The sequence below is a fragment of the Streptomyces sp. CNT372 genome, assembly GCF_000377145.1.
The window spans coordinates 454,352-511,605 of record NZ_KB897780.1 but is presented as its reverse complement, the minus strand read 5'-3'; the positions used below and the strand labels follow the sequence as shown (position 1 = coordinate 511,605).

At 72.3% G+C, this 57,254-nt stretch carries 49 protein-coding genes and 1 pseudogene (2 of these 50 running past the window's edge); 24 read left to right on the top strand and 26 right to left on the bottom strand.

All coding sequences use genetic code 11. The annotated features are described in order from the left end of the window. A protein-coding gene (gene hemB / locus C593_RS0112730; protein WP_078521433.1) for a porphobilinogen synthase crosses the window boundary here: on the top strand, positions 1-346 show its 3' portion. 656 nt of this gene lie to the left of the window's left edge; 346 of the gene's 1,002 nt are visible here — the last part of the coding sequence; its start codon lies beyond the left edge, outside the window; it ends in the stop codon at positions 344-346. Positions 347-503: 157 nt separating this feature from the next. Further along, entirely contained in the window at positions 504-1,004 is a 501-nt protein-coding gene (locus C593_RS0112725) for a hypothetical protein (protein ID WP_158686838.1), read from the top strand. Positions 1,005-1,037: 33 nt separating this feature from the next. Here the strand turns inward: C593_RS0112725 and C593_RS29545 are convergent, their stop codons facing one another. Continuing rightward, positions 1,038-1,352 carry a hypothetical protein gene (locus C593_RS29545; protein WP_018847669.1) on the bottom strand — a complete coding sequence of 105 codons (315 nt, stop codon included), beginning with the start codon at positions 1,350-1,352 and terminating at the stop codon, positions 1,038-1,040. Positions 1,353-1,697: 345 nt separating this feature from the next. Here C593_RS29545 and C593_RS0112715 point away from each other — a divergent pair, with 345 nt between their 5' ends. Further along, entirely contained in the window at positions 1,698-2,468 is a 771-nt protein-coding gene (locus C593_RS0112715; RefSeq protein WP_018847668.1) for a hypothetical protein, read from the top strand. Between the two features lie 135 nt (positions 2,469-2,603). On the opposite strand, the gene C593_RS0112710 is transcribed toward C593_RS0112715, so the two are convergent. Continuing rightward, positions 2,604-3,938, bottom strand: a complete 1,335-nt coding sequence (locus C593_RS0112710) for a cytochrome P450 (RefSeq protein ID WP_018847667.1) — start codon at positions 3,936-3,938, stop codon at positions 2,604-2,606. 205 nt (positions 3,939-4,143) lie between these two features. On the opposite strand from C593_RS0112710, the gene C593_RS30990 reads away from it, so the two are divergent. Continuing rightward, positions 4,144-4,509 carry a BlaI/MecI/CopY family transcriptional regulator gene (locus C593_RS30990; RefSeq protein ID WP_078521429.1) on the top strand — a complete coding sequence of 122 codons (366 nt, stop codon included), beginning with the start codon at positions 4,144-4,146 and terminating at the stop codon, positions 4,507-4,509. Positions 4,510-4,598: 89 nt separating this feature from the next. Here C593_RS30990 and C593_RS0112695 read toward each other — a convergent pair whose 3' ends face one another. Further along, entirely contained in the window at positions 4,599-5,993 is a 1,395-nt protein-coding gene (locus C593_RS0112695) for a cytochrome P450 (protein ID WP_018847664.1), read from the bottom strand. 131 nt (positions 5,994-6,124) lie between these two features. Then, positions 6,125-6,952: a helix-turn-helix domain-containing protein gene (locus tag C593_RS29535; RefSeq protein WP_018847663.1), complete on the bottom strand. Its 828-nt coding sequence runs from the start codon at positions 6,950-6,952 to the stop codon at positions 6,125-6,127. A 518-nt stretch (positions 6,953-7,470) separates the two neighbouring features. On the opposite strand from C593_RS29535, the gene C593_RS0112685 reads away from it, so the two are divergent. From C593_RS0112685 to C593_RS0112665, 5 genes are all read left to right on the top strand, one after another. Further along, the gene (locus C593_RS0112685) at positions 7,471-7,875 is read left to right on the top strand and encodes an SseB family protein (RefSeq protein ID WP_486591123.1); all 405 of its coding nucleotides are present in this window, start codon (positions 7,471-7,473) and stop codon (positions 7,873-7,875) included. Continuing rightward, entirely contained in the window at positions 7,872-8,525 is a 654-nt protein-coding gene (locus C593_RS0112680) for a hypothetical protein (protein WP_018847661.1), read from the top strand. The genes C593_RS0112685 and C593_RS0112680 overlap by 4 nt, the downstream gene beginning before the upstream one ends. Further along, the gene (locus tag C593_RS0112675; protein ID WP_018847660.1) at positions 8,525-13,273 is read left to right on the top strand and encodes a putative T7SS-secreted protein; all 4,749 of its coding nucleotides are present in this window, start codon (positions 8,525-8,527) and stop codon (positions 13,271-13,273) included. Before C593_RS0112680 ends, C593_RS0112675 begins: the two co-directional genes overlap by 1 nt. A 441-nt stretch (positions 13,274-13,714) precedes the next feature. Beyond that, on the top strand, positions 13,715-14,164 hold the full coding sequence (locus C593_RS0112670; protein ID WP_158686837.1) for a hypothetical protein: 450 nt from the start codon (positions 13,715-13,717) through the stop codon (positions 14,162-14,164). A gap of 86 nt (positions 14,165-14,250) precedes the next feature. Then, on the top strand, positions 14,251-14,898 hold the full coding sequence (locus C593_RS0112665; RefSeq protein ID WP_158686836.1) for a hypothetical protein: 648 nt from the start codon (positions 14,251-14,253) through the stop codon (positions 14,896-14,898). Positions 14,899-14,942: 44 nt separating this feature from the next. Here the strand turns inward: C593_RS0112665 and C593_RS0112660 are convergent, their stop codons facing one another. From C593_RS0112660 to C593_RS0112650, 3 genes are read right to left on the bottom strand one after another with little or no spacing between them, the layout of a single operon-like run. Further along, the gene (locus C593_RS0112660; RefSeq protein WP_018847657.1) at positions 14,943-15,563 is read right to left on the bottom strand and encodes a dihydrofolate reductase family protein; all 621 of its coding nucleotides are present in this window, start codon (positions 15,561-15,563) and stop codon (positions 14,943-14,945) included. Beyond that, entirely contained in the window at positions 15,560-15,799 is a 240-nt protein-coding gene (locus tag C593_RS0112655) for a DUF397 domain-containing protein (RefSeq protein ID WP_018847656.1), read from the bottom strand. The genes C593_RS0112660 and C593_RS0112655 overlap by 4 nt, the downstream gene beginning before the upstream one ends. Then, a complete protein-coding gene (locus tag C593_RS0112650) occupies positions 15,796-16,617 on the bottom strand; it encodes a Scr1 family TA system antitoxin-like transcriptional regulator (protein ID WP_037745497.1) in 822 nt (273 codons plus the stop codon). Before C593_RS0112650 ends, C593_RS0112655 begins: the two co-directional genes overlap by 4 nt. Positions 16,618-16,731: 114 nt before the next feature. Between C593_RS0112650 and C593_RS0112645 the strand changes: the two genes are divergently transcribed. Further along, positions 16,732-17,184 carry an ATP-binding protein gene (locus tag C593_RS0112645; protein ID WP_026277627.1) on the top strand — a complete coding sequence of 151 codons (453 nt, stop codon included), beginning with the start codon at positions 16,732-16,734 and terminating at the stop codon, positions 17,182-17,184. A gap of 40 nt (positions 17,185-17,224) precedes the next feature. Here C593_RS0112645 and C593_RS0112640 read toward each other — a convergent pair whose 3' ends face one another. Continuing rightward, positions 17,225-20,065 carry a hypothetical protein gene (locus C593_RS0112640; RefSeq protein WP_026277626.1) on the bottom strand — a complete coding sequence of 947 codons (2,841 nt, stop codon included), beginning with the start codon at positions 20,063-20,065 and terminating at the stop codon, positions 17,225-17,227. Between the two features lie 225 nt (positions 20,066-20,290). Beyond that, positions 20,291-21,163 (bottom strand): glycoside hydrolase family 19 protein, encoded by an 873-nt coding sequence (locus tag C593_RS0112635; RefSeq protein WP_018847652.1) that lies wholly within the window; start codon positions 21,161-21,163, stop codon positions 20,291-20,293. A 233-nt stretch (positions 21,164-21,396) separates the two neighbouring features. On the opposite strand from C593_RS0112635, the gene C593_RS0112630 reads away from it, so the two are divergent. After that, positions 21,397-21,666, top strand: a complete 270-nt coding sequence (locus C593_RS0112630; RefSeq protein ID WP_026277625.1) for a DUF1876 domain-containing protein — start codon at positions 21,397-21,399, stop codon at positions 21,664-21,666. 153 nt (positions 21,667-21,819) lie between these two features. Here C593_RS0112630 and C593_RS0112625 read toward each other — a convergent pair whose 3' ends face one another. The 3 genes from C593_RS0112625 to argS all read right to left on the bottom strand — a co-directional run bounded on the left by C593_RS0112625 (position 21,820) and on the right by argS (position 26,568). Further along, positions 21,820-22,713 carry an RNA polymerase sigma-70 factor gene (locus C593_RS0112625; protein ID WP_018847650.1) on the bottom strand — a complete coding sequence of 298 codons (894 nt, stop codon included), beginning with the start codon at positions 22,711-22,713 and terminating at the stop codon, positions 21,820-21,822. A gap of 82 nt (positions 22,714-22,795) precedes the next feature. Further along, the gene (locus tag C593_RS0112620) at positions 22,796-24,001 is read right to left on the bottom strand and encodes an FAD-dependent oxidoreductase (protein WP_018847649.1); all 1,206 of its coding nucleotides are present in this window, start codon (positions 23,999-24,001) and stop codon (positions 22,796-22,798) included. Positions 24,002-24,789: 788 nt separating this feature from the next. Continuing rightward, complete coding sequence (gene argS, locus C593_RS0112615) at positions 24,790-26,568, bottom strand: arginine--tRNA ligase (protein WP_018847648.1); 1,779 nt, start codon at positions 26,566-26,568, stop codon at positions 24,790-24,792. 267 nt (positions 26,569-26,835) lie between these two features. On the opposite strand from argS, the gene lysS reads away from it, so the two are divergent. Beyond that, positions 26,836-28,563, top strand: a complete 1,728-nt coding sequence (lysS, locus tag C593_RS0112610) for a lysine--tRNA ligase (protein ID WP_026277624.1) — start codon at positions 26,836-26,838, stop codon at positions 28,561-28,563. A gap of 207 nt (positions 28,564-28,770) precedes the next feature. Here the strand turns inward: lysS and C593_RS0112605 are convergent, their stop codons facing one another. The 4 genes from C593_RS0112605 to C593_RS0112590 form a co-directional block, all read right to left on the bottom strand. Beyond that, a complete protein-coding gene (locus C593_RS0112605; protein WP_037745645.1) occupies positions 28,771-30,315 on the bottom strand; it encodes a DUF2637 domain-containing protein in 1,545 nt (514 codons plus the stop codon). 189 nt (positions 30,316-30,504) lie between these two features. Continuing rightward, positions 30,505-31,314, bottom strand: coding sequence for an NshR/TsnR family 23S rRNA methyltransferase (nshR, locus tag C593_RS0112600; protein ID WP_018847645.1), 810 nt, complete (start codon positions 31,312-31,314; stop codon positions 30,505-30,507). A gap of 160 nt (positions 31,315-31,474) precedes the next feature. After that, a complete protein-coding gene (locus C593_RS0112595) occupies positions 31,475-32,191 on the bottom strand; it encodes a DUF3558 family protein (RefSeq protein WP_026277623.1) in 717 nt (238 codons plus the stop codon). Positions 32,192-32,291: 100 nt separating this feature from the next. Further along, the gene (locus C593_RS0112590; protein WP_018847643.1) at positions 32,292-33,263 is read right to left on the bottom strand and encodes a hypothetical protein; all 972 of its coding nucleotides are present in this window, start codon (positions 33,261-33,263) and stop codon (positions 32,292-32,294) included. 203 nt (positions 33,264-33,466) lie between these two features. On the opposite strand from C593_RS0112590, the gene C593_RS0112585 reads away from it, so the two are divergent. Continuing rightward, positions 33,467-34,660: an RtcB family protein gene (locus C593_RS0112585; protein WP_018847642.1), complete on the top strand. Its 1,194-nt coding sequence runs from the start codon at positions 33,467-33,469 to the stop codon at positions 34,658-34,660. Positions 34,661-34,690: 30 nt separating this feature from the next. On the opposite strand, the gene C593_RS0112580 is transcribed toward C593_RS0112585, so the two are convergent. Next, positions 34,691-35,455, bottom strand: coding sequence for an SDR family oxidoreductase (locus C593_RS0112580; protein ID WP_018847641.1), 765 nt, complete (start codon positions 35,453-35,455; stop codon positions 34,691-34,693). A gap of 99 nt (positions 35,456-35,554) precedes the next feature. Here C593_RS0112580 and C593_RS0112575 point away from each other — a divergent pair, with 99 nt between their 5' ends. Next, positions 35,555-36,178, top strand: a complete 624-nt coding sequence (locus C593_RS0112575; protein WP_486591117.1) for a hypothetical protein — start codon at positions 35,555-35,557, stop codon at positions 36,176-36,178. On the opposite strand, the gene C593_RS0112570 is transcribed toward C593_RS0112575, so the two are convergent. After that, positions 36,166-37,698 (bottom strand): FAD-dependent monooxygenase, encoded by a 1,533-nt coding sequence (locus C593_RS0112570; RefSeq protein WP_018847639.1) that lies wholly within the window; start codon positions 37,696-37,698, stop codon positions 36,166-36,168. The two genes, C593_RS0112575 and C593_RS0112570, sit on opposite strands and share 13 nt — an antisense overlap. 221 nt (positions 37,699-37,919) lie before the next feature. On the opposite strand from C593_RS0112570, the gene C593_RS0112565 reads away from it, so the two are divergent. After that, complete coding sequence (locus C593_RS0112565; protein WP_018847638.1) at positions 37,920-38,495, top strand: TetR/AcrR family transcriptional regulator; 576 nt, start codon at positions 37,920-37,922, stop codon at positions 38,493-38,495. On the opposite strand, the gene C593_RS0112560 is transcribed toward C593_RS0112565, so the two are convergent. The 3 genes from C593_RS0112560 to C593_RS0112550 all read right to left on the bottom strand — a co-directional run bounded on the left by C593_RS0112560 (position 38,471) and on the right by C593_RS0112550 (position 40,950). Next, positions 38,471-39,241 (bottom strand): Mut7-C RNAse domain-containing protein, encoded by a 771-nt coding sequence (locus C593_RS0112560; RefSeq protein ID WP_018847637.1) that lies wholly within the window; start codon positions 39,239-39,241, stop codon positions 38,471-38,473. The two genes, C593_RS0112565 and C593_RS0112560, sit on opposite strands and share 25 nt — an antisense overlap. Positions 39,242-39,423: 182 nt before the next feature. Next, positions 39,424-39,981 carry a GNAT family N-acetyltransferase gene (locus tag C593_RS0112555; protein ID WP_018847636.1) on the bottom strand — a complete coding sequence of 186 codons (558 nt, stop codon included), beginning with the start codon at positions 39,979-39,981 and terminating at the stop codon, positions 39,424-39,426. A gap of 51 nt (positions 39,982-40,032) precedes the next feature. Continuing rightward, positions 40,033-40,950 (bottom strand): helix-turn-helix domain-containing protein, encoded by a 918-nt coding sequence (locus C593_RS0112550; RefSeq protein WP_018847635.1) that lies wholly within the window; start codon positions 40,948-40,950, stop codon positions 40,033-40,035. A gap of 152 nt (positions 40,951-41,102) precedes the next feature. Here C593_RS0112550 and C593_RS0112545 point away from each other — a divergent pair, with 152 nt between their 5' ends. Both C593_RS0112545 and C593_RS0112540 read left to right on the top strand, forming a co-directional pair. Beyond that, the gene (locus tag C593_RS0112545) at positions 41,103-41,684 is read left to right on the top strand and encodes a TIGR03086 family metal-binding protein (RefSeq protein ID WP_018847634.1); all 582 of its coding nucleotides are present in this window, start codon (positions 41,103-41,105) and stop codon (positions 41,682-41,684) included. Positions 41,685-42,068: 384 nt separating this feature from the next. After that, positions 42,069-42,944, top strand: coding sequence for a glycosyltransferase family 2 protein (locus C593_RS0112540; RefSeq protein WP_026277621.1), 876 nt, complete (start codon positions 42,069-42,071; stop codon positions 42,942-42,944). A gap of 166 nt (positions 42,945-43,110) precedes the next feature. Here the strand turns inward: C593_RS0112540 and C593_RS0112535 are convergent. Continuing rightward, positions 43,111-44,121 (bottom strand): annotated as a pseudogene (locus tag C593_RS0112535) (DHHA1 domain-containing protein); the annotation flags it as partial. A gap of 229 nt (positions 44,122-44,350) precedes the next feature. Then, positions 44,351-44,905 (bottom strand): hypothetical protein, encoded by a 555-nt coding sequence (locus C593_RS0112530; RefSeq protein ID WP_078521423.1) that lies wholly within the window; start codon positions 44,903-44,905, stop codon positions 44,351-44,353. Positions 44,906-45,021: 116 nt separating this feature from the next. Between C593_RS0112530 and hemL the strand changes: the two genes are divergently transcribed. From hemL to ccsB, 7 genes are all read left to right on the top strand, one after another. Then, positions 45,022-46,338 carry a glutamate-1-semialdehyde 2,1-aminomutase gene (hemL, locus tag C593_RS0112525; RefSeq protein WP_078521420.1) on the top strand — a complete coding sequence of 439 codons (1,317 nt, stop codon included), beginning with the start codon at positions 45,022-45,024 and terminating at the stop codon, positions 46,336-46,338. Next, entirely contained in the window at positions 46,335-47,045 is a 711-nt protein-coding gene (locus C593_RS0112520; protein WP_018847629.1) for a histidine phosphatase family protein, read from the top strand. Before hemL ends, C593_RS0112520 begins: the two co-directional genes overlap by 4 nt. 317 nt (positions 47,046-47,362) lie before the next feature. Then, entirely contained in the window at positions 47,363-48,622 is a 1,260-nt protein-coding gene (locus C593_RS0112515) for a hypothetical protein (RefSeq protein WP_018847628.1), read from the top strand. A gap of 68 nt (positions 48,623-48,690) precedes the next feature. Then, on the top strand, positions 48,691-49,290 hold the full coding sequence (locus tag C593_RS0112510) for a TlpA disulfide reductase family protein (RefSeq protein WP_018847627.1): 600 nt from the start codon (positions 48,691-48,693) through the stop codon (positions 49,288-49,290). Positions 49,291-49,294: 4 nt separating this feature from the next. Beyond that, positions 49,295-50,092, top strand: a complete 798-nt coding sequence (locus C593_RS0112505) for a cytochrome c biogenesis protein CcdA (protein ID WP_018847626.1) — start codon at positions 49,295-49,297, stop codon at positions 50,090-50,092. 4 nt (positions 50,093-50,096) lie between these two features. Continuing rightward, the gene (gene resB / locus C593_RS0112500; protein WP_018847625.1) at positions 50,097-51,794 is read left to right on the top strand and encodes a cytochrome c biogenesis protein ResB; all 1,698 of its coding nucleotides are present in this window, start codon (positions 50,097-50,099) and stop codon (positions 51,792-51,794) included. Then, positions 51,791-52,900, top strand: a complete 1,110-nt coding sequence (gene ccsB / locus C593_RS0112495) for a c-type cytochrome biogenesis protein CcsB (protein ID WP_018847624.1) — start codon at positions 51,791-51,793, stop codon at positions 52,898-52,900. Before resB ends, ccsB begins: the two co-directional genes overlap by 4 nt. A gap of 106 nt (positions 52,901-53,006) precedes the next feature. On the opposite strand, the gene C593_RS29530 is transcribed toward ccsB, so the two are convergent. From C593_RS29530 to C593_RS0112480, 3 genes are all read right to left on the bottom strand, one after another. Beyond that, positions 53,007-54,521, bottom strand: a complete 1,515-nt coding sequence (locus C593_RS29530) for a type 1 periplasmic-binding domain-containing protein (RefSeq protein ID WP_158686835.1) — start codon at positions 54,519-54,521, stop codon at positions 53,007-53,009. Beyond that, a complete protein-coding gene (locus C593_RS0112485; RefSeq protein ID WP_018847622.1) occupies positions 54,518-56,575 on the bottom strand; it encodes a hypothetical protein in 2,058 nt (685 codons plus the stop codon). Before C593_RS0112485 ends, C593_RS29530 begins: the two co-directional genes overlap by 4 nt. A gap of 319 nt (positions 56,576-56,894) precedes the next feature. Beyond that, positions 56,895-57,254 carry the 3' portion of a nucleoside deaminase gene (locus C593_RS0112480; protein WP_018847621.1) on the bottom strand. The gene runs 129 nt beyond the window's last position, so 360 of the gene's 489 nt are visible here — the last part of the coding sequence; its start codon lies beyond the right edge, outside the window; its stop codon occupies positions 56,895-56,897.

Sequence of the window (57,254 nt, the reverse complement as noted above, 5' to 3'; positions counted from 1 at the left end):
CCTCACCGGCGACCGCAAGACCTACCAGCAGGACCCGGCCAACGTGCGCGAGTCCCTGCGGGAACTGGCCCTCGACCTGGAGGAGGGCGCCGACATGGTCATGGTCAAGCCGGCCGGCCCCTACCTGGACGTCCTCGCCCGCGTCGCCGACTCGGTCCACGTCCCGGTCGCCGCGTACCAGATCAGCGGCGAGTACGCGATGGTCGAGGCGGCTGCCGAGAAGGGCTGGATCGACCGTGAGGCGGCCATCGCCGAATCCCTCCTGGGCATCAAGCGCGCGGGCGCCGACATGATCCTCACGTACTGGGCGACGGAGGCGGCCCGGCGGCTGGGCGGGGTGCACTGAGGGGGCCGCGGCGGGCCTCTTCGGGGGCGGGGGAAACCTCGGCCCAACGGTTTTCGGCCAACACCATCTTTCCGTGGTCGAGTTGGTGCCGGGCGTGATGTTTCCTGGTATAGGGGTGATCGACGGCCCCGCCGCAGACATCACAAGCGAAGGAGTCGTGGCTGTGTTTGGCCTGTCCAGCGCGGAGGGCGACCGGTTCGAGATGGAGGTCGCGGAGGCGGACTCCTACGCGGCCCGGGTGAGGGTGCGAATAGCCCCCGCGCTCCGCAGGCGATTCACGCCGCCCATGTCCCTCGTGCTGCGGGCGCACCGGCATGTGCAACTGCATCCGCTGCGGAGCCTGTACTGCCGGTGCACCCGGCTGCGGATGGACGGGAGGCGGTCCGGGCTGCAGATCAGCCAGGTGCGGCCCCCGAAGGCGGACCACCGGCTGCGCACCTGGGACCAGGGGGAACTCGGCTGGTCGGGCGTGCGGCTGGAGACGATCGGGCAGACGGACGCGGGGAATCTGCTGACCGTCGATTTCACGCCATCCGGCTTGGAAGGGCTGGGCCCCTTCCTGGAGTTGCGGTTCGAGGCCGCGGTGGACCGGGTGAGTGTGGGCGAGGCGCGGCAGGTCTTCCAGGTCAGGGACACGGAGCTGGTCCCGGTGGGCTGACGGCCCCCGGGCCTGGTGCCCCGTGGGCACGGGCTACGCGGCGGCGGCCGGCTGCGGGCGCAGCACCGCCGGCAGCGCCGGGTGGTGGGAGAACGCCGCCGCGGCGACGCACTGGAGCGCCCAGCGGAGCGCGTCGATCTGCCCGACGACGTAGTCGTCGATCGGCGACTCGTGCGCGCTCGGGTGCTTGTCCTCGAACTCGTCGAGCACGGCCCGGACCCCGGCGAGGGCCTTGCGCTCGGCGGAGCAGCCGCTGGTGGACGCCTCGGCGACCCGGGCCCGGAGGAACGCGGCGAGGGCGCGGTCGGTGGCCAGGGTGCTCTCCGCGCTGGGCACGGTGCGTCTCATGTGCTGCTCCTCTCCGGGTGCACTGCGGGGTCGCTGCACGGCGCCGGGCAGGCGGGGTGGCGTGGACGCGACGATGCCGCAGCGCCGGCCGGCCACCGGACACGGCCGGCACGGGCCCCCTCGCCGCCCGCACGCAATGGCGGACGCACGCCGTCGGCTACGCAAGCCTGGCCGGTTCCGTACCCCCCGTGGGAAACGGCGCGGAACCGGCCCGTGCGGCGAAACCTCATCATCGTGTTTTCCCCCGCGGCCGCCACCGAGGGGAAACGGTCTTTCCCTTTGCCGCGCGGCCGGCCCGGGGGCCGTCACGATCCTTCTGTCCCGCTTCCTGTTCGTGGAGGACCCGTGTCTCCTTCATCCGCCACCCGTCGCGCACTCGGCGAACTGGGGGTCTGCACTCCGCTTTTCGTCCAGGAGATCACCGATCAGGCCATCGACGCCTTCGCGCCCGACGGACGGGCGGATCTGATGACCCGGATAGCACTGCCGCTGCCGGCCCTGAGCATGCAGGGGTTCCTCGGGGCGGACGAGTGGTACGCCGACCGGCTGCGACGGGCGGTGACGAGCCTGACCTCCGGGCAGTCGCCGCGCCCCGAGCAGGCCGCTCGGGACCTGCACGGGCTGATGGAGGAACTGGTCGCGGAGAAGGCGGCGTCGCCCGGGCCCGACCTTGTGTCCTGGATGCTGCACCACAGTCCGGACGCCCGCCCCGAGGCAGTGGCGCACGAGGTCTACGACCTGGTGGTGGTCACGGCGGACACGGCGACGGCCCTCATCACCGGCCGCCTGGCGCTGGAGCTGCCCGGGCCCGGCCGGGCGGGTTCGGAGAGGGCGCCGGGAGGCGGGAACCCGTCAGACGGACCGCCGGGGAGCGAGGCGGCGCTCGCCCTGCTCATCGCGGACGCGGTGGTCGACCGGCTGCTGGAGCGCTTGCCGGGCTTGCGGCTCCGGCTGCCGGTGGCGTCGATCGAGCGGACTCCGGCGGGGCTGCCGCGCGTCCTCGATGCCGACTTTCCCCCGGCGCCGGGCGTGGCGCCGGCCGACGCCTCGCTCCGGTTCCCGCTGCCTGAACCGTCGTTCACCGTCGCCCCGCCGGGCAGATCCGGCCATCGGTGAGAACTGCCGTGCACGCCACACCCTGGCCGCGCCGCTGCGCCGCCGCGAGCCAAGGATGCCGAGGCGAGTCGCTGCGACCCGGGAAGCCGACGTCCCCGGCCCCCGGTCGTCGCCGCGGCAGGCGGGCCGCTGGCCTCAGGGCGCGTCGCGCCGGTGGACGACCATCTCGACCCGGTCGGGGTGCGCCATGGACGACGCCGCTTCGGCCGGCGGCCGGGCGCCCGGGCGGGGGGTGAGCTTCCAGCGCGGGAGGAGGGTCGCCAGCGTGATGGTGGCCTCCATCCACGAGAACTTGTCGCCGATGCAGCGCCGGTTGCCGGCCCCGAAGGGTACGGCGTGCTCTCGCGGGCGTTCCTTGGTCCGCTCGGGCAGCCAGCGGTCGGGGTCGAAGCGGTCGGGGTCGGGGTAGAGGCCGGGGTGGCGGTGCAGGCCGTAGAGGCTGATGAGGATCTCGGTGCCCTCGGGGATCTCGTGGCCCCCGACCGTCACCGGCTCGGTCGAGCGCCGGGTGAGTGTCACGACGCCGTGCAGACGCAGCGTCTCGTCCAGAACCCGCGTGATCGCGGGCAGCCGCATGACATCGGAGAAGGCCACCGGCCGGTCGCCGACCACTGCCTCGATCTCGTCGAGGACGGCCTGCTCGACGTCCGGATTCTGCGCGAGGTGGTACAGGGCCCAGGCGAGGGTGGATGCCGTGGTCTCGGTGCCGGCGAAGAGCATGGTGGTCAGCTCGTCGCGAATCTCCTCGTCGCTGAAGCCCACGCCGTCCTCGTCGCGTGCGGTCAGCAGGAGCGAGAGGAGGTCGGGACGGGTGTCGGGCCCGGCGGCGCGCGTGCGGACGACGACCTCGTCGATGACGGACCGCATCCGGGTGACCGAGCGGTTGAACTCGCTCCACACCGGCCAGGAGTCCATCCACGTCGGCGCCAGGGTCCGGCGCAGCATGTACTTCAGGATGACCGGCAGGTCCTCGCGGACGGCCTGGACCGCTGGACGGCCGATGTCGGCGGCGAACAGGGTCGCGGCGAGGGTCTCGATCGCGTACGTGCCCATCACCTGGTTGAGTTCGAGCTGCTGGCCGTGCCGCAGCGACGCGCTGAGCGCGTCCGCCCGCCCGCTCATGACCTCGGCGTACCCGGCCAGACGCTCCTTGTAGAACATCGGCTGTATGAGGCGCCGGTTGCGCAGGTGCACGGGTCCGTCGCTGTTCGCCAGCCCGTTGCCGACGAGCCCGCTCACCCGGTCGTACAGGCGGCCCTTCCGGAACGACCGGGCCTTGCGGACCATGACCTCGTTGACGATCTCGGGGCTTGAGACGAAGAGCATCGGCATCGTGCCCAGCTTCAGCAGGACGACCGGCCCCTCGGTGTGCAGGGACCTGAGAACGGCGAGCGGATTGCGCAGGAGTCGTGGAACATGGCCGAGCCCGGGGACGCCACCCTTGGCCAGGGGGACGGATGCGAGAGTCACGCGGGTGTTCCTTTCACGAGGCGGCGGTGCCGCCGTCCGGTGCCTGAAGGGGCGCCTGCGAGAGGGGTCCCACGCCCCCGAAGGGTCAACTAGCGCGCATAGTAGTGATGTTGTGGTGCGCCCAGAAGTGGGCCTCGTGCCAGCCCGGCAGGAAAAGGAATTTCCCCTCGCTGGAGAGCACCCGGGTTCCTCGTAGGGTGGCCGCATGAAGCGTGGCCTGGGGGAGCTCGAAGCTGCTGTGATGGACCTGATCTGGAGAGCCGACGCGGCCGTGACCACGCGCGAGATGCGGGAGCTGCTACGGGCCCGTGGCCGGGAGCTCGCCTACACCACCGTCTCCACCGTCCTGGACAAGCTCAGCCGCAAGGAGTTCGTCGCCTCGGTCCCCGACGGCCGCGCCTTCCGTTACTACGCGCTGCTCAGCCGCGCCGAGTACGGGGCCGACATCGCGCTGCACGGGCTGCGACTCGGCGGTGAGGGCTGCTTCGACGAACTGCTGTCCCGGCTGACACCCGCCCAGCGCAGGGAACTCGAGGTGTCGGTATGCGCCTCCGGTCCCGGATCTGCTTAGGCATTACGGGAGTTGACGCTCGCGCGGCGCGCGGACGCACCGTTCGGAGGGGCGGGCAGACCGGAGGCCGCCCCTCCTGAGCGGTCCGGTCAGCGCAGGACCGAGGACCACCACGAGCGCCGTGACCGGGTCGCCGACGCCGAGGCGGACGCCGAGGCCGGGACGGGAGCCGGGGGCACCGCCGCGGGAGGGAGCGGCGCTCCGTGGGCCGACGGTGCGGCGGAATCCGACCGCCGCGCGGACGGAGGAGTGAACTCGACGGGCAGCGTCGCCGTCCGGGTGCTCACCCAGCTCGCGTTGATGCCGAGTTCACTCTCCGGAACGGACAGCGAGAGGTCCGGGAGAAGGGTCAGGAGCTCCTCGATACCGGTGTCGGCGATGGCCCGCCCGATGTCCCCGCCCGGGCACTCGTGCGGACCGGCGCCGAATGACAGGTGGGACCGGTTGCCGTGCATGGGCGTGCTGAGGTCCGGGCGCTGGTCGGGGTCGCGGTTGGCCGCCGCGATGCCCAGCAGGAGCATGTCGCCGGCCTTGATGTGCTTGCCGCCGAGAGTCGTGTCACCCGTCGCCCACCGCCCCGGCACCACACTCATGCTGGGCTTGTCCCACAGAACCTGTTCGAGCGCGTCGGGCATGGTCATCCGGCCGCCGGAGAGTCCGCCGCGGAACCGGTTGTCGGTGAGGACCAGGTGCAGGGTGTGGATGAGGAGGTTGCTCGTGTTCTGGTGGGCCGCCACCAGGGTCAGCCGCAGGTGTTCGACGATCTCCGTCTCGGTCAGCTCGGCCTCGTGGGCGATGAGACGTGAGGCCAGGTCGGACCCGGGGTGCTCACGTTTCTCCGCGACGAGGTTCCGCAGTACCCGTGTCACCTGGTCGTTGCTCTCCGCCGCGGTGGGTCCGCCCCGCATGAGGTCGAGGGTGGGTTCGACGAGGGAGGGGCTGTCGGACGGCGCGATTCCCAGCAGCCGGCTGACGACGAGCATGGGCAGCGGCTCCGCGTAGTCGCGCACGAGGTCCGCCGTGCCCGGGCCGAAGGAGCTGACGAGTTCGCGGGTGTAATGGGTGACGTACCGTCGCATACCCCGACGGTTGAACTGACCCAGCCCGTCGAGGATCGCGCCGCGCAGGCGCGCGTGGGGCTCGCCGTCGGTGAAGACGCAGAGAGGCTGCCAGCCCACCGCGGGCATCAGCGGGGAGTCCGGCGGGATCAGGTTCTGCTGGAACGCGGACCACAGGCGCGAGTCCCGGCTGTACTTGCTCGGGGTTCGCATGACCTCCAGGTTCTCCCGGTAGCCGAGCACCAGCCAGACCGGGATGTCTCCGTGCAGCAGCACGGGTGCCACCGGACCGTGCTCCCGGCGCAGTTCCTCGTACATCCGCGCCGGGTCGGTCTCCTCGTGGATACGCCGGGGGAAGGTCCCGCCGTGGGCCGGGCAGCCGGGAGGCGGGCCGGGGACGCTGGATATCGGGGGGTGGGCGGTCACAGTGGCCTCCGGAGGAAGGGGTGCCCGTCCCGGTCCGGGGCCGTGAGCGGCCGACGGGGAGGAAGGCGACGACCTCGGAGGCCGCTACGGGCAAGATCCTGATCGGGCGTCAGCATAGCTATCCCGAAGCGCTATTCGGCAACGGCGGAGGCGGGCTCCTCGTCCAGCACGAAGGTCGTGTGGGTCACCGTCATGGGCTGGTAGCCCAGGTGTTCCTCGGTGAAGATTCGGACCGTCCGCAGGCGCCCGGTCCGCGGGTCGCGCAGCGGCCGGGGGACGCTGCTCACGTGGAGGTCGCCTTTGCGGACGATCCAGTCGGGCAGGCCCTCGTAGGCGCGGAGCAGTTTCGGCCGGCGCCGGACCTCCCGTTCGATCTCCAGCAGCCGGGGGTCGCCCGGATGCTGCTGGAGCCCGATGAAGAGTGACGTGAGGGCCTGCAGGAGCCAGTGCTCGCGGAACGACTCCGGGCTTCCGTCGCCGAGGACGTCCGAGGCGTGGGGGTGGAACAGGATGTAGGCCATCCCGTTCCGCATCGGAGAGGCGAAGGTGTGCGGGGCGACGCCCCCGAACAGCTCGCGAAACGGGCGGTTGACGCAGAGGTTGTCGTTGGCGTGGTCGGTCACGATGGAGGGGTGGATGATTCCGTCGATCAGCCGCTGGTACGCGGCCAGCGACGGCGCCTCGCGCGGCGGGGCGGCGGTCTCGGGCCGGGGCGACGTCAGGTGATAGAGGTTCGCCCGGTTCTCCGCGCTGATCCGCAGGGCGTCGGAGAGCCGTTCGACCTGGCTGCCGGTGAGTTTCGACGGGTTCCGGAGCCAGTTGCGGAGTGTGCGGGGGGTGATGCCCACGGCCTCGGCGAGATCCTTCGCCGTCATGCGCTGGGCCGCGCGTGCGCCGTCCAGGATCTCCCGCACCAGATCCGAGTTCCGCTGCCCGGAATCGTGGTTCCCGCCGCCCATGTTCCGACCCCCGTCGTCGCATCTCTACCGCTGAAGAAACGTTCCTTCCTTCAGCTTTCACCCGTCGCGCCCTGCGCTCGTCCGGGTTCAGAACGGTAACTGGTGACTCGCGCTGATGGCACGGGGGTTGGTCGCCGTCGCGTGTCGTGAGCACCCGTTCCACGGACCCCCGAGGGGCGTGATCCGGCCGTTCCGCCAATCCTCCGCCCGTGCTTCGCCGGCCCCCCGTTTCCGGATTGCTTGTGGAAACGGGGGGCTGGCAGCATGCGGTGGTGACTGACAACGGGGACATAGCGGGGCGGCGGCGTTCGGGGCTGGCGGATCTGGCGGGGGTGCCGGCGGGGGCGGGCGGCTCGCCGGAGCGGGACGGAGCACGGCCGGACGGTCCGGTGCTTGGTGGGCCGGACGGGCCGGCGCCGGAGCTGGACGTGCCCGGGCCGGCGACGGTGGGTTCGGTGCCGGAGCCGGTCCTGGAATCGGGCGGGCCCGAGGCGGAAGCGGGGCCGGGGCCGGAGGCCGTGGGTCCAGTGCCGGACCCGGGGCCCGGGCCGGAGGGCGTCGATCCGGTCGCCGCGCGGCGGGAGTTCGCGCGGGTGCTGGGGGAGTTCCGGCGGTCGGCGGTGCTGGTGCCGTTCGACGAGCAGGAGAGTTTCTGGACGGCCGACTTCGGGGGTGTGCGGTGGATCTGCGCGTTCTCGGACGAGGAGGCGTTGGCGCGGTTCGCCGTCGCGCGCGGTGAGGCCGGGCGGGAGTGGCCGTACCGGGCGGTGCTGGGGGCACGGCTGCTCGACGCGATGGTGCCGTTGCTGCCGGGGCCGGGCGGGGTGGCGCTGGACGCGGGCAGTGCGGACGGCAGGCTGTTCCCGCCGGTGGCGGGGATCGTGCCGGAGGGTGTGGCGGTGGATCTCGGGGGTGCGCGGTGACGGGTGGCGGGGAGCGGGGGGAGCTGGCCGCGGCGGCGTCGGGGCTGGCGGACATCGCGAAGGGGATCGATCTGGCGCATGCCGAGTTGAAGGATCTCGGCATGATCGGTGAGGCGTCGACGGGGCGCGGGTTCTCCGATCTTGCCCTGTCGGGGCTGGAGTTGGGGCACGGCGGGCTGACGTCCGCGTTCGAGACCTTCTGCGACCGGTGGGAGTGGGGGGTGCGGGCCCTGACGCTGAAGGGGAACGCCTTCGCCCAGGGGGTGGGCCTGTCCGCCGGTTCCTATGCGGAGCAGGAACGCTACGTCAAGGACTCGATCAAGGTCGGGGTGAACTCCCTGAACGGGAACCCGCACCTGTCCGAGGACGAGGTCAAGCAGATGAGCTGGGAGACCGTCCGGGACCAGAAGGTGTGGGACAACGCGGACTGGAGTCGTGAGTCGTTCTCCGAGGCGCATCAGGAGGTCGAGCAGACGTGGCGGAACACCGCGTACGACGCGGAGGACGCGCTGCTCGACTCGATGGAGCGCAGTGGTGCGCTCGACCCGAAGCTGCGTGACGCGATGGACGAGCAGTTGAAGGAGACGCTCGCCCCGGACCAGGCGACCGTGGACCAGGCCGAGCAGCCGCGCTGGGGGGAGAGCCGCTGATGCCGGACTTCGGGATCGTCGGCGACCTCGCGGGCAAGGGCCTGGACAAGGCGGTCGACGCGGTCGACGCGGGGATCGACAAGGGCAAGGAGGCCCTGGGCGAGGGGATCGGCTGGGCGACCGACAAGGCCGGGCAGGGGCTGCGGCACTACGGCTACGACGGGGCCGCGGACGCGGTCGAGGACTGGGGTGACGAGAAGGCGTCCGCGCTCGGCGCGGAGGTCGGGGAGAAGCAGCTCGGGCAGAGCGAGGAGGCCGACGAACTGGTCCACGGCAAGCCGGAGAAGATCACCGCCGCCGTGAAGAACCTGCGCGACTTCCGCCAGGCCTTCGACCTGGTCGGCGGCGGGATGAAGAAGCTCGACTCCGGCCGCTGGAAGGGGGAGGCGGCCGACACCTTCCGGGAGAAGTTCCGGCCCCTGCCCACCGACTGGCTGCGGGCGGCGGACGCCTTCGGGGACGCGGCCAAGGCGCTGGAGACGTACGCCAAGGCGGTCGTCACCGCGCAGGGCAAGGCGCGGGAGGCCATCGCCCTGTTCAAGGAGGGCGAGAGCGAGTCGAAGTCGGCCGTCGAGGCTTACAACAAGAAGGTCGACGCCTACAACGCCGCCCGCAACGGGGACAGTCCGCTGCCGCACCCGGGGACGTTCTCCGACCCCGGGAAGGCGAAGCGGACCCGGGCGCGGGAGATCCTGGGCGACGCCCGCCGGGTCCGCAACGAGGCGGGCGACATCGCCCGGAGCGCGGTCACCGCGGCGATGGCCCACGCGCCGGAGGAACCCACCGGGCGGGAGAAGCTCAAGCTGGAGGTCATGGACCACTCCCTGGCCATGGGCGTGGAGAGCATGCACCTGGCCGGCGGCGTCGTCAAGGGCACCGCCGGGATCATCAACTTCGTCCGCTCGGTCAACCCGATCGACGGCTACAACCTGACCCACCCGGCCGAGTACTACAAGGGCGTCAACATGACGCTCGCCGGCCTCGTCTCCACCGCCGCCAACCCCGACCGCGCCCTGAAGAACGCCTGGGAAGCCGCCAAGGGCGACCCCTCCGAATTCCTCGGCCGCCTCATCCCCGAACTCGTCGGCACCAAGGGCGCGGGCGCGGTCAGGGGCCTCGCCACGGCCGGGATGAAGAACGCGGCCCGTCACGGGGCTCCCGACGGCCCGCCCCCTGGTCGCAGCCCGGCCCGGGAAGGGGTCGAGGACCCGGCGAAGCCCTCCCGCCCGGAGGACGCGGTCGAGAACGGCAAATCCGACCCGATCGACCTGGCGACCGGCGTCATGTACCTGCCGCAGACGGACCTCGTGCTGCCCGGCGCCCTGCCCCTGGTCTTCCGCCGCCGCGTGGCCTCCGACTACCGGTCCGGCCGATGGTTCGGCCCGTCCTGGGCGTCCACGGCGGACCAGCGTCTGGAGATCGACGCGGAGGGAGTCGTCTTCGTCCGCGAGGACGGCCGGCTGCTCGCCTACCCGCATCCGGCCCCCGGGGTCCCGGTGCTCCCGACCCACGGCGAACCCTGCCCGCTGGACCGGACCCCGGACGGCGACTACACGATCACCGAACCGGACAGCGGCCGCGTTCTGCACTTCTCCCCGCACACGGACGAACTCGCCCTGCTCGCCCAGGTCGACGACCGCAACGGCAACTGGATCACCTTCGAGTACGACGAGGACGGCGCGCCCGCCGACATCGTCCACAGCGCCGGCTACCGCCTGCTGCTCACCACGGACGCCGGGCGGATCACCGCCCTCGCCCTGGCCGGTGCGGCGGCCGACGGCGGCGACGAGCGGATCCTGCGCTACGGCTACACCGACGGCCACCTGACCGAGGTCGTCAACTCCTCCGGCCTGCCGCTGCGCTTCACGTACGACGAGCGCGGCCGGGTCACCTCGTGGACCGACACCAACGACAGCCGCTACGACTACACGTACGACGACCGGGACCGCTGTGTCGCCGAGCAGGGCGAAGCGGGCCATGTGACCCTGCACATCGACTACGGCGACCCGCACCCGGACACGGGCCTGCGCGTCACGACGACCACGACCGGCTCGGGCGCCGTCTTCCGGTACGTGATCAACGAGGCCCACCAGGTGGTCGAGGAGACCGACGCGGTCGGTGCCGTCACCCGCTACGAGCGCGACCACCGCAACCGGCTGCTGAGCCACACGGACCCGCTGGGCAGGACGGCCCGCTTCACCTACGACGACGCCGGCCGCCCGCTGACGGCCGTCCGGCCGGACGGCCGCGGCACCGAGGTGGAGTACAACGACCTCGGGCTGCCCGTCCGCGTCGTCAACCCCGACCGCACGGTGGTCCGTTACGCGTACGACGAGCGCGGCAACCGTACCGAGGCGGTCGCGCCGAACGGGACCGTCACCCGCTGGACCCACGACGAGGCGGGGCGCCTCACCTCGGCTGCCGACGGGCTCGGCAACACCACCCGGGTGCGGTGCGACCCGGCGGGGCTGCCGGTCGAGATCACCGACCCGCTGGGAGCGCTCACCCGGATCACCCGGGACGCCTTCGGCCGCCCGTCGTCGGTCACCGATCCGCTGGGGGCGGTGACCCGCTACGAGTGGACGACCGAAGGCAAGCTCGCCCGCCGCGTCGAGGCGGACGGCACGGAGCAGTCCTGGACGTACGACGGCGAGGGCAACTGCGTCGCCCACACCGATCCGCTCGGCCAGGTCTCCCGCTTCGAGTACACCCACTTCGACCTGCTGACCGCCCGCACCGGCCCGGACGGCGTGCGCTACGAGTTCACCCACGACCACGAACTGCGCCTCACCCAGGTGCGCAACCCCCAGGGCCTGACCTGGGACTACGCCTACGACCCGGCCGGCCGTCTGATATCCGAGTCCGACTTCGACGACCGGCTGCTCACCTACGAGCGGGACGCGGCGGGCTCCCTCGTCGCCCGCACCGACGCCCTCGGCCAGACGATCCGCTACGAGCGGGACGAGCTGGGCCGGGTCGTCCGCAAGGACGCGGCGGGCAAGGTGACCACCTTCGCCTACGACTTCACCGACGGCCTCGCGGAGGCGGTCAACCCGGACGCCACGGTGACCTTCCTGCGCGACCGGTACGGCAGGCTCGTCTCCGAGACCGTCAACGGGCGCACGACCTCCTACACGTACGACGCGCTGGGCCGGCGGCTGAGCCGGACGACGCCGACGGGCGCGGTGAGCACCTGGACGTACGACGCGGCGGGCCGCCGGGACTCCCTGACCACGGCCGGCCGCACGATCACCTTCGAACACGACGCGGCGGGGCAGGAGACCGCCTGCCGGGTCGGCGACACCCTCTCCTTCACCAACGAGTACGACGTGCTGGGGCGGTTGACCAGCCAGCAGGTCACGGGGGTCGCGGGGCGGAGTATCCAGCGGCGGGACTACGCGTACCGGGCCGACGGACATCTGGTGTCGCTGACCGACCAGTTGAGCGGCACGAAGACCTTCGAACTGGACCCGATCGGCCGGGTCACCGCCGTCCACGCGGCGAACTGGACCGAGCGCTACGCCTACGACGCGGCGGGCAACCAGACGGACGCCTCCTGGCCCGCCGACCACCCCGGCCAGGAGGCGGTCGGCCCCCGCGAGTACACCGGCACGACGATCACCCGCGCGGGCCGCGTCCGCTACGAACACGACGCGCTCGGCCGCGTGACGCTGCGCCGGAAGCCCCGCCTCTCCCGGAAACCGGCGACCTGGCGGTACGAGTGGGACGCCGAGGACCGCATGACCTCCGCGACCACCCCGGAGGGGGTGGTCTGGCGCTACGCCTACGACGCCCTGGGGCGTCGGATCGCGAAGCGGCGGCTGGGGGGCGACGGGGAGTCGGTCGCGGAGGAGGTGGTGTTCACGTGGGACGGGGCGACGCTGTGCGAGGAGACCTCTGGCGCTGCGGTTGACGGGCACGCTGTCTCGTTGACCTGGTCCCACCGAGGGCATCGAGTCATCGCCCAGGCCGAGCGAATCCATTCCCGGGACCTGAGTCAGCAGGTTGTCGACGAGCGCTTCTTCTCGGTCATAGCCGACCTGGTGGGCGCGCCGCGGGAGTTGGCGGGCGAGGACGGACGAATAGCCTGGTCTTCACGCGAGACGGTGTGGGGAAGCACCGCTTGGAAGCCCGACTCTTCGGCCTACACGCCACTCAGGCTCCCAGGCCAGTACTTCGATCATGAGACAGGGCTGCACTACAACTACTTCCGGTACTACGAGCCGGTGGTGGGCTCTTATGTGTCAGCTGATCCCCTGGCGTTGACACCCTCGCCAAATGTTCGCTCCTACGTCGCCAATCCCGCTTCCGAGGTTGATCCCCTAGGGCTTTCACCCTGTCCCGCCCAAACGAAGCGGCCCGATGCAATCGATGAAAGAGGCGAGGGGAATCGATGGACAGCCGATTTGAGTCATGTTACTGGGAAAACAGCTGAATCCCGGAACCGGGCGATAAATGCCATAATCGCAGAAGACTTTCCGGACCTGAAGTTTACGCACCATCCCGAGTATAGTCCCTGGGCGAATACCGGAATGGCAAAGCAGGGTGAGGGTACGCAGGTCGGATATAAGTCCTTCGAGAGCCGCGCGGAGCTTCGAAATACGCTAATTCATGAAGAGCTGCACCATCGCTGGTACTCAAGAGGGATCGAGCCTGGAACGCACCATCCTCGTGATGGGTCCGGGACCTCCGACCTGTTCTATAATACTATCGAGCGATACTTTAGGATGAGGGGCTGGGGGTCGTGATCGAGCAATCATCGAGGGTTGAAACTGAATGTCAGAATTGTGCAGGGCCCTGCGTGAGTTGGGTGGTGCAGCTTGTCAAGAGTGAAAGGCTGCGATGGGAAACCGAAGGGGCCTGCGACACCTGTGGAAACTGGCATGATGGTGGTTGGGGGGCGGCTCCGCCGGCTGTACGGAATCGTCTCACGGAAGAACATGGGTCGTACCGCCTTTACGTGCGAGATTCAGCCGCTTCGGGAGGAAAGGTTCTCAAGGCCTTCCGAGATGCTCTAAATTTGTCACTTTCCCTGGCTCGCGATGCCGCTCAGGCGGCACGTACTGAGGGCTTCGTAGCCACGTACGTGGAGGTGGCATGGGTTCAGGAGCTACTGAGGAGAAGCGGCGTGGCCTCGGAAGTTCAGCGTGTTGGGCTGACGGGCTGAAATTGCTGCCCTTCTGGCTGAAGTGCCCGCCAGGCGGCGATTACTCGCCTACGTCGACCTGTCTGTCACCTCACCTTGGGTTCTGCCGCTGTTGAAAGGCGTCGGTGGAATCCCCGTCATTACCGTCTCATTCCGCGCTGAAGGCATGCTGCCCACGACGGGCTTGCGCCATGGTCAGTCGGTGGCGTACGTGTCGAGGTCGAGAGAAACCATGGTGCTCTTTGTCGCCTGCAAAGATGTCAATGTGTTTCGCAGGCGTGTGCACGGGCTGGAAGAGATTTCCTGCGGGGCCGCTTTCAAGTATTTCGTGCACGGTGGCTGCCTGTTTGGCTTAGATGAAACCGGAGACTCTCTGGGAGAGTACGAGACCGGCGAAGTCGATGAGATCGCCACGCCTTGGGTGACTTCACTGCCATACTCGTCTCATGGGCCCGAGGACGTGCGGCGGGTGGCCCTGATTGTCAAGTGTTAAGGAATTCGTCTGTGACCCCGTCGGGGAGAGATAGTCTGCGGGCTTCTCCGCCGAAAGACCCGTCTGGAGAGCACTATCCGGACCTTGTGGCGCTTGGTGGGCTCAAGCCGGCCATCATACAGGTCGCCCGTGAGTGCGGTATTGATTTCAGGTGCGGCGCGGAAGGCCCTCGTGGTCGGGGCGATGTGTGGGCCGCCGCGGCCTTCGCTTCTCCGCGCGGGCAGATGCGGGTCAATCTGGGCGTTGGCGTTCGTAGGTTCGCGGTGACGTTGGACAGTGAACAAAACTACGTCTGGGCGAGCGGCAGCACTGAAGTGCTGTCCGATGTGGTCGGCGTGATGGGTGCCTGGAGGGATGGCATCGGACTGGTGGGGCTGGGTGAGGCGTTCCCGTTCATGGAGTTCACGAGGCTGGCTCTGGCGTATGAAGAGGGTAACCAGGTTGCCGTGCAGTGGGGCATTCTGGTCGATGGCAATTCCTTCCCCTCTTATCGCGACCTTCTCATTGCGCTCCGGGAGGACCGGAAGATCGGCCAGGCTTTCCCGTTCTTCTCGCACGGGACGCTGAGACTGTCGAACGACTGGGAGGATCCTGACGCGCCGGAGATCTGGATCCGCTCGGTCGGAGACGCGTCATTCGCCTTGTGGACCTTGGGGAACCCTGAGCAGAGGCAGGAATTCGCGGACCTGGCGAGCCTCACCCGCGCAGTTGGGTCCCTGCTTGGTGATCGATGACGCCGCGGTGTGGCTAATCGGGCTACCCGGACGGCGGACGCGTCTCAGCGCACCACGCCGTACGTCACGTGCGTGACCCGGCTCGTCGCCCGCACGGAGAGTTGGTCCAGCCGGAGCGGGGGGACGCCGTCGAAGAGGCGGGTGCCGGCGCCCAGGGTGACGGGGGCGATGTGGAGGCGGAGTTCGTCGATGAGGCCCGCCGCCAGGTACTGGTTCAGGGTGGTGGCGCCGCCGATGACGCCGACGTCGCCCGGGCCCGCCGCCTCGCGGGCGCGGTCGAGGGCGGCGGTGATGCCGTCCGTGACGAAGTGGAAGGTGGTGCCGCCCGCCATCGGCTGGGGTTCGCGCGCGTGGTGGGTGAGGACGAAGACCGGGGCGCGGAACGGTGGTTCGGGGCCCCACCAGCCGTTCCACGGACGGTCCCACGCGCCGCGCACCGGGCCGAACATGTTGCGGCCCATGATGAACGCCTTCGGGGCGGCGAGCTGCTCGATCTCGGCGCGGTTCTCGTCCGGGGTGTCGAACATCCAGGCGTGGAGCGCCGCGCCCGTGCCGTCGCCGCCGTCGTCGCCGAAGGGGCGCTCCTCGGTCTGGTGGTGGCCGGCCGCGTAGCCGTCGGCCGAGACCGTGATGTTGCCGACCACGCGGCCGACCGGACCGGTCATCCGGTGAGCCCGCCCACGAAGGACGCCCACGCGGCCGGGGGCAGCGTGAGGACCGGGCCCGCCGGGACCTTGGAGTCGCGGATGTGGACGGCGGCGGGGTGGGCGGCCACCTCGACGCATGCGCCGCCCTCGTCGCCGCTGTAGCTCGACTTGCGCCAGTCGTAGGCGACTTCGAGGCAGTTGCCGCCTTCGCTGCCGCTGTAGCTCGACTTGAACCACGTCAGGGCGGAACTCATGTCACTCCTAGCAGCCGATCCAACAGGCCCCTGGTGTCATCGGGATCGAGGGCCAGTGTCCGCAGCATCGCATACTTCTGGGTGAGGATGCTGACCTCGTCGGGGTCATAGATGAGTCGGCTCCCGCGCTGTGTCTCGGTGTAGGCCAGATGCTGGTGATCCGGCGTTTCCAGCAGGACGAACGCGCCGTCCAGCGCCGGGTGCGTGGTGTGGCTGAGCCGCATCACCTGCAAGGCGACGCCCGGTAGTTCGGTCAGCGAACGCAAGTGTGCGAGCTGATCGTGGTGGACGTCCGGTCCGCCCAGGGGGACACGGAGAACCGCCTCCCACAGGACGAAGCTGAGGCTGCGGCGGGGCGTGCAGTGCAGGATGCGCTGGCGTCGCAGACGGCGTTCCGTCTGGTTCTCGATCTCGTCGGCGTCCATGACCGGGATGCGGCTCGCGAACACTGCTCGTGCGTACTCCTCGGTCTGCAACAGGCCCGGGACCACCTGGTTCTCGTACGACGACAGAGCCAAAGCTTCCTCCTCCCGGTCGAGGAACTCCTCCGCCCACGCCGGGATCAGGTCCACCTCCGGCATGTTCTCCACCGCGACCGAGAGCGCGCCCTTGGTGTCGAGGCGGTCGTCGAAGCGTTCGGCGAGGTCGGGTTTGAGGGTGCGGCGGCCCTGTTCGATCGAGGCGACCGTCTCCTCCGCGAGGTTGAACTCGGCTGCCAGGGCGCGCTGGGTGAGGCCGGCGGCCTCGCGGAAGCGGGCCAGCTGGCGGCCGAGCATGCGCATGGCCGTGGCGTTCTTGCGGCGTCTCCTGGAGCTCATACCCGCTCAACTCCCCCGGGGTGGCCGTACGTTACGCCCGTACCGCCCGTACAGAAGAGTTGTACGGGTGGGTGCACTCCTCGCACGGTCTCCGTCGCCGGGAGGCTCGGCCGTGTGGATACGACGATGCAACACGCGGCGCTGCGCGAGCTGTTCTGCCGCCGGGAGCGCCGATCTGTTGGCAGGGCGCGAGAGTTCGCCAGGGAGGCGCTGGACGCGTGGGGGTGGGAGGGGGCGCGGGCCGGGGACGTGCTGCTCTGTGTCAGCGAGCTGGCGACCAACGCCCTCGTCCACGGGGTCCCGCCCGGACGCGGCTACCTCGTGCGGCTGCTGAACGAGGACGCGGGCCGCCGTCTCCGCGTCGAGGTGCACGACAGCGGGGACGGACGGCCCGCGCTCGCCCCGCCCGGCGGCTCCGGGACCGGCTCCGGGACCGGGGCCCGGCCGGAGGAGGCCGAATCGGGGCGGGGGCTGCTGCTGGTCGCCGCGCTCGCCGACACCTGGGGCGTCGGCGAGCGCGACCCCGGCAAGGTGGTGTGGTGCGCCTTCACCCGGGGGCGGGCGTGAGCCCACGAGCTACGAGCTCGTGAGCCCAGGGCCCCGGGGGCTACGACGCGTCGCGCACCACACCCTCCCGCGCCTTGCCCAGGGGCTTGCCCTCGTCCGTCGCGAACTGGAGGCGGACGTACTCGGCCGGCTCCTTCACACGGTCACGAACGGTCGGGACCGTCACCTCGGCCGAGGTCTTCCCGGCCGGGACGGCGAACCAGAGGTTCGGGTACTCGACGCGGGAGAGCGGGACCGCCGGGTCCGGGATGCGGTCCACCAGGGCGGACAGCCAATCCTGGTCGACGTCGGCGGTCGAGAGCGCCCGGCGGCCGGACGGCAGGGCCAGGATCTCCGCGGTGGCGTACATGTCGACGTCCGCCGCGGCCGAGAGGGAGACGCGCCAGGTCAGCGGCTTGCCCTCGGTGACGTCGGCGGCCACCGGCTTGACCGTGAGCTTCGGCATCGGGTCGTCGTTCTCGGCGGTCACCCCGCCCGCGTCCGCGCCCACGACCGTGCCCCGGACCGCCTTGACCAGGATGTCGTGCTGCTTGTCCCAGCCGTACCGCTTGTTGCCCTTGACCTCGACCTTCACCTTGATGCCGGACGTGCCGGGGCCGACCTTCACCAGGCGGCCGGTGGCCTTGCCGGAGTCGGGGTCGATGACGTACAGGCGGACCGTGCCGGTGTTCGTGCCGGTGGTGCGGACGGGCACCTTGTACGTACGGACGCCCGAGTCGCCCTCCTCGACCGTGAGCCGGCCGATGTCCACACGGGCCAGCGGCGCGGCCCGGACCGCCGGAGTGCCCGGCTTCCAGGACCAGGCGTCCATCAGCCACGCCTTTCCGGAACGGGACGTCGGCGTCAGCTCCAGGGACGCGATCCGCGCCAGGTCGAGCCGGGCGCGGGTCGCGGCGGTCAGCGGGAGGCGGACCTCCTGCGCCCAGTACGAGGAGGTGCGCTCACTGCCGGGCAGCCCGTCCACGCGGACCGTGCCCAGGGTCGCCCGCTTGCCCGAGGCGTCCTTCACGGCCACGTCGAGCCGCGTGCCACTGCTGTTCGGCGGGACGGCGACGCGCAGCGCGAGGGAGGTCGCGCCCTTGACGGAGAGCGGCTCGCCGGGGGTCACCCGGGCCGCCGTGCCCGGCCTGGACCAGGACAGGGCGATCGCGCGGCGGCCGGCTTCGTGCTCCGGGCGCCAGCTCGCGAAGTGCGGAGAGGAGCCGATGACGTCCTGGCCGAGGCAGGCGGACCTGCCGGGGGCGACCGCGTCGCAGAGCCGGGCAGCGCCGGAGACCTTGACCGGGTGCGCCGGGTTCGCCGGGTCGTCGGGCAGGAAGCCCGCGCCCCGGTTGCCGCCGACCGCGTGGGTCAGCACCCGGGCGGGGTCGGCGGAGGGGGCGCGGCGGCCGGTGCCGTCGACGAGTTCGCGGACGCGGTCGTCACCGGCGACGAACAGCCTCGCGGCGGCGGCGATGTAGGTGGCGCCCGCCCTGTGCTGCTGGTCGGCGGTGAGCCGGCCGGCCTTGCCGGGGGAGCAGAGCGGGTCGGGGGTCTCCGGGTCGTGCCAGAAGTCGTCGTTCGCGGGGGCGGCGGCCTGGCCGGGGGTCCACTCGCTGTTGAAGTAGTTGTGGTTGGCGCCGACCATGTAGACCGAGCTGTGCAGGGCCTTGCCCCGGCTCACCCCGCGGGTGCCGTCCGCGTACACCTGGCCCTGGAGGTCGGAGACGTCGCCGTCACAGCCCGGCAGGATGGTCAGGGAGGGGACGTCGGCGACCGGGTTCTGGGCGAAGATCGTCGGGCCGATGTGGACCAGGCCGCGGATGGTCCAGCGGGCCTTGCCGCGGTAGCCGTCCTGGGCGGGCGGCGGCGGGTACAGGCTGTCCATGGCCGCGCGGTTGACGCCCTCACCGCCACGCGAGTGCCCGACGAGGAGCACCCGGGACGGGTCCGGCTTGACGCCCTTGGGTACGCCCGCGGGCGCGGCGGCGGGCTCGGCCGCCCAGTCGGCCCAGCGGCCGAGGTGGTTGCGCACCAGCGAGGAGCGGGCCTGGGCGCCGCTGTCCTCGATCTCCGCGTCCTGGCCGTTGACGCCGTTCGCGGAGATCGAGACGGTGACATAGCCCTGGGAGGCGAGCAGCCGCTGGTCGCGCAGATAGCCCTTGTGGCTGGGGATGGGCTTGGCGCCCTTGGCGCAGGGCCAGTCGATGGTCACGTCCTCGTCCTTGCCGGGGACGTAGCAGGTGGCGTGGCGGCCGTGCAGGAAGAGGGCGATCGGCCGCTTGCCGGGCGCGCCCTTCGGGGCGACGACGAGGCCGCGCATTTCCACGGCGGCCTTCATCCCGGGGAGCTTCACGGACGGAAGGCCGTACTCGCCGGTGGTCGTGGAGTACGGGCCCGCCTTGCCGGGGTCGACGGTTCCGGCGGGGAGCTTCGGCGGCAGCTTCGGCGCGGGCTGCTTGGCGGCGCGGCGGTCGCCCGCGCCGGGGACCTCGTCGAGCCGGCGGCCGGCGGCCTCGACCCGGAGGTTCTTCAGATCGCCCAGGTCGTCGGCGCGGGCCGTGTCGAGGGGGAGGCGGAAGGTCCGGCCGTCGTTCCCCGGTTCGGGGACGCCGACGAGGTCGCCGTCGGCGCGGAACTCCACGCGGGCGTCGCCGTGCGGGATGCGCTTCGGGGAGCGCCACTCCAGGTGGTTCCGGCCGTCCTCGGCGGTGATCCGCCAGCCGGGCGGCAGGCCGTTGCCGGCGCTGTCCCCGTCGGCGTTCCCGGTGCCGGGTGCCGCGGGAGCGGCGGCCCGGGTGTCGGGCGGTGGCGCCGGGGCGGCGTGCGCCACCGCGGGCGCCACCCCCGCCACGGTGAGCACCGCTGTCGCGGTGGCCCATGCTCTCCGGCCACGTATCAAGGCTCCTCCTCAACCCCCGTTGCCCGCGCGTCTGTTTCAGGTCGAACGCGCTCTCGGACTCGGAGACGGGGAGAGGGAGCTGTGGGTTGCCTGTGGGTGTGGGAGCGGGCGGGGTTGCGGGTGAGCGGGGTGTGGACGGGCCGGGGCCGGGCATGGGTCGGCCGCGGTCCCGGGGGTGGTGGGCGCCCCGGGCCCGCGGCCCGTCGTGGGGGAGCGTCAGCAGGCTCAGCAGTAGAGGTTGCCGCCCGGGGCGACGCCCAGGATCTGCGTGAACTGCTGGTACTTGGTCACCCGGCTCTGCACCTGCGCCGGGTTCTTGCCGTCGCACTCCAGGGCCCCGTTGATCGAGCGGATGGAGTGGCCGAAGCCGTGGCCGTTCACCATCGCGTTGTGGCCGGTCATGGAGCCCGGACCGGACTGGGTGTTCCAGTACCAGAGGCCGGTCCTCCAGGCGACGGCCGCCTCGTTCTGGACGCGCCAGGGGTTGTTCAGCAGGTCGATGCCGAGGGCGTCACCGGCCGCCTTGTAGTTGAAGTTCCAGCTCAGCTGGATGGGGCCGCGCCCGTAGTAGGCGGCCTGGCCGGCCGGGCAGCCGTAGGGCTGTCCCCAGTCGCAGTAGTGCGGGTAGTTGGCCTGGTTCTGCTCGACGATGTGGACGAGCCCGCCGGTCTCGTGGCTGACGTTGGCGAGGAAGGCGGCGGCCTCCTGCTTGCGGACCGTGTCGCTGCCGGTCTTGGCGAAGCCGGGGTACGAACTGAGGGCGGCGGTCAGTCCGCTGTAGGTGTAGAAGGAGTTCCGGTTCGGGAACATCTGGTTGAACTGGGCCTCACTGACCACGAATCCGGACGGGCTGGGGTTGCCCCCGCCGCCACCGCAGTTGTACGGGTCCCAGTACCAGGTGCTGACCGTCGGGCTGTAGCCCGGGTTGCCGTGCTCGGCGATGTAGTAGGAACCGTTGTACCTGACAACGTTGCCAGCGTTGTACCAGGTGCCCTGCTGCCAGTTGGGGGCGGTGTCGCAGGGGGAGGCGGCGGACGCGGTCGGGGTCAGCGCCACCGCGAGCCCGGCGGCGACGAGGACCGCCGTCAGCAGGGCCATGATGCGGGATTTCAGTCTCAGCACTCGAACACTCCTCTGAGCGCAACAGCCCTGCTTGTCAACGGAGTTGACCGGGGGGAGGGCTGTGGTGGGGGTAGTTCCCACACTCAAGCGCGATTGACGTGATCGAGTCAAGGTATAGACCATTGTGACTTCCGGGTAAGAAGCGACCCCGGTTCGCGATCAGGGCGGGAACGGAGGACGCTGGAAGGACCGGCCCGGAGGTGATCCCCATGCAGACACTCGTCGGATGGCACATCGAGATGGAGTTCCAGGAGGACGGCGACCGGACGAGGGCCGCCGCCATGGTCAGGCTCGGCGACGGCACGGAGTACCGGGGGCACGGCAACGCGAACCGGCACCGGTCCGACGAGCCGCAGCTCATGGTCGGCGAGGAGATCGCCGGCGCGCGGGCCCTCATGGATCTGGCCTCGCAGCTTCTCCAGAAGGCCCACACGGAGATCGACGAGGCGTCCGGGAGGACGTCCCACCCGATCCGCTGAGCGCGCGTTCGCGGGGCGCCCGTTCGCGGGACGCGGGTTCCCGGGACGCGGGTTTCCGGGGCGTGCGTTCGCGGGGTGCGCGTTCATTGGGTGCGCGGAGGGCGCGAGCCCCGGCCGGTGAGGGCCGGGGGCTCGCGCACGGCAGGCGCCGGGTCAGCGAACAGCGAGCGGATTCGGCTTCGCGACGTGCGACAGCTTCTCGGGGTTGCGTACGTAGTAGACCCCGGTGACGCGTCCGCCTCCCACACCGATCGCCAGGACTCCGTCGATCTCTCCGTCCAGACGCACGAGGAGAGCCGGGCTGCCGTTGATCGTCGTCGGTTCGGTGGTGAGTGTGCCGGTGAGCTTCGCCATCCCGCCGGCGAACATGCGGGCCACCCGGTCGGCACCGCGCACCGGCCGCAGGGCCGCGTGCTTGATGCCGCCACCGTCGCTGATCAGAACGACATCCGGCGCGAGGACATCGAGGAGGGCCTGCGGGTTCCCCGTCTCGACAGCATGCCGGAACGACTCCAGCGCCGTTCTCCCCTCCTCGGACGAGACCGGCCGCCGGGGGCGGCGGGCGTCGACGTGCCTGCGTGCGCGGTGGGCGATCTGGCGGACAGCCGCAGGGCTCTTGTCGACGGCGGCCGCGATCTCCTCGTACCCGACGTCGAACACCTCGCGGAGCACGAAGACGGCCCGCTCGGTCGGTGACAGGGTTTCGAGGACGAGCATCAGCGCCATCGACACGCTCTCGGCGAGTTCGACGTCGTCCGCCACGTCGGGCGCCGTGAGCAACGGTTCGGGAAGCCAGGAGCCCACGTACGCCTCCCGGTGACGCCTGATGGTGCGCAGACGGTTGAGCGCCTGGCGGGTGGTGATCCGGACGAGGAAGGCGCGCGGGTCGCGCACCTCGTCGCTGCCGACCCGGATCCACTGGAGCCACGTCTCCTGCAGCACGTCCTCCGCGTCGGCCGCCGAGCCGATGACCTCGTAGGCGACGGTGAACAGCAGGTTGCGGTGGGCCAGGAACTCGTCGGTCGCCGGGTCTGCGGGGTCGCTCATCTCTCGTCTTCTCTCCTCGTCTCGGCGGCCGGCCCGTGGGGGCAGCCGTCGCATGCGTGCACCGGGGATCCCCGTGCGCCGGTCAGGCGGTCCGGCCGGCAGGGGGACGTGTCCCGGCACGGTCGGCCCGCAGCAGTTCCCGGCGCTTGGCGACGCCCCCCGGCACGCGATGCAGGCGGAAGGAGCCGGGCTTGCGCGCCTCGTCGCTCAGATGCCCGGGGATGGCCCTGCACACCAGCTCCTTGAGCCGCGCGCCCGGCCCGCCGGCGATGTGCAGTCGCACCGCGGCGTCGGAACGGTTGGCGAACTGGTAGATGCCCGCGGTCCGGCCGAGGCTCACGCACTGGGCCTGCAGGCCTTGGTGGAGGGGGTCGGGCCGTTCACCCGCGAGCCGGCTGAGCACCGTGTCCGCTGCCCGTGCGCCCAGCGGTGTCGCGTTGAGGCAGCTCATCCGCAGAGGGAGGCCCGACGGCGCCGCCGCGTCCCCGGCCGCGAGAATGCGCTCGTCGTCGACGCTGGTCAGCGTCTCGTCCGTCAGCAGGCGTCCCACGGGGTCGGTGCTCAGGCCGCTGCGCACCGCCAGGTCGGGAACGCCGAACCCCGCCGTCCAGACGGTGATCTCGCTCGGCAGCGTCCGGCCGTCGGCGAGCCGTACGGTGCTTCCGGTCACCGCCGTCACCTTCGAGTCCGGGCCGTCGAGGACGGTCGCACCGAGTCGCGCCAGCCGCCCGGCGACCGAGCGGCGGCCCCGGGCGTGCAGGTACGGGCCGAGGACACCGCCGCAGACCAGGGTCACCGGACGGCCCTGCTCGGCCAGCTCGGCGGCGGTCTCGATGCCGGTGGGGCCGGCGCCGACCACGGTCACCGGCGCGCTCACGTTCGCCGCGTCGAGCACGGCCCGCAGTCGCCGCGCCTCCTCCAGGGTGGCGAGCGGGTGGGCGAACCGAGCCCCCGGCAGTCCGGGTGCGGCGCTGCCGCTGCCCACGGCGTAGATGAGGTAGTCGTAGTCGAGCCGGCCACCGGCCGCTGATGCCAGAGTGCGCCCGCCCGCGTCGATCATGGTCACGGTGTCGAGCACCAGCCGTACCCGCTCGCTCAGGACATCCCGGTAGGCGATCACGGCGTCGTCGGACCCGCCCACCAGCTGATGCAGGCGGACCCGGTGGACGAAGTCCGGCCGGGGGTTGATCAGCGTCACGGTCACATCGTCCCGCTGGGTCAGCCGGTTCGCGGCCATCACGCCCGCGTAACCGCCACCGATCACGATCACATGCGTCTGCCCGGTCATGGTGTCTCCTCCGCGTCGGGTGTCTGCCCATGAGTCACCGCGCGACCGACGGCTGTGACACGTTCGGCGGATGAATTGTGTGACGACGCCCCGCAGCCCCACCCGTGAGGCCGGCGCTGCGGGGCGGGTCGCGGGAGAACCCGCGCTCGGCCGGTCCGGCCCCGCCGGAGGCCCCGGCCGCGGTGACGGGCGCGCCGGGCGCGCCGTGACCGGCTCCGCCGACGGCGCACCGGCGGCGGTCGGTGAGGACGTTCGGCGCTCCGAAGGGGCCACGTCGGGCTCGTCCGAGCCCGCCCTGTCCGGCCCCGCCGGAGGACCCGGTTCCGGCGACCAGGAACGTCCTGAGGGCGGCCCCGGCCGACGCGGCGGCGACCCGGGGCGGGTGCCGTCGCCGCCCGCCCCGCAGGACCACCGCGGCTGGGCGCGGGCGCTCGGCGGAGTGGACGGTTGCGGAATGCTGCTGGAGCTGACGGCCACGGGGAAGTCGGCCGACTCCGTGGTGATCAGCGACGTGCACGTCCGGGTGGTGCGGCGGGCCGGGGCGCTGCCCTGGCCCGCGTACTCGATGGGCGAGGGCTGCGGCAGCGGTGTGACGCCGCAGACCTTCGCCGTCGACCTGGACCGGGCGCAGCCCGCGGTCGTTCCCGTGGCCCGGCAGAGCGGCGACGCGGTCGTGCCCGCCAGGGACTTCCCGTACAAGGTCGCCTCGGACGACCCCCGGCAAGGGCCGCGGGCCCGGCTCCTCGGTGGAGGGAGCCGGACCCGCGGCCGTGGTGGTGCGGCTGGGTTCAGAGGCGCTCGGGGGTCCGGATGCCCAGCAGCTCCATGCCCTTGCGCAGGGTCCGGCCGGTGAGGTCCACCAGGAAGAGCCGGTTCTCCACCACCTCGGGCGCGTTGTCCGCGCTGAGGACGTGGCACTGGTCGTAGAACGTGGTCAGGTGCGAGGCGAGCTGGTACAGGTACGCGGCCAGCTTGTGCGGCTCGTACCCGGACGCGACCTCCGCCAGCACCTCGCCGAACTGGTCCAGGTGCAGGCCCAGCGCCCGCTCGGCCGGGGCCAGTTCGAGCTCGGGGTGGGCCAGGGGCGTCCGGTCGCCCGCCTTCCGCTTGATCGACTGGATCCGGGCGTACGCGTACTGGAGGTAGACCGAGGTGTCTCCGTTGAGCGAGACCATCTGGTCCAGGTCGAACTTGTAGTCGCGCACCGCGGACGTGGACAGGTCGGCGTACTTGACCGCGCCGATGCCCACGTACCGGCCGTTCTCCACGATCTCCTGCTCGCTCAGGCCCACCTTCCCGGCCTTCTCCCGCACCACGGCCGTGGCCCGGTCGATCGCCTCGTCGAGGAGGTCGACCAGCCGGACGGTCTCGCCCTCACGGGTCTTGAACGGCTTGCCGTCCTTGCCGAGGACCGTGCCGAAGGCGAGCTGGTGGGCGCGCACCTTGTCGTTGAGCCAGCCGGCCCGCCGCGCGGTCTCGAAGACCATCTTGAAATGCAGGGACTGCCGGGCGTCCACCACATAGATCAGCGAGGTGGCGTCCAGGTTCTGCACCCGGTCGCGGATCGCGGACAGGTCGGTGGCCGCGTAGCCGTAGCCGCCGTTGGACTTCCTGACGATCAGCGGCACCGGCTGGCCGTCCGGGCCCTTCACATCGTCGAAGAACACGCAGAGCGCGCCCTCGGAGCGGACCGCGACGCCGGACTCCTCCAGAATGCGGCAGGTCTCGTCGAGCATGTCGTTGTACCCGGACTCGCCGACGATGTCGGGGTCCCGGATCTCCATGTCGAGCTTGTCGAAGACCGAGTAGAAGTAGATCTTCGACTCGTCCACGAACTTCTGCCAGAGGGCGATCGTGTCCGGGTCGCCGGCCTGGAGGGCCACCACCCGGTCCCGGGCGCGGGCCTTGAACTCCTCGTCGGAGTCGAAGAGGGCGCGGGACGCCTTGTAGAGCCGGTCCAGGTTGGACATGGCCTCGGCGCCGGCCGCCTCGCCCTCGGCCGCCGACTCCTTGTGGTCCAGCTCGTGCGGGTGCTCGGTCAGGTACTGGATGAGCATGCCGAACTGGGTGCCCCAGTCGCCGATGTGGTGCCGCCGTACGACCTGCTCGCCCGCGAACTCCAGGATCCGCACCATCGCGTCGCCGATCACGGCGGACCGCAGATGGCCGACGTGCATCTCCTTGGCCACGTTCGGCTGGGCGTAGTCGACCACCGTGCGGCCGGCGTCGGCCGCGAGCGGCACGCCGAGCCGGTCGTCCGCGGCCCGGGCGGCCAGGGTCTCGGTGATCGCCCGGTCGGTGAGCGTGATGTTCAGGAAGCCGGGGCCGGAGACCTCGATCTCCTTCAGGACCTCGTTCGCCGGGACGGCGGCGACGACCTGGCCGGCCAGCTCGCGCGGGTTGCCCTTGAGCTGCTTGGCGAGGGCCAGGATGCCGTTGGCCTGGAAGTCGGCCCGGTCGCTGCGTCGCAGCAGCGGGTCCGCGGAGCCGGCCTGCGGCAGGGCTGCCGCCAGGGCGTCCGCGAGGCGCTGCTGCACGGTCGAAGCGAGGGAAGGGACCGAGGCCATGAGCTTCCGTTCCTGTTCGGAGGGCGGTCTGACGGGTGTGCACGCGTGGTGTGCACGGGGGTGTTGCGGACGTCAAGTGTCCCACGGCGGGGCAACCGGATTTCGCCCCCGGGGCGGCGGCACGGACCTCGGGGAGCGGGCCCCGGGGGGCCGGCCGTGACGGCGACACGCGGCGCGCGCCCGTAACGCGGGTGCGGCGGCGTTTTCCGTTCTGGGACAATGGTGGGCGGCAGATTTCCGACCCCCTCAACCGAGCAGAGCAAGGACGTGCCGACCGTGGCTCAGAGCAGCACCGAGACCGACTGGGTCTCCCGTTTCGCGGACGAGGTCATCGCCGAGTCGGAGCGACGTGCGCCTGGCAAACCGGTCGTCGTCGCCTCCGGACTGTCCCCCTCGGGCCCCATCCACCTGGGCAACCTCCGCGAGGTCATGACCCCCCACCTGGTAGCCGACGAGGTCCGCCGCCGCGGGTACGAGGTGCGCCACCTCATCTCCTGGGACGACTACGACCGCTACCGCAAGGTGCCGAACGGTGTCGACGGCGTCGACGGCTCGTGGGCGGAGCACATCGGCAAGCCGCTGACCTCGGTGCCCGCGCCCAAGGGCTCGGAGCACCCGAACTGGGCCGAGCACTTCAAGGCCGCGATGACCGCGTCGCTGGCCGAGCTGGGCGTGGAGTTCGACCCGGTCAGCCAGACCGCGCAGTACACCTCCGGCGCGTACCGGGAGCAGATCCTGCACGCCATGCGCCACCGCGCGGACATCGACGCGATCCTCGCCCAGTACCGCACCAGGAAGGCCCCGGCGAAGAAGTCCCAGAAGCCGGTCGACGAGGCCGAGCTGGAGGCCGCCGAGGGCTCCGGCGCGGCGGGCGAGGACGACGGCGCGAGCTCGGCCGGGTACTTCCCGTACAAGCCCTACTGCGGCGGCTGCGGCAAGGACCTCACCACGGTCACCGCCTACGACGACGACACCACCGAGCTGACCTACACCTGCGCCGAGTGCGGCTTCTCGGAGACCGTCCGGCTCTCCGAGTTCAACCGGGGCAAGCTGGTGTGGAAGGTCGACTGGCCGATGCGCTGGGCGTACGAGGGCGTGATCTTCGAGCCGTCCGGCGTCGACCACTCCTCGCCCGGCTCGTCCTTCCAGGTCGGCGGCCAGATCGTGGGCATCTTCGGCGGCGAGCAGCCGATCGGCCCGATGTACGCCTTCGTCGGCATCTCCGGCATGGCGAAGATGTCCTCCTCCCGGGGCGGGGTGCCCACCCCGGCCGAGGCGCTGAAGATCATGGAACCCCAGCTCCTGCGCTGGCTGTACGCACGCCGCCGCCCGAACCAGTCGTTCAAGATCGCCTTCGACCAGGAGATCCAGCGGCTCTACGACGAGTGGGACAAGCTGGAGGCCAAGGTCGCGGACGGTTCCGTCCTCCCGGCCGACGCCGCCGCCCACGCCCGCGCCGCCCGCACGGCCGCCGGCGAACTGCCGCGCACCCCGCGTCCCCTGCCGTACCGCACGCTGGCGTCGGTCGCCGACATCACCGGCGGCAACGAGGCACAGACCCTGCGCATCCTCGGCGAACTGGACCCGGAGCGCCCGGTCACCTCGCTGGACGAGGTCCGGCCCCGGCTGGACCGCGCCGAGAACTGGATCTCCACCCAGGTCCCGGCGGACGCCCGCACCGTCGTGCGCACCGAGCCGGACACCGAGCTGCTGGCCTCGCTGGACGAGGAGGCCCGCAGGTCGCTGCGGCTGCTGCTGGACGGCCTGGACACGCACTGGTCCCTGGACGGTCTGACCACCCTGGTCTACGGCGTGCCGAAGGTGATGGCCGGCCTGGAGCCGGACGCCAAGCCGACGCCCGAGCTGAAAGTCGCCCAGCGCGCCTTCTTCGCCCTGCTCTACCGGCTGCTGGTCAGCCGCGAGACCGGCCCGCGGCTGCCGACGCTGCTCCTGGCCGTGGGCGCGGACCGGGTACGGGGGCTGCTGGCGGTCTGACGCGCGTACCGACGGCCGAAGGGCCCCCGCCTCCGGAACTCTCCGGGGCGGGGGCCCTTCGCTGTGGGGCTGCCGGGCTGCTGGGCTGCCGGGTCGCCGGGCCGCCGGATGGTATGCCCGGCCGGGCGGAATCCTCGGTCTCGGGGGGTATGCCCGATTCGGGCGGGGCCCGCCGTCGGACGAGGGCTTCGTCAGGCGAGGGCTCCGTCAGGCGATGTGCTCGGCCTCCAGCTCAGCCTGGAGCCGCTGCTGGAACTCCGGAAGGAGCTTTCGCAGCAGGGCGGTGCTGCGCGGGTGGCGCACCCCGTGGCGGTCGGCGAGCAGTATGTCGAGGTGGTCCACCTTGGGGTAGTCCCCGTGCTCCCTCAGGAACTGGACGAAGACGGGGTACGCGGCCTCGGCGAACTCCTTGTCCTCGACGGAGGAGTCCTCACCGACGGCCGGCTCCGGAGCGGGTTCGGGGGCGGCTTCGGCGGCGAGGCCGGCCGCTTCGGGCTGCCGCGGGACGGCGGCGGGGGCCGGCCCCTGGACCGGGGACGGGGCCGGGGCCGCCGCCCGGACCGGTTCGGGGGCCGGGGCCGCCGCGGCCGGGGACTGGCGGGCGTACTGCTCCTCGGGGACGTACTGCTCCTGCGCGTACTGCTGTTGGCCGTACTGGTCGTCGCGTTCCTGCGGGTCGTGCCACTCCTGGGGGCCGTTGCCGAGAGGGCGGGTGCGGCCGCCGGGGCCCGCGGGGACGGGGATCGGGGCGGGGTCCAGGCCCTCCCCGTAGGCCGGGTCGTAGCCGTTCTCGTAGGCCCGCTCGTACGCGTCCGGGGGGAGGTGCTGGGCGGCGAACCAGGGGCTCTCGTGGTTGGCGGGGGCCGGGGCGTGGCCGGTGTCCGCCGCGCGGTCGTCGTCCCGCGGGCCGTACGCCTCGTCGGGTTCCCGGGCGCCGCCCGTGCCGGACTCCTCGGCGCTCGTCAGCTCACGCCGGGCCGCCGCGTCCCGTACGGCCCGCTCGTCGGAACGGAGTTCCTGCGCGGCGGCGGCCGGGACCGCCGCCGGTTCCGGGGCGGGCGGCAGCAGCACCGGCTCGATGCCCGCCGCGGCGAGCCCGGCCGGGGCGGTCTCCGCCAGCGGCACGCCGTACTTGGCGAGCCGCAGCGGCATCAGGGCCTCCACCGGCGCCTTGCGGCGCCAGGCACGGCCGAAACGTGCCTGCAGACGGGCCTGGTAGATCAGCCGGTCCTGCTCCAGCTTGATCACCTGCTCATAGCTGCGCAGCTCCCACAGCTTCATCCGCCGCCACAGCTTGAAGGTCGGCACGGGGGAGAGCAGCCAGCGGGTGAGCCGGACGCCCTCCATGTGCTTGTCGGCCGTGATGTCCGCGATCCGGCCCACCGCGTGCCGGGCGGCCTCCACGGAGACCACGAACAGCACCGGGATCACGGCGTGCATACCGACGCCCAGCGGGTCGGGCCAGGCGGCCGCGCCGTTGAACGCGATCGTCGCCGCCGTCAGCAGCCAGGCGGTCTGGCGCAGCAGCGGGAACGGAATCCGCATCCAGGTCAGCAGCAGGTCCAGCGCGAGCAGGACGCAGATGCCCGCGTCGATGCCGATCGGGAAGACGAGGGAGAAGTCGCCGAAGCCCTTGCGCTCCGCGAGTTCGCGCACGGCGGCGTACGACCCCGCGAAACCGATCGCGGCGATGATCAGCGCTCCCGCGACGACGACGCCGATGAGTACCCGGTGCGTGCGTGTCAGCTGCATCGCGGCCACCGCGTTCCCCTCCCCTTCTTCTGGCGTGTGCGGGCACAGCCTGGCACATGTGTGCGGTTCTGCTCCCGCCGCCCTGGTGGTCGCCCCTCCTGTCCCCCTCCGACCACCCTTTGGGCCCGCCTCTTGGGCCGCCCCTCCGGCCCGGCTCAGGGCCGGCTCCGCCAGGCTCCGGGCCGGGGCTCAGCGGCCGGCGGCGAAGTTCCGGTCGATGCGCTCGTGCAGCGCGATGCCCACCGACACCGAGACGTTGAGGGACTCCGTGGAACTGATCATCGGGATGGAGACGGTGGTGGCGGACGCCTCCTTGAAGAGCTCGGACGGGCCGCCCTTCTCGCTGCCGAAGAGCAGGCCGAGGCGCTCCCGCTTCCCGCCGAGGTCCTTCACCGCCAGATCGCCGTCCGCCTCCAGCACCATCAGCGGCAGCCCGCTGTCCCGCACGTAGGCGACCGCCTCCTCGCGGCTCGCGAGGACCACGGGCAGGGAGAAGACGTATCCCCGGCTCGCCCGCAGCAGCCTGCGGTCGGCGATGCTGGTGAGGTCGCTGTCGACCAGGACGATTCCCGAGGCGCCCAGCGCGAGCGAGGTCCGCACGATCGCGCCGATGTTCCCGACGATCTTCACGCCGTCGAGAAGGACGATGTCGCCGCCGAGTCCCGCGAGGTCGCTCAGTTTCGCGGGCCGGGGAACACGCGCCAGACCGAAGGTCTTCGCCTTGCGCTCCCCCTTGAAGAGCTGGTTGACGATTCCCGCCTCGACGAGCCGCACCGGGACGTTCTTCTTCCGGCACAGATCGAGAAGTTCCCCGGAGAGCGGGCCGGCGTCGCTCGCGTACACCTCGATGAACTCCACGCCCGCCCCCAGGCACTGGACGAGGGGCTCGGTGTCCTCGATCAGCGCGGTCTTGATGTGGGTCCTGGAGGGCTTGGTGACATCGACGATCCGCCGCATCGAGGGGTCGGAGAGGGACGTGATCGTTTCCAGCTCGGTCATGCGCCGATCCTATGTCCAGCGGGGGAGCCGGGCCGGGGCGCCGGGGCCGGGGGCCGGGGGGAACCGTGGGGCGGGGCCGGGTCCGCGAGGCGCGGCCCGGGTGCCCGGCCCGTCCGGCGGCGCCCGCCTGCCCGACCGCCCGCTCGAACTGCCCGACCGCCTACTTGTTGGCCGCGCCGACCGCCGCCACGGCCTCCTTGGCCGCCTTCAGCGCGTCCTTGGTGAGGTCGTCCGTCGACGGGTTCTTCGCCCCCGCGTAACCGGTGCCGTTGTACGTCAGCGTGACCACGCCGTTCTCCGTACGCGCCACGACCGTCGCGTACACGAACTCCTCGCCGGTCTTCTTCAGCTTGTAGGTGACCGCGGTCGCCTCGTCGCCGATCCCCGGCGCGGGCGCGGTCTTCACGTCCTTCGCGCCCTCGGTCGCCTTCGCCTTGGCGACCTCCTTGCCGAAGCTGTCGACCGCGCGCTGCTCGCCGCTGACCGACAGCGTCGCGTCCGAGTCGTAGCGCAGCAGGGAGACGTCGAGCCAGCGGTACTGCGAGCCCTTCACGCCCTTGTCGTCGAGACCGTTCCAGGAGCAGGTGCCCCGGCTGGCCGTGTCCGTCGACTTGCCGGCCGTGCCGCTCTTCGACTTCGCCCCGGGGACCAGGTCCTCGATCGTCTTCTTCGACATCGTGGCGCACGGGTCCGGGAGCTTGCTGAAGACGGCGGGCGCCACCGAGGGCGTCTTCTTCGCCTCGGGCGACGGCGCCGCACTCGACGAGGGCTTCGCCGCGTCCCCGGAGTCGTCCGACGAGCAACCGGCGACGACGAACATCACCGGGACGGCGGCGCAGGCGATTATGCGGGTGAGTCGCGATGCTGAACGGTGCATGGTTCCTTCACTCGGTCGTACGGCAGGCCAGGCCACGGTACGCGCTCGGGCCCGGCCCGTGGGCGGGTCCGTGACGGCGGCCACGCGGCCGGCGCGCGTCCTATCGGTCGAACATCTCCACCAGGCGCCGGGCCAGACTCTCCGTCTTTTCCTGCAGTTCCTTGCTGTCCGGGACCACGGCCGGGGTCGCCGGCTCCTGGGTGTAGACGATGCTCACGATGACGTTGGATGTGCGGAACACCACGCTCACGGTGCGCCGCTGGACCGCCGAGGCGGCACCGCCGAGCACGTCGTCCAGGAAAGCCGCGTCCCCCAGCCCGCCCAGCATCCGGGGCTCCAGGCCCTGCGCTTCCGGGTCCGGGGAGGGGTCCGAGGAGGTGCCGCTGCCCGGGCCGCCGGGCTGTCCCGGGGCGTCCGGGTCCGCTCCCGGTTTCCGCGGCGGACCGGAGGAGCCGGACGCCCCCGTCTCCGGGGCGGCGTCCGTTCCTCCCGGCTGCGTCCCCACGACCGGGGTTGCCCCGGGCTCCGTCGCACCCGACGGAGAACCGGACGGCTCCGGCTCCCCCTCGCCGTCCTCGCCGCCGTCTCCGCCGTCCTCGCCCTTCTCGTCCGGGGGCGTGATCGGGACGGAGGCCGAGGACTGCTTGCGGAGGTAGACCTCCTGCGCCCGGGCGTCGTCGCTGACCGCCGGGTCGTACGAGACCACCCGTTCGAAGTCGACCCGCAACTGGTGCGCGGCGCCCGGGGACGAGCCCTTCCAACTGCACGCCGCACGCCGGTCGGTGTCGTACGTGGCCGCTGCGACCCCCTGGAGCACTTGGCGCCGCTGTTCCTCCGAGAGCGTGGCGACGCCCGGCAGCATGTCCCGCAGCACGGACCGGTCCACGGCGCCGCAGGGTTCCAGCAGGGTGCGGTACCGGCCGGGCTGCGCCGCGGGGGCCGCGCCGTCCGCCGCCTTGGAGTCGGTCGTGGAACCGGCGTCCCCGCTGCTCCCGGTGCAGCCGGCCGCGCCGGCCGTCACCACGGCCGCGAGGAGTGCCGCCGTGCCCTGGACGTACGCCTTCCGAAGCACTGTGCCGAGCTCCCTTCCTCGTGTCCGCGGTCCCGGTCCCGGGGGCGAAAACCTGTGTCGCCCGGGGCGGGGCGCCCGACACAATGTCTATCGCACGCGCTGCCCCGGATGCCGGTCCGCCAGGTCTTTCGCGGTCATTGGCCGGGTATTTGCGCTTTGTGTCTTGTTCAGGGGAATCATCCTCTCGGGGGAATCGAGGAACTGTGTCGTACGTGGAGATGCCGGGCGCCAAGGTCCCGATCCGCATGTGGACCGACCCCGCGTCGGTCGAGGACGTCGCGCTCCAGCAGCTGCGCAACGTCGCGACCCTGCCGTGGATCAAGGGTCTGGCCGTGATGCCGGACGTGCACTACGGCAAGGGGGCGACGGTCGGCTCCGTGATCGCGATGCGTGGCGCGGTGTGCCCGGCGGCGGTCGGGGTGGACATCGGCTGCGGGATGTCGGCGGTGAAGACCTCGCTCACCGCCTCCGACCTGCCGGGGGACCTGTCCCGGCTGCGGTCGCGGATCGAGCAGGCCATCCCGGTCGGGCGTGGCATGCACGACGAGATGGTCGACCCGAGCCGCGTCCACGGCCTGGCGGCCGACGGCTGGGACGACCTCTGGGACCGCTTCGACGGGGTCGCGGACGCGGTGAAGTTCCGCCGCGAGCGGGCCACCAGGCAGATGGGGTCCCTCGGGTCCGGCAACCACTTCGTGGAGTTCTGCCTGGACGAGACGGGCACGGTGTGGCTGATGCTCCACTCCGGTTCGCGGAACATCGGCAAGGAACTGGCCGAGCACCACATCGGCGAGGCGCGGAAGCTGCCGCACAACCAGGACCTGGTCGACCGCGACCTGGCGGTGTTCGTCGCTGACACCCCGCAGATGGCGGCCTACCGCAACGACCTCTTCTGGGCGCAGGCGTACGCGAAGTACAACCGTGCCGTGATGATGGGCCTGTTCAAGGAAGTCGTCCGCAAGGAGTTCCGGAAGGCGAAGGTCTCCTTCGGTCAGGAGATCTCCTGCCACCACAACTACGTGGCGGAGGAGCGGTACGACGGCATGGACCTGCTGGTGACGCGCAAGGGCGCGATCCGTGCGGGCTCCGGCGACTACGGCATCATCCCGGGCTCGATGGGCACCGGCTCGTACATCGTGAAGGGGCTCGGCAACGAGGCGTCCTTCAACTCCGCCTCGCACGGCGCCGGCCGCCGGATGAGCCGGAACGCGGCGAAGCGGCGTTTCACCACCCGGGACCTGGAGGAGCAGACCCGGGGCGTGGAGTGCCGCAAGGACTCCGGTGTCGTGGACGAGATCCCTGGCGCGTACAAGCCGATCGAGCAGGTCATCGACCAGCAGCGCGACCTGGTGGAGGTCGTCGCCAGGCTGAAGCAGGTCATCTGTGTGAAGGGCTGACCCCTGGGCCCGGGCGCTGCCCGGATTCCGTCACGGCTCGCGGTGCACCTTGGAGTTGGACGCCTGGGCGCGGGGGCGGACCACCAGCAGGTCGATGTTGACGTGGGAGGGGCGGGTGACGGCCCAGGTGATGGTGTCGGCGACGTCGTCTGCGGTCAGGGGCTCGGCCACGCCCGCGTAGACCTTGGCGGCCTTCTCGGTGTCGCCGCGGAAGCGGGTGGTGGCGAACTCCTCGGTGCGGACCATGCCGGGGGCGATCTCGATGACCCGGACCGGGGTGCCGACGATCTCCAGGCGCAGGGTCTCGGCGAGGACGTGTTCGCCGTGCTTGGCGGCCACGTAGCCACCGCCGCCCTCGTAGGTGGAGAGGCCGGCGGTGGAGGACAGCACCACGATCGTGCCGTCCCCGCTCGCGGTGAGCGCCGGGAGCAGGGCCTGGGTGAGGTTGAGCGTGCCGATGACGTTGACCTCGAACATCCGGCGCCAGTCGGCGGGGTCGCCGGTGGCCACGGGGTCCGCGCCGAGCGCGCCGCCCGCGTTGTTCACGAGGACGTCGCAGCGGTCCAGCGACTCGGCGAACGCGTCCACCGCGGCCCGGTCGGTGACGTCCAGCGGGTGGGCGGTGGCCCGGTGGCCCGCGGAGGTGAGCTCGGCCGCCAGCGCCTCGATGCGGTCCTTGCGGCGCGCGGTCAGGACGACGTGGTGCCCGGCTGCGGCGAGCTGCCGGGCGGTGGCGGCCCCGATGCCGCTGCTCGCTCCGGTGACGACGGCGACGGGGGTTCCGGCGGTGGTCATGTGGCTCCTCGCGCGAGTGATCGACGTGTGGTCAGGATAGGACGCGCCGTGGTCTGATGATCGGTCAGGATGATTCGGGTCAATCGGTATCTTCTGCCCATGTCTGCAATGTGTGCGAAGAACAAGGGGCGCGGTCGCGCTGTGCTCGCGGCCGTGGTGGCGGTGGGTGCGGCGGTGCTGCTGCTGACCGGCTCGGGCGCGGTCGCGAGCACGGACCGCGGCGCGGGCGCCCGCACCCCGGACCCGGCGGCGGTCCCGGCGGCGACGGTGGCCATGGCGGCTCGGGCGGCGACTGACCCGGCGGCCGCGGTGGCCACCACCGCTCCAGGGATCGCCCCCGAGGCGGATCTCTCCCACCACGGCTACGCCTCCCTCGACGCGGGCAGCCTCGAACTCGTCCTGGCCAGCCGCAACCACGGCCCCGCCCCGCTGGCCGAGGCGACTCTCCGGCTGGAGCTGTCGGCGCGCCCGGTCGGTGATCTCCGGCTGCCCGGCCGGTGCCTGAGGGCCGGGGAGCGGGTGGTCCTCTGCGGGACCGGGCCGCTGCGGGCGGACGGCGTCGGCCGGAAGCTGGCGTTCGGGCTGACCGTCGAGGGCGGTCCGGAGGACGAGGTCGTGGTCTCGGTGTCCACGCAGTGGAACGGCGGTGCGACCGACCGGAACCCGGCCAACGACGAGCACCGGATCCTGGTCCCCGCCACAGGCGACGCCTACGCCTTCTGACGCTGCCCCCGGGCGTCTCGCCGGCCACCCGCCCAGGCTATGTAGCCGTCGGGGCGCACCAGGAGATCGGTGCCGTGCTGCGTCGTCCGGTGGGCGAGGACGACGCGCCCCGGCGCGGCGGGTGCGCCGCTCGCCCCTGCCGTCCCGCCCGGCCCGGTGACGAGGACGAACTCGCCCTCGCGGAGCAGTTCGTGGAGGCGGCCCTCGGCCAGCGGGAGGTCGGGGGCGCGCCGGCCGGTGAGCGGGTGGGCGCCGCGGGGCGCCCCGTACGCGATGCCGATGCCCGAGACGGTGCCCATAGCCTTGGCCGACAGGAACGGGAGACGGCTGACGGCGGTGGCGCCCAGCGCGCGGGCGGCGCGCCGGACCGGTCCGTGTGCCATGGCGAGCCGCACGATCGCCCCGCTGCTGCGGAGGACGGTCCGGCCCACCGGGTGGCGCTCGGCCTGGTAGGAGTCGAGCAGGGCCTCCGGGGCGGGGGCGGTGCCCCGGATGACGGCCGCGAGCTTCCAGGAGAGGTTGGCCGCGTCCTGGAGGCCGGTGTTCATGCCCTGGCCGCCCGCGGGGGAGTGGACGTGCGCCGCGTCCCCGGCGAGGAAGACGTTGCCGACGCGGTAGGAGGGGACCTGCCGTTCGTCGCTGTGGAAGCGGGACATCCAGCGGGGCGAGTGCATCCCGAAATCGCCGCCGAGGGCCCGGCGGGCGATGCCGCGCACCTCGTCCAGCGTGACCGGGGCGTCGTCGGCGGTCGGCCGGGCGCGGTCCCAGCCCATGACCCGGTACCAGCCGTCCCCGAACGGGGCGATGAAGGCGAAGGCGTCACCGGTGCCGTTGACGGACAGCAGATGGTCGGGCGGGTCGGCGAGCCGGACGTCCGCGAGAACGATCGAGCGGATCACGGAGGCTCCGGGAAAGGGCAGACCCAGCAGCTCGCGCACGGTGCTGCGCACCCCGTCGGCGCCGACGAGGAAGCGGGCCCTCAGCGTGGTGGACACGCCGTCCGGGCCGCGGAGCCGTGTCGTGACCGGGGCGGCGGTGCCCCGGCTCCCGCCGGCGCCCGGTGAGATCTGCTCGCAGCCGACGAGGGCGGTGTCGTGGCGGAAGCGGACCCCGGCGGCCCGCGCCCGGCGCTCCAGTAGTCGTTCCACCTCGTACTGGGGCGTGATGAGCAGGAAGGGGAAGCGGCTGGGCAGCTTTCCCAGGTCGAGCGAGAGCCGGCGGAAGAGCCGCAGTTCCCTCACCGTCGTGCCCGTCGCCACCAGTTCGTCGGCGAGGCCGCGGGCGTCCAGCGCTTCGAGGGTGCGGGCGTGGACACCGAAGGCCCGGGTGAGGTTGCCGGTGCTTCGCGGGCGGCGCTCGACGAGCGTGACCGAGACGCCGGCTTCGGCGAGGTCGCCCGCGAGCAGCAGCCCGGTCGGACCCGCACCCGCGACGATCACGTCCGTGTCGATGCCGCCCGCGCCCGCGTAGACGTCGCCGCTGGTGCTGGTGCTGGTGCTGGTGGTGCCGGTGTCGCGCATGACTGCCTCCCCGTGGGCGGTCCGTGGCCGCGGACCATCCACGGCACTCGAAGGTCAACACATGTTGGCCAACGCTCGTTGACAACGGTAGAGCCACTTTCGCGGAGAAGTCAACACTTGTAGGCCAACACATGTTGGCCTACAGTTGTGGGCGTGCCTGCCGGGTGTGCGGGCGGACCGGTTCGAGAGCGGCTGGGGCCGGTGACGAGGACGGGAGCAGCATGACGACACGCACGGACGGCGCGCCCCGCCGTTCCGACGCCACGAGGGCCGCGATCCTCGAAGCCGCCCGCGAGCGCTTTGCCGCCGACGGGTACGAGAAGGCGACGATCCGGGCCATAGCGCGGGACGCGGGCATCGACCCCTCGATGGTCATGCGCTATTACGGCAACAAGGAGGGTCTCTTCGCCGCGGCCTCCGAGTTCGACCTCCGGTTGCCCGCGCTGGGTGCGCTGCCCGGCCGGCACGCCGGGCCCGTCCTCGTCACCCACTTCCTCGACCGGTGGGAGCAGGACGATGTCCTCACGGCACTGCTCAAGGCCGCGGTCACCAACCCCGCCGCCGCGGAACGGGCCCGGGCGATCTTCAAGGAGCAGCTCGGGTCGGTCGCGGCCGGCCTGTCACCGGACCCGGCGGACGCGCCGCGCCGCGCGGCCCTCGTCGCCTCCCAGATCCTCGGCATGGCGCTGGCCCGCTATGTGCTGCGTCTCCCGCCCGCCGTCGACATGACGCGGGAGGAGGTGATCGCCTGGCTGGGACCGACCGTGCAGCGCTACTTGACGGAAGAGGCCCCGTGAGACCGGTCCCGGGACCCGCCCTGCGCACGGGCCGTGTTCAGCGCCGACTCCACGATCGCCTCCAGCCGGGCGTGGTGGGCGCCGCGCCAGTAGACCCGTGAGCACGAGGTGCAGCTCGCGAACACGTCGTACGAGCGCTCCGTCCCCTGCTCCAGACGGTCGCGGACGGAGTTCTTGTCCGCGCTCTCCAGTGGTCCGTTGCAGGCCGTGCACCGGGTCCACGGGGCGAGGGCGGGAGCGAAGCGCTCCAGTACGTCGGTGAGTTGCTCGTCCGGCCGGTCGCTGTAGACGTACGCGCCGGCCCAGATCTCGCGGCGGCGGAGCAGGCCCCGGTCGCGTGAGAGCAGTACGCGGCGCTCGGCGGCCGACAGCGTGGCGAGCGCCGGGTCGCCGATGTCCTCGCTCTCGTAGGCGGCGTCCACGCCGAGCAGCCGCAGCCGGCGGGCGAGGGTGCCGAGGTGGACGTCGAGCAGGAAGCGCAGGGGTGCGCCCGGGACTTCCTGCGGGCGGGTGAAGGCGCGCACCTCCACGTGCTCTCCCGCGCCCGGGACGTGGGAGGCGGGCACGGCCCGCCCGTCGACCAGGAGGACACCGGCCTCGGTCAGCGGCACACCGAGCGACTCGACGACATGGCCGAGGGTGGACACGCCGTCCGTGACGACGGCCGTGCGGCCCGCACGCCGGTCGGCGGGTACGAAGAGGCGCAGTTCGGGGGCGACGCTGAAGGTGATCTCCGGTCCGTTCACGCCGCCAGCATGGCACCGGGCGGCGGGCGGTCGCCAACGCTTTGCCGGGCGGCACCGCGAGGGGGCCGGGCGGCGGCGGGGGCGGGCGCTGTGGGCCCCGGGTCCGGGCGCGTCCGGCCTTGGCGGGCGTGGCTCGTGGCCATAGGCCGCACCTGGTCGTGGCCCAGCGTGCGCGGGCGCCGTCAGCTGCCCGACGGACCGTCGGCCGGGGTCAGATCGAGACGCCAGTCGTTCGAGCGGATCGGGTTCCCCGGCGGGTACTCGAAGTCGCGCTCACCGAGCAGGGTGAACCCCGCCTTGCGGCACACCCCGTTGGACGGACCGTTGTCGACGGAGGGGAACGCGTGCAGAGACCGGTGGCGTCGCTCGGCCCGGGCGGCCTCGACCACGGCGAGCGTCGCTGCGGTGGCGTAGCCGTGGCCCTGGAACGCGGGGAGCACGCTCCAGCCCGTCTCGTAGACCGGCTCGCCGTCCCAGAGCTGCTCCCAGAAGCCGACCGTGCCCACGGCCCGGCCGGCGTGGGCGCCGGTGCCGGCGGTGGCGACGACGCGGTACATCCGGCCGCGCCCGGTGCGGTCCGCGCTCAGCTCCACATAGCGCCGGTGCCGCTTGACCAGCTCCTCCTCGGTCTCGGGGCCGCCGAGGTGGTCCATCAGCTCCGGCGCGTTGGCGGCGCGGAGCAGTGCGAAGTCGTCCTCGGACCAAGGGGTGAGCCGTACCGTCGCGGGGCGTGTGTCCATGTCCGGCACTGTAGGGGCGGCGTCCGACAGCCCGTGGCCGCGAGGGCGCCCTCAGCCGGGCCCGGCGGGGCGGGCGTACGCCGTCGGCGGCACGCCCACCGTCGCGGTGAAGTCCCGCACCAGGTGCGCCTGGTCGCTGTAGCCCAGCTCGGCCGCGAGCCCGGCCCAGTCGAGGTCCCGCCCCTCCTCGGCGCGCTCCAGGGCCTCGTGGATCCGGTACCGCAGGACCACCCACTTGGGCCCGACGCCGACGTACCCGGCGAAGAGCCGCTGGAGGGCACGGGCCGACAGGCCTGCGGAGGCGGCGAGTTCGGCGGTGCGCCGGACGGTGCGGTCGGTCCGCACGCGTTCGACGAGAGCCAGCGCGGTGAACACCGCGTCGGGGGCTGCCGGGGCTTCGGGGGCGAGGCCGAGGAGGAACGTGTCGAGGGCCGCGACGCGTTCGTCCTCCGCGTCCGGACCGGTCACGGACCGGGCCGCGGCGGCGGCCCGGGTGTCGTCGGCCGGGGCGCCGTCCGCCCCGGGATAGCCGCTGCCGTCGCCGGAGCGGCTGCCCCCGGAGCCGCCGCGCGCCCGGCCCAGGTCGGCGAATGCCTCGCCGAGGAGCACCCGGCGGCCGGTCCAGATGGACACCGGCCGGTCCGGCGCGAACGGACGGAAGCCGCCCGGCCGGAACTGCACCCCGCACACCCGGCCCCGGCCGGTCAGTTTCTGGGTGAACAGCTCCAGCCCGACGCCCGCGACCTCCGCCCACGGCTCCGCGTCCCCGTACCGCTGGAAGACCAGGTTCACCGAGGGGTGAGGGACGACGTGGGTGGCGTACGGCTCGGTGAGGTCCCAGTCGATCAGCCAGTAGTGCTCGACGAAGGGGCGCAGCTCCGGGGCGGGTTCGCGGCGGCGGAAGTCCACCCGGGCGAACAGCTCCCGGGCCTCGACGATGCCCCGGGTGTCGCGTCGCGGACCGGCCATGCATCGATGCTATGCGGGCCCGCCGCGCGCCGCCCCCGGCTTACGGTCCCGCCCCCCGGCTCGCGGTCCCGCGCCCTGCCCGCAGCCCGGCCCCGCGTCCCGCTGTCGCGTTTCTTCAAGACGGGCCCGCGCCCCGCTCCTACCGTCGCCGTATGACGAAGAACATCAGTGATCTGCTGCGGGCGGCGGCGGAGCGCACCGTTCCGGTCGTGCGCGGCGTCCGGGACGAGAAGCTGTCGGCGCCCACCCCCTGCGCCGAGTACGACGTGCGCGCGCTGGCCGGGCACCTCTTCGAGGTCGTGGTCAACTTCCAAGGGCTCGCGGCCAAGGAGGACTCCGCCTTCGGCGGCGGTCCCGACCACCTCGCGGAGGCCGCCTGGCGGGACGCCTTCGCCGCGGAGTGCGAGGCGCTGGTCACCGCGTGGGCGCTGCCCGGCGCGGACCAGGGCACCACCGGCGCGATGGGCATGCCCGCCGCGGTGGTGGGCCGGATGGTCCTCGGCGACCTCACCGTCCACGGCTGGGACCTGGCCCGGGCCACCGGGCAGGAGTATGTGCCGGACCCGGCGGTCGTCGACGACCTGCTCGACGCGTTGGCGGAGCTGGCGCCGACCGCCCGGACGATGGGGGCGTTCGGCGCGGAGCACCGGCTTCCGGACGGTGGCGCCGGGGCCTCCCCGTTCGACCGCCTGCTGGCCCTGACCGGACGCGACCCGGGCTGGACCCGCCCCTAGGAGGTGCCCGCCTCGCCCGGCTCGCCCGACTCGGGAGCCCGCCGTGCCCGCCTCGCCCGGCTCGCCCGACTCGGGAGCCCGCCGTGCCCGCCTCGGCAGCCCGGCTCGCCCGATTCGGCAGCCCGGCTCGCCCGATTCGGCAGCCCGCCGCGCCCGCCCCGGCGGCAGACAGGCCGTGGGCGGGGCCGGCGCCCGTGGGGTGCGTCACGTGCCCCGAACCCGTCGCCTCGACCGCCCCGGCCCGTCCCCGCTGGTCGGGCCGCCGTCGCCGGGCTCACCGCCGTACACCCGCCGGACGCCTCCCGTTAAGCTCCCGTGGCACGATCGCCGGACCGGCGGACGTCCGGACGCCCGGACGGCGAGGTGAACTGAGGAGACATGGACGTGTCACGAGCGCGTGTGGGTGTGGCCGTACTGACGATGGGCAACCGCCCCGTCGAACTGCTGGCGCTGCTCGACTCGGTCGCCGCGCAGGACCACCCCGCCACCCGTGTCGTCGTCGTCTCCAACGGCGCGCCGCTGGGCGAACTTCCCGACGGCGTCACCGGGATCGAGCTCCCCGAGAACCTCGGCGTCTCGGGCGGACGCAACGTCGCCATGGACCGGCTGCGCGAGTTCGGCGACGTGGACGTCCTGGTCGACCTGGACGACGACGGGCTGCTGATCGACAAGGACGTCTTCAGCCGGGTCGCCGACCTGTACGCCGAGGACCCCGCGCTCGGGATCGTCAGCTTCCGCATCGCCGACGAGACGGGCTTCACCCAGCGCCGCCACGTCCCCCGGCTGGGGAACTCCGACCCGATGCGCGGCGGGCGCGTCACCACCTTCCTCGGGGGCGGGCACGCGCTGTCGATGCGGATGCTGGAGCGGGTCGGCGGCTGGCCGGACGACTTCTTCTTCACGCACGAGGAGACCGACCTCGCCTGGCGTGCGCTGGACGACGGCTGGAAGATCCTCTACGCGCCCGAGCTGGTCCTCCAGCACCCGCGCACCGCGCCGACCCGGCACGGCGTCTACTACCGGATGACCGCCCGCAACCGCGTCTGGCTGGCCAAGCGGAACCTGCCCGCCCTGCTGGTGCCGCTCTACCTGGCCTCCTGGACGGCGCTGACCCTGGCCCGGACCCGCCCCGGCCCGGGGCTGCGCGCCTGGTTCGGCGGCTTCGCGGAGGGCGTCCGGACGCCGTGCGGCGAGCGCCGGCCGATGCGGTGGAGCACGGTCTGGCACATGGCCCGCCTGGGACGCCCGCCGGTCGTCTGACCCGGCCCGCGTCCGAGGTGCCACCCGGGCCCGGCCCGGGCCCCCGGCACCCCGCCCCGGGAGCCCCCCGGCCTGGTCGGGCGCACCCAGCCACCCAGCCACCCCGCGAACGCGCCCGGCCCGGGAGCCCCCCGGGCCCGGCCCGGGCGCACCCCGCCACCCCGCCTCACTCCGCCCCCGGCACCAGCCCCGGGAAGTCCGCCAGGGCCCCGGCCACCCGGTCCGCCGGGAGGCCGCCGCCCTGGGCGATCTCCGCCGAGCCGCCGCCCCGGCCGCCGAGGAGCCGCTTCACCAGCTCCGAGGCGTTCAGGCCCGCCGAGACCGCCGCCCTGTTCAGCGCGACGACCACGTTCCCCGACCCCGTGCCCACCGCGACCGCGCCCGGCGCGGTGGCCGGGAGCAGGCCGCGCACCGCCGTGGCCAGCCCCCGCGCCTCCGCAGCGCCCCCCTCGGCCACCGCCGTGACGACCTGCGTCCCGTGCACGTCCACCGCACCGCCCGCCAGCTCCACCGCCCGCGCGGCGGTGGCCTGCTGCCGCAGCCGGGCGTTCTTCCGGTCCGCCGCCTTCAGCCGCTCCAGCAGGCCCGACACCCGCTCGGCCAGCTCCCCGCGCGGTGCTCCGATCTCCTCGGCGATCCGCGTGACGAGGTCCCGCTCGCGCGCCAGATAGCCGAAGCCCTCGATCCCGACCGCCGCCTCCAGCCGGCGCATCCCGGCACCCACCGAGGACCCCGAGGTCAGGGCGACCGTGCCGACCTGCGAGGCATGCTCCACATGCGTGCCGCCGCACAGCTCCCGGGACCACGCCCCGCCGATCTCGACGACCCGGACCTTCTCCCCGTACGTCTCGTCGAACAGCGCGAGCGCGCCCAGCTCCTTCGCCTCGGGCAGCGTCATCCAGCGCACCCCGACCGGCAGGTCGCGGCGTAGTGCCCGGTTCGCCGCCTCCTCGACCTCGCTCCGCACGACGGGCGACAGGGCGCCGCGCCACGGGAAGTCGAGACGGAGGTACCCGGGCCGGTTGAACGAGCCGGACTGCAGCGCGGTCGGGCCGAGGACCTCGCGCAGCGCCGCGTGCAGGACATGCGTCCCGGAGTGTGCCTGCCGGGCGCCGAGCCGCCACTCCGGGTCGACGGCCGCGTGCACGATGTCGCCCGGCGTCAACTCGCCCGCCGTCGGAGAACCCACGACCGCCCGCCTCTTCCCGCACTCGCCCCGCAATTGCAACTAATGTGCAACAAGGTACTCGCGCCCTGGACCGAGCGTCGCGGACCCGGCTCCGGGGCCCGCCCGGTGGGGCGGCGGGACTTCGCGCGCGTGGGGAGGCCCACCACCGCCGAGCCCCCGTCGCGAAGGCGGCGGGGGCTCGGCGGTGGTGGGAGGGAGCCGGGGGGCTCCGGTGGCGTCAGGGCCAGACCAGGCAGTACGGCTGATGCCCCGCCTCGTGGAGGCGATGGCTGAAATCCTGCCACTCGTGCAGCAGTTGGTAGACGTTGAACGCGTCCCGCGGCCCGCCGCGGTCCGGGACCGTGGACCAGATGAAGGCGGCCGCGCCGACCGATTCCTCGCCGATGTCGCGCAGGGGGTCGACCGCGGTCATGGGCAGTTTGACGACCGCGTAGTCGGGGTGGAGGACGACCAGTTCCAGGGGCGGCACCTTGTGCAGGGGCATGCCCTGGATGCCGGTGAGCACCATCGCGGCTATGGTCTCCGGCTTGATCTTGGTGAACATGCCGCCCATGCCGAGCTCGTCGCCGCCGAGTTCCTCGGGGCGCATGGAGATGGGCACGCGTGCGGCCGTCGCGCCGTCTGGCGCGCCGAAGTACTTGTAGGTCACCCCCAACCGGCCGCTCCTGCCTCCCAAGGGCTCATCCGCTTCGCCTCGGCGGTGTCTACCACGCCGGGCGGGCTCGGGACCCAGGTCGTCGGTCCCCTCGCCCAGTCCGCCACCGCGATGCATATCTCCACCCGACCACTCGCAGCCCCCGCCGCGCAACCAGATCATCGTGACAGTGACCTCCCCCACGAACGTGCGGTGAAACACCTGTCCGCAAGATCGCCGAAGCCTCTGAGACCATGGTTTCCGTGAGCTTTCCCTATGACGCCCCAGTTTCGCAGACGCTTTTCGACCGCGCGTCCCTCGTGACGCCCGGCGGCGTGAACTCTCCCGTCCGTGCCTTCCGCGCCGTGGGGGGTACGCCCCGGTTCATGGTGTCCGGCACGGGCCCGTACCTGACCGACGCCGACGGGCGCGAGTACGTCGACCTCGTCTGCTCCTGGGGGCCGATGATCCTCGGGCACGCGCACCCCGAGGTCGTCGGGGCCGTGCAGGAGGCGGTCGCGCGCGGCACGTCCTTCGGTACGCCCGGTGAGGGCGAGGTCGCGCTCGCCGAGGAGATCGTGGCCCGGGTCGCGCCCGTCGAGCAGGTGCGGCTGGTGTCCAGCGGCACCGAGGCGACGATGTCCGCGATCCGCCTGGCCAGGGGTTTCACCGGCCGGTCCAAGGTCATCAAGTTCGCCGGCTGCTACCACGGCCATGTCGACGCGCTGCTGGCCGCCGCCGGCTCCGGTGTCGCCACCTTCGCGCTGCCGGACACCCCCGGGGTCACCGGCGCGCAGGCCGGGGACACCATCGTCCTCCCGTACAACGATCTGGAGGCGGTGCGGGAGGCGTTCCACGCGCACCCCGGTGAGATCGCCTGTGTGATCACCGAGGCGTCCCCGGGCAACATGGGCGTGGTCCCACCGCTGCCGGGCTTCAACCAGGGGCTCAAGGACGCCTGTGCCAAGAACGGCGCCCTCTTCATCTCCGACGAGGTGATGACCGGGTTCCGCACCTCGCGCGCCGGCTGGTTCGGCGTCGACGGCGTGGTGCCCGACCTGATGACCTTCGGCAAGGTCATGGGCGGCGGCTTCCCGGCCGCTGCCTTCGGCGGGCGCGCCGACGTGATGGGGCACCTCGCCCCGGCCGGCCCCGTCTACCAGGCGGGCACCCTCTCCGGGAACCCGGTCGCCACCGCCGCCGGCCTCGCGCAGCTGCGGCTGCTGGACGAGGCCGCGTACGTGAAGGTCGACGCGGTCTCCAAGGAGATCCAGGGCCTGGTGACCGAGGCGCTGGCCAAGGAGGGCGTCGCCCACCGCCTCCAGAGCGCGAGCAACATGTTCTCGGTGTTCTTCACTTCCCGCGAGGTCCGCACCTACGAGGACGCGCGGACGCAGGAGGCGTTCCGCTTCAACGCCTTCTTCCACTCGATGCTTGCGGACGGCGTGTATCTGCCGCCCTCCGCCTTCGAGTCCTGGTTCGTGTCCACCGCGCACGACGAGCGGGCCGTGGAGCGGATCGCCGCCGCGCTGCCCGCCGCCGCCCGCGCCGCCGCGGAGGCGACAGCATGAGCACCAACGGCGTGAGCCCGGGCGTGCCGGGCGCGGACGACATCACCGTGGTGCATCTGGTGCGCCACGGCGAGGTGCACAACCCGGACGGTGTCCTCTACGGCCGCCGCGAGGGCTACCACCTCTCCGAGCTGGGACGGCGGATGGCCGACCGGGTCGCCGAGCACCTCGCCGTCCGCGATGTCACCCATGTCGTGGCCTCCCCGCTGGAGCGGGCGCAGGAGACCGCGCAGCCGGTGGCCAAGACACACGGGCTGACCCTGGAGACCGACGGGCGGCTCATCGAGGCGGGCAACGTCTTCGAGGGCAAGACCTTCGGCGTCGGGGACGGGGCGCTGCGCCGGCCGGAGAACTGGAAGCACCTGACGAACCCGTTCCGCCCGTCCTGGGGCGAGCCGTACATCGAGCAGGTCGTGCGGATGATGGGCGCGCTGGACGCGGCGAAGGACGCGGCGCGCGGGCACGAGGCGGTGTGCGTCAGCCACCAGCTGCCGATCTGGATCGTGCGCAGCTTCGTGGAGAAGCGCCGGCTGTGGCACGACCCCCGCCGCCGGCAGTGCACCCTCGCCTCGCTGACGACGTTCACCTACCGGGGCGACCGGATCGTGTCCGTGGGGTACTCGGAGCCGGCGCGCGACCTGGTGCCGAAGCACCTGCTGGCGGGCGCCAAGCCGGTGAAGGGGAAGTCCAAGGCGTTCGGCGCGTAGGACGTGGCGCGGGTGGCGCGGTCGGCGCGGGCGCGCCGGCCCCCAGGGTGCGGCGGGCCCACCGCGCCGGGCCCGCGGTGCGCCCCCGGACTCCGGCCGCACCCCACTGGCGTGATCGTTTCAGTGGGTCCTTGATCCTTTTCTCCTGTGATCCGCAGGCCGTTTCCCTGGTCGCGGCGCTGATTCCCTGGCGGCTGGCGGGCCGCCGGGGAAATTCGGCCACCGTGGCAGGAACCCCGCCTCGCCCGGCCGCATCTCTCCCTGTGCCGGTTGTACATGTGCCCTCGACGACCGGGAGGGCGCGGTGAGGGGACGTCATGCGCGACATCACACGAAGGGGACTGCTGGGCGCGGGACTCGGGACGGCGGCCGCCGTCACACTCGCGGCCTGCGGCACGGGCGGGAGCTCCGGCGGCGGGCCGGAGGCCGGCTCGGGCGCCGGGAAGGGCGCCGGAAAGGGGGACGGCGGCCCGAAGCCCTCGCCGTCCACGACCGCCGGGCGGCCGATCGGCGACGGCTCCACCTCGGACACGGGCAAGCAGCCGAACCAGCCCGCCCGGCCCGTGCCGCTCGAACCGGGCCAGGAGCCGCCGCAATTCGTCGTCTTCTCCTGGGACGGCGCGGGCGAGGTCGGAAACGGTCTCTTCCCGCGTTTTCTCGATCTCGCCCGGGACCACGGCGCGGCGATGACGTTCTTCCTCTCCGGGATCTATGTGCTCCCCGAGTCCAAGAAGACCCTCTACCGTCCGCCGAACAATTCCGTCGGTGCCTCGGACATCGGTTATCTGACCGACGACCACATCAAGGACACGCTGAAGAACGTGCGCCGGGCGTGGCTCGACGGCCATGAGATAGGCACCCATTTCAACGGGCATTTCTGCGCCGGCTCCGGATCCGTGGGCAACTGGACGACCGCGGACTGGCGCAGCGAGATCGACCAGGCTGTGAAGTTCGTCACCGAATGGCGCACCAACAGCGGCTGGACGGACGTCGACCCGCTGCCTTTCGACTACCGCAAGGAACTCGTCGGCGGCCGCACCCCGTGCCTGCTCGGGCAGGACAAACTGCTGCCGGAGGCCAGGAAGCGCGGCTGGCGCTACGACGCGTCCTCGCCCGGCGGCCGCCAGGTCTGGCCGGTGAAGCGCATGGACGTGTGGGATCTGCCGCTCCAGCAGGTCCCGTTCCCCGGGCGCTCCTTCGAGGTCCTGTCGATGGACTACAACATGCTGGCCAACCAGTCCGGGAATTCGACGAAGGGCGTCCCCTCGCGCTATCCGGGCTGGAAGAAGCAGGCCACCGAGGCGTACCTCGCCGGATTCACCCGCGCCTACGAGTCGAATCGCGCACCCCTGTTCATCGGAAACCATTTCGAGCAGTGGAACGGCGGCATCTACATGGACGCCGTCGAGGAGGCGCTCAAGGACATGGCCGGGAAGAAGGACGTACGGCTGGTCTCTTTCCGGCAGTTCTGCGACTGGCTCGACGTGCAGGACCCGGCGGTGCTCGCGAAACTGCGCACCCTGGACGTCGGTCAGACGCCCGCCGGCGGGTGGAACACATTCTTTAAGGCGTCCTGACAACGGGACCGATCGGGCACGCAGGGGGGCCCGGAAGATCGCCGCCGGGCCCATGCGAAACTTTTCACATGAGCTTCAGCCGTGCACGCCGCGCCGCCCTGCTGACCGCCCTGGTCGCCACGGGTGCGCTCACCCTGTCCGCCTGCGGTGACGGCGGAAAGTCCGGTGGCGGCGGCGACACCAACTTCGTCGCCGCCGGCGGCGGCGTCGAGACCGTCCGCGCGCCGGACCGCCGTCCGCCCAACGAGCTCAAGGGCGAGACCCTGGACGGCAGCCGGCTGGACATCGCGGACCTCAAGGGCAAGGTCGTCGTGATCAACGTCTGGGGCTCCTGGTGCGCGCCGTGCCGCGCGGAGGCCCCGCACTTCGCCAAGGTCTCGAAGGAGAAGAAGGCGGACGGCGTCGAGTTCGTCGGCATCAACACCCGGGACGGCGCCAAGCGCCAGGCGATCGCCTTCGAGAAGGACTACGGCATCACCTACCCGAGCTTCTACGACCCGATCGGCAAGCTGGTCGTCAACGGCTTCCCCCGGGGCACCCTGATGCCCCAGGGCATCCCGTCGACGATCGTCCTGGACCGCGAGGGCCGTATCGCGGCGCGGGCGCTGCGGGAGATCGACGAGGCGGAGCTGCGCAAGATGATCGATCCGCTGATCGCGGAGAAGTGACCCGGTGCACACCCACCTCCTGGCCGCCGGCCCGTCCGGCGGCACACTGATCGCGGCCTCCGGCATCGAGGGCACCGTGACGTCGGGCGCCCTGCTGCTCGCCCTGCCGCTGGCGCTGCTCGCCGGTCTGGTGTCGTTCTTCTCGCCGTGCGTGCTGCCGCTCGTGCCCGGCTATCTGTCGTATGTGACCGGTGTCACCGGCACCGATCTCGCGCAGGCCCGGCGCGGGCGCATGGTGATCGGCGCCTCGCTGTTCGTCCTCGGCTTCACGGCCGTGTTCGTCTCCGGCGGGGCGCTGTTCGGCTTCTTCGGCCAGACCCTCCAGCAGAACCGCGAGATCCTCACCCGGGTCGCCGGTGTGCTGATGATCCTGCTCGGCGTCTTCTTCATGGGGCTGATGCCCTGGCTGACGCAGCGCGAGTTCCGCATCCACAAGCGGCCGGTGTCCGGGCTCGCGGGCGCGCCGCTGCTCGGCGCGGTGTTCGGGATCGGCTGGACGCCCTGTATCGGTCCGACGCTCGGCGCGGTGACCCTGCTCTCGGCGAACGAGGCGAGCGCGGGGCGCGGGGCGCTGCTCACCGTCGCGTACTGTCTCGGACTCGGCGTCCCGTTCGTGCTCGCGGCGGTCGCCTTCCGCAAGGCGCTGGGCGCCTTCGCGTGGGTCAAGCAGCACTATGCGTGGGTGATGCGGATCGGCGGGACGATGATGATCGCGACCGGTCTGCTGCTGCTCACAGGTGTCTGGGACACCATGGTCCAGTCGATGCAGAGCTGGGCGAACGGCTTCCAGGTGGGGATCTAGGGACATGGGCGAGGCAGGCGTGAACGACACCGCGGAGACCGAGGAGCGTGAGCTCGGCGCGGCCGGCGCACAGCTCTCCACGGCTCCCGTGGAGGGCGCCGGCGACCAGCCCGCCGGCGGCCCCGCCCTCGGGGTGACCGGCTGGGCGCGCTGGTTCTGGCGGCAGCTCACCTCCATGCGGGTCGCGCTGATCCTGCTGTTCCTGCTGTCGCTCGGAGCCATCCCCGGCTCCCTCGTCCCGCAGAACGACGTGGACGAGATGAAGGTCCAGGCGTTCAAGGCGCGCAACGAGACCCTGGCGTCGGTCTACGAGAAGCTCCAGTTCTTCGACGTCTACAGCTCGGTCTGGTTCTCCGCGATCTACCTGCTGCTGTTCGTCTCCCTCATCGGCTGCATCGTGCCGCGCTCCTGGCAGTTCGTCGGCCAGCTGCGCAGCCGCCCGCCGGGCGCGCCCCGCCGGCTGACCCGGCTGCCCGCGTACACGACCTGGCGGACCGGGGCGGAGCCGGAGCAGGTGCGCGCGGCGGCCCTCGCGATGCTGAAGGGGCGGCGGTTCCGGGCGCACGAGGCCGGGGACGCGGTCGCCGCCGAGAAGGGCTACCTCCGGGAGGCGGGGAACCTCGTCTTCCATGTCTCCCTGATCGTGATCCTGGTGGCCTTCGCGGCCGGGCAGCTCTTCAAGTCCGAGGGCGGCAAGCTCGTCGTCGAGGGCGGCGGCTTCTCCAACACGCTCACCCAGTACGACAACTTCAAGTCCGGCTCGATGTTCGGCGTCGACGACCTCGACCCGTTCAGCTTCTCGCTGGACAGCTTCACCGGCACCTACGCCAAGAGCGGCCCGCAGCGCGGCACCCCCCGCACCTATGAGGCCGCCGTCACCTGGTCCGAGCCGGGCGGCGCCGAGAAGAAGCAGATCGTCGAGGTCAACCGGCCGCTGGTGGTGGGCGGGACGAAGGTCTACCTCAACGGCCACGGCTACGCGCCCGTGGTCACCGTGCGGGACGGCAAGGGCGAGATCGTCTTCCAGGACGCGGTGCCGCTGCTGCCGATCGACAGCAACGTCACCTCCACCGGCGCCATCAAGGTGATGGACGGATACCGGGACAAGAACGGCAAGAAGGACCAGCTGGGCTTCCAGGCGTTCTTCGTGCCGACCTTCGCCGGAGCCGGCAAGGGCGACATGTTCTCCCAGTTCCCCGGCCTGGAGTTCCCCGTCCTCGCGCTCACCGGCTACCGCGGCAGCCTCGGCGTCGACGCGGGACTGCCGCAGAACGTGTACCAGCTCGACACGCGCAAGATGAAGCAGTTCAAGGGCGCCGACGGCGAGGTCCTCAAGCAGCGGCTGCTGCCGGGCGAGACCATGGAGCTGCCCGACGGCGCCGGCTCCATCACGTTCGAGAAGGACGTCAAGGAGTGGGCCACCTTCCAGATCACCCGTCAGCCCGCCACCGGCTGGGCGCTGGGCGGCGCGGTCGCGGCGATCGGCGGCCTCGCGGCCTCCCTGTTCGTCCAGCGCCGCCGGGTCTGGGTGCGGGCGGTGCGCGGTGAGGACGGCGTCACCGTCGTGGAGATGGCGGGCCTGGGCCGCAGCGAGTCGGCGAAGCTCCCCGAGGAGCTGTCCGAACTGGCCCTGACCCTCAACGCAGAGGCGCCGACGGCGCCCGAACCAGTGGACGCAACCGCCGAAGGAGCCGAGAGGTGAATCTCTCCGCGACAACGCTCGCCGCAGCGACGAACGAGAACCTGGCGCAGATCAGCAACTACCTGATCTACTCGTCGATGGCCGTCTACACCCTGGCCTTCTTCGCGCACATGGCCGAGTGGCTCTTCGGCAGCCGCAGCAAGGTGGCCCGCACCGCCGCCGCCCTCACCGCCCGGCCGGCGGAGGGGACGGAGAAGGCGGGGGCCGCCCCGGCGGTCACCGTCCGCAAGGACGGCGGGACGGCGGTGCTCGACAAGCCGAAGGTCGTCACCCGGGCCGTGAGCGGCGCGCGGGACGTGCCCGACGGCCCCGGCGCGCACGGCGGCACCGAGAAGGGCGACCTCTACGGGCGGATCGCGGTCTCGCTGACCGTCCTCGCCTTCCTGCTGGAGGCCTCCGGCGTCCTCACCCGCGCCCTGTCGGTGCAGCGCGCGCCGTGGGGCAACATGTACGAGTTCTCCACCACGTTCTCCACCGTGGCCGTGGGCGTGTACCTGGCCCTGCTGCTCGCGGGGAAGAACGTGCGCTGGGCCGGACTGCCGCTGGTGACCACGGTCCTGCTGGACCTCGGCTTCGCCGTCACCGTCCTCTACACCGAGAGCGACCAGCTGGTCCCGGCGCTGGACTCGTACTGGCTGTGGATCCACGTCTCCACCGCGATCTTCTGCGGCGCGGTCTTCTACCTGGGCGCGGTCGGCAGCATCCTCTACCTGTTCCGCGACTCCTACGAGGCGAAGCTCGCCCGCGGCGGCAGGCCCGGGAAGTTCGCCACCTCCGTCATGGAGCGCCTGCCCTCCGCGGCCTCCCTGGACAAGTTCTCCTACCGGGTCAACGCGGCGGTCTTCCCGCTGTGGACGTTCACGATCATCGCGGGCGCGATCTGGGCGGGCGACGCCTGGGGCCGCTACTGGGGCTGGGACGCCAAGGAGGTCTGGTCGTTCATCACCTGGGTCGCCTACGCCGCCTATCTGCACGCCCGCGCCACCGCCGGGTGGAAGGGCCGCAAGGCCGCGTACATCGCCCTGATCGCGTTCCTGTGCTTCCTGTGGAACTACTACGGGGTCAACATGTTCGTGAACAGCCTCCACTCGTACGCGGGCGTCTGACGCGGGGCGGGACGTTCCGGAACGCCGCGGACCGGGCGGGGGCGTTCCGGACACGGCCCGGAACCGGCCCGGACACGGCCCTGGCCCGGCGGCGCGCCCGGCGCGTTCAGGACGCCGGGCGCTTGGTGTAGACGCAGTCCTCCGGCGGGGCCTTCCCCTCCGGCCAGGAGAACTCCTCGAAGCGCAGCGAGCCGTCGGCCGTCAGCCGGACGATCGGCACCGCCTTGTTCCGCGGGTTGCCGTCGGTGTCCAGGCAGATCCAGCCGCTGGCGCCGTTCACCCGCAGGGAGCCCGTCAGATGGGGCCACTGCGCGGAGACGTCGTCCAGGGCGGGGGCCTCGCCGGCGGAGCCGGTGGCGCGGCGGATGCCCTGGACCGCCGTCGCCATCGCGTCGTAGCCGATCATCGTCTGGCCGTCGTGCAGGTCGTTCGGGCCGATCTCGTCCTTCTGCCCGGCCAGCGCGTCGGCGAGCCGGCGGAACGCGGCCTCCGAGCCGCCGGTACGCGGCGGGGTCCGCCCGCCGGCGCTCACCCAGGCGTCCGGATGGGCCAGCGCCGCGTACTTGAGGGTCACCCGCGGGCGCTTCTCACCAGGGCGTCGCTCCAGGGGCTCGCGGTCCACCAGGGGGTCCGAGCCGAGGTACGAGGCCTCGTCGCCGGTGAACACGGTGAAGCCCCGCTCGGCGCAGCCGGCCCGGCCCAGCTCCGAGACGAAGACGCGCAGCGGGGTGTGGCGGCCCGCGAAGAAGACGGTGTGCGCCTCGGTGTCGCAGATGTAGTGGGCGATGCTGTTGAAGACATTGCCCAGGTTGCCCGGATTGTCCGGGGCTTCGTGGGAGGTGAACGGCCGGGCGTCGTAGACCTGGTCGGGCAGCTGCTCCTCGAACGCCTCGCGCAGCGTGCGGGCGTAGTTGTCCTTCGGCTGGGTGTCGTAGACCAAGAGGGCGTTGCGGTCCACGGCCCTGGCGTGCGCGACCAGGGCGCGGGCCTCGTCCTTGTTGGTGGGGGAGACCCGGGCCAGGCCCGGGACACCGGCGATGTCGTCGGCCGTGATGGTCGAGCCCACCATGGGGATGCGGTGCCGGGAGAGCAGCGCCACGGCCTGCTTGTTCACCGTGTTGCTGGTCGCTATGCCGGTCACCACGCGCAGCGGCACCGCGTCGTCCGCCATCCCCGTGAGCTGCCGGACCACACCCTCCCAGTGGCGGCCCAGATCACCGGTGTTGGCGAGCAGGACGCGGATCTTCGGCGGCCGGCCCTCCGCGCGGTTGGCGAGCCGCTGCTGGATGTACACGCCCTGGAGCTCGTGCCGCATCTTCACCAGCTGCTCGGGCGCCCGGGAGCTGAACGGCATCAGCACGGCGACGGCCACGGCCTGTTCGCCGGAGGCCGCGACCTCCCGGTTCTCCTCCCCGATCGCCCGGGCGACGTCCGCGATCTCCGCCACACCGAAGGCGTAGCCGCTGCCGGACACCCCCACGCACTCCTCGCTGCCCTCGGGCCGGGCGACCCCGGCCGCGCAGGAGCGGTCCGGGTCCAGGACGCCGGGCAGGAACAGCACTCCGAGGAGCACCGACAGCGCCGCCCCGGCCCCGATCAGGATCTTGGTCAGGTTGTTCACGGATCCGTCCCCCCGTCCGTCCGTCCCCGCCGTGAGCAGGCGCACTCCCGCAGCGGGCGCCCCGATCTGATGCTCTCCGTCCAGCGCGCGGCGGCGTCGGTCAGCACGGAGCTGTCCGCCACGTCGTCCCGCAGCGCGTGCAGCGCCCCGTGCGCAGCGGTCTCCAGCCGCGCCTCCGGCAGCTCCAGCCGGTCCTGGGCCAGCCAGGCCGTGTGCAGCAGCCGCGCCACCCGCCGGGCCGGGTCCCGGTGCCCGCCGGTGAACGCGGTCGCGCGCCGCAGCTCCAGGCCGTCGAAGGCGGGCGCGGAGGCGATCAGCAGCAGCTCCGCCAGCCAGGCCCCGGTGTCCGCCCGGTCCAGTGAACCCGTCAGATACGCCACCGCGTTGCGGGTCCGGCCGGTCGCCAGCTCGTGCCGGTACTGCCGCCAGGGGGACGGCCCGGTCGCGTAGTGCATCGCCAGCCGGGTGTGCAGGCCGAGCCAGGAGGAGTGGTCCGCGTCCAGGTGCCACAGCTCGTGCAGCAGCACCGTGCGCAGGCAGTGGTCGCCGACGAAGTGCTCCTCGCAGCGCGGCCAGCCGTCCTCGTCGAGCGCGTGCCGCAGCTCCGGGGTGGTCAGGGCGGCGGCGGGCGGCAGCAGCAGATCGGCGGCCCGGGCGTCCGCCGCGGGGGAGACCAGGGTGAGCAGTTCGCCGAGTTCGCCCGGGGCAAGCTCCCGGCGGAGCAGGGCCGCCACCGTGGGGCCCGGCCCCGGCCGGAGGGACCCGCCGGCCGGGCGGTGGCGCAGCAGCGAGCGCAGAGTCAGCGAGGAGAGCGGGCCGGGGCCCGGGCCGGGGTCCGTGGCAGCGGCCGAGGCGCGTATCTCCTCGATGGCGTCCGTCATCCGGGTCATCGCCAGCGGGCGTCCGTCGGTGAACCGGTAGAGCGCGCGCGGCAGTCCGGGCGGCAGCATCGCCTCCGGGTCCACATGGCTCAGCAGGCCGTCCGAGGTCTCCGGACCGGCGGGCGGCAGCGGCGGGTACGGCACCACCACCAGGGGGCGCCGGCACAGCGCGTCGCCCCGCTGACCGGCCAGGGCCACGGCCGAGGTCAGCGACGGCAGCCGGTGGGCGTCCCGCAGCGCGGGCGTGTCGCCGCGGCGGAAGGCCGCGTAGACGACCACCCGGTCGTTCTCCCCGGTCGCCCGGTGGGTGAGGCAGCCCCGCACCAGCTGCTCGCCCGGCTCCTCGTGGGCGTTGTCCAGGAGCAGCAGGGGGCGGCCGGTGCGCAGCAGCCAGCCTCCGGTGGTGCGGTACGCGGCCTCCAGGTCGGCCCGCAGCGCCTGGCCGAGGAAGTACTCGGCGCGCCGGCGCTGGTCGCCGCCGATCCGGAAGTGGCTGCCGAGCAGGGTCAGTCCGAGCCGGGCGTTGCCCTGCGCGCCCGGATAGCCGCCGTACAAGTCGACCGCCCGGCGGCTGCCGCGCTGGAGGAGTTCGCCCACCAGGACCTCGACCGAGACCTCGATGAACTTCTGCACCGGGGGCAGCGGCAGCGGCATCGCCGCGTAGGCGGCGACGAGTTTGGCCGCCCACTCCCGGACCGCGTTCGATCCCGTGCCGCGCGCCGGGGAGATCAGTTCCAGGCGGCGCAGTTCGGCGGTGATGCGTTCGTCCCGGTCGGCGTTCCAGCCGCCGGAGGCGATGGCGACCAGCCCGGCGAAGAGCCGGGTCATGGCGAGGGTCCCGGTGCGGGGCGGCCCGCTGCTGGTGACGCCGATGCCCAGGGCGCGCAGAGCCTCGGTCACCAGGGAGCGCGCCTCGGGCGCCTCGGCGACGGCGGTGCGCAGCGCAGGGTCGGCGCAGTCGAGGTAGGCGGTGGGGGTGACCGGTGAGCAGACGTCGCGCAGCCGGGTGAAGGCGTGGGTCTTGCCGGTGCCGCGGCCGCCGACGACGGCGACGACCGGTGGCGGCAGGGCCGCGCAGGCGCGGCGCTGCCGGCGGCCGGCCACCTCGGTGCCCGTGAGATGGGACGTGAGCAGCGCGAGCAGGTCGCCTCTCTCGGCGAGCTGATCCCTCAAGACGACTCCCCCGTCAGTCAACTGGCGCCAGAGGGTGTGCGGTTGTGCCGTCATCCAGGGTAGGCCGGGGGCGCCCGCCCGGCGCGAGTTCGGGCGGATTCCGTGTTCGGTCCGTTACACGGCGTTCCGGCGCGCGGGCGTACGCGGGGTCCGGCCGGGTTCGGTACCCGGCCGCGGGGCGGCGGCGGCCGGGCGCGGGCGGCACGGGCGGCAGGGGTGTCAGCGGGAGCGGCCGGGGCGGGGGCCACCGGGACCCGTCGGGAGCGGCCGGGGCGGGCGGGAGCTGCCGGGACCGGCTGGGAGCGGCGCCGGCGGGTGCTCAGGTGCCGGCGGCGGGGTCCTCGCCGATGTCCTCGTGCCACAGCCCGGGGCGCGCCGCCACGAAGCCGCGCATCAGATCCGCGCAGCCGGGGTCGTCGAGGAGCACGATCTCCACGCCGTGCTCCGCCAGCCAGCCGTGGCCGCCCTCGAAGGTCCGCGCCTCCCCGATCACGACCCGGGAGATGCCGAACTGGCGCACCAGACCGCTGCAGTACCAGCAGGGCGAGAGGGTGGTGACCATGGTGGTGCCGCGGTACGAGCGCTGCCGCCCGGCCGCCCGGAACGCGGCGGTCTCCGCGTGCAGGGACGGATCGCCGTCCTGGACGCGGCGGTTCCGGCCCCGGCCGAGGAGGGCCCC

Bases quoted from the DNA above. Each gene is read 5' to 3' on its own strand.
- hemL (WP_078521420.1), top strand. From the start codon at position 45,022: ATGGTTTCCGTGAGCTTTCCCTATGACGCCCCAGTTTCGCAGACGCTT.
- C593_RS0112635 (WP_018847652.1), bottom strand. From the start codon at position 21,163: ATGGCCCTGCTGACGGCGGTCCTCGTCGCCGCCGGGCTCGCGGTGGCG.
- C593_RS0112655 (WP_018847656.1), bottom strand. From the start codon at position 15,799: ATGAGTTCCGCCCTGACGTGGTTCAAGTCGAGCTACAGCGGCAGCGAA.
- C593_RS0112630 (WP_026277625.1), top strand. From the start codon at position 21,397: ATGCAGACACTCGTCGGATGGCACATCGAGATGGAGTTCCAGGAGGAC.
- C593_RS0112595 (WP_026277623.1), bottom strand. From the start codon at position 32,191: ATGCACCGTTCAGCATCGCGACTCACCCGCATAATCGCCTGCGCCGCC.
- C593_RS0112515 (WP_018847628.1), top strand. From the start codon at position 47,363: ATGCGCGACATCACACGAAGGGGACTGCTGGGCGCGGGACTCGGGACG.
- C593_RS0112570 (WP_018847639.1), bottom strand. From the start codon at position 37,698: ATGCGCGACACCGGCACCACCAGCACCAGCACCAGCACCAGCGGCGAC.
- C593_RS0112605 (WP_037745645.1), bottom strand. From the start codon at position 30,315: ATGCAGCTGACACGCACGCACCGGGTACTCATCGGCGTCGTCGTCGCG.
- C593_RS0112620 (WP_018847649.1), bottom strand. From the start codon at position 24,001: ATGACCGGGCAGACGCATGTGATCGTGATCGGTGGCGGTTACGCGGGC.
- C593_RS0112660 (WP_018847657.1), bottom strand. From the start codon at position 15,563: ATGACCGGTCCGGTCGGCCGCGTGGTCGGCAACATCACGGTCTCGGCC.
- C593_RS0112520 (WP_018847629.1), top strand. From the start codon at position 46,335: ATGAGCACCAACGGCGTGAGCCCGGGCGTGCCGGGCGCGGACGACATC.
- C593_RS0112650 (WP_037745497.1), bottom strand. From the start codon at position 16,617: ATGAGCTCCAGGAGACGCCGCAAGAACGCCACGGCCATGCGCATGCTC.
- C593_RS0112550 (WP_018847635.1), bottom strand. From the start codon at position 40,950: ATGGCCGGTCCGCGACGCGACACCCGGGGCATCGTCGAGGCCCGGGAG.
- argS (WP_018847648.1), bottom strand. From the start codon at position 26,568: ATGGCCTCGGTCCCTTCCCTCGCTTCGACCGTGCAGCAGCGCCTCGCG.
- C593_RS29535 (WP_018847663.1), bottom strand. From the start codon at position 6,952: ATGGGCGGCGGGAACCACGATTCCGGGCAGCGGAACTCGGATCTGGTG.
- resB (WP_018847625.1), top strand. From the start codon at position 50,097: ATGGGCGAGGCAGGCGTGAACGACACCGCGGAGACCGAGGAGCGTGAG.
- C593_RS0112555 (WP_018847636.1), bottom strand. From the start codon at position 39,981: ATGGACACACGCCCCGCGACGGTACGGCTCACCCCTTGGTCCGAGGAC.
- C593_RS0112530 (WP_078521423.1), bottom strand. From the start codon at position 44,905: ATGCATCGCGGTGGCGGACTGGGCGAGGGGACCGACGACCTGGGTCCC.
- C593_RS0112580 (WP_018847641.1), bottom strand. From the start codon at position 35,455: ATGACCACCGCCGGAACCCCCGTCGCCGTCGTCACCGGAGCGAGCAGC.
- C593_RS0112675 (WP_018847660.1), top strand. From the start codon at position 8,525: ATGCCGGACTTCGGGATCGTCGGCGACCTCGCGGGCAAGGGCCTGGAC.
- C593_RS0112575 (WP_486591117.1), top strand. From the start codon at position 35,555: ATGTCTGCAATGTGTGCGAAGAACAAGGGGCGCGGTCGCGCTGTGCTC.
- C593_RS29545 (WP_018847669.1), bottom strand. From the start codon at position 1,352: ATGAGACGCACCGTGCCCAGCGCGGAGAGCACCCTGGCCACCGACCGC.
- C593_RS0112565 (WP_018847638.1), top strand. From the start codon at position 37,920: ATGACGACACGCACGGACGGCGCGCCCCGCCGTTCCGACGCCACGAGG.
- nshR (WP_018847645.1), bottom strand. From the start codon at position 31,314: ATGACCGAGCTGGAAACGATCACGTCCCTCTCCGACCCCTCGATGCGG.
- C593_RS30990 (WP_078521429.1), top strand. From the start codon at position 4,144: ATGAAGCGTGGCCTGGGGGAGCTCGAAGCTGCTGTGATGGACCTGATC.
- C593_RS0112545 (WP_018847634.1), top strand. From the start codon at position 41,103: ATGACGAAGAACATCAGTGATCTGCTGCGGGCGGCGGCGGAGCGCACC.
- C593_RS0112625 (WP_018847650.1), bottom strand. From the start codon at position 22,713: ATGAGCGACCCCGCAGACCCGGCGACCGACGAGTTCCTGGCCCACCGC.
- C593_RS0112510 (WP_018847627.1), top strand. From the start codon at position 48,691: ATGAGCTTCAGCCGTGCACGCCGCGCCGCCCTGCTGACCGCCCTGGTC.